The organism is Sabulicella rubraurantiaca (assembly GCF_017355885.1).
Taxonomy (GTDB): Bacteria; Pseudomonadota; Alphaproteobacteria; order Acetobacterales; family Acetobacteraceae; genus Roseococcus; species Roseococcus rubraurantiacus.
This window is the reverse complement of sequence record NZ_JAFEUU010000007.1, coordinates 1-55,762: the sequence shown is the minus strand read 5'-3', so window position 1 is coordinate 55,762 and position 55,762 is coordinate 1. Positions and strand designations below refer to the sequence as shown.

The window sequence follows — 55,762 nt, the reverse complement described above, 5'->3', positions numbered from 1 at the left end:
GCGGCACGGCCAGGATGCGCTGTCCGGCCCGCGCCGCGGCCAGGGCACGGATAGTGTGGATCATGGGAAACAGCGTGCCCTGGGGCAGCGCATCCTCGCGCGGCGTCGGGTCGGAATAGCGGATGCGGCCGCCCTCCGGCGTCGCCCGCGCCTCGCCCGACACGCGGGAGGTCACGGCCCCTTCCGTCATCTGCGTGAGCGAGAAGCGAAGCGTCGAACCATCCTTGGCTTCCAGCGTCGAGTAGTCGGAGGAGGTCTCGACCGTATTGCCGTCGCGGTCGGTCAGCACCAGGGAGAAGCGCTGCCGCGCCGCCCAGGCATCACAGGCGTCCACCACCTCGAACAGCATCACACCCCGGGCCTGGGTGACGGAGGAGGTGTCACGCGCCGTGTCCAGGGACAGGCGATAGGCGGCCCGGTGGGCCAGCATGGCCTCATGGCCCGGCTCGGGCGCGGCCCAAGCCTGGGGGGCGGCCGGAAGGGCAAAGGAAAGGGCCGCGGCGGCGGCGAGGAGGGTGCGGCGCATCATGGGGGCAATCTAGGGACTTCCCCGCCCGGCCGCACCCATGCCTTTCCTTACTTTTTCGCAGGCGGCAGGACGACCTTCAGGGAAAGTTCCTTCAGCCGCGCCTCCTCCACCTCGGCCGGGGCGCCCATCATCAGATCCTCGGCCTGCTGGTTCATCGGGAAGAGGATGACCTCGCGGATATTCGGCTCGTCGGCCAGCAGCATGACGATGCGGTCGATGCCCGGCGCGGAGCCACCGTGCGGCGGGGCGCCGTAGCGGAAGGCGTTGAGCATGCCGCCGAATCGCGCCTCCACCACCTCGGCGCCATAGCCGGCGATCTCGAAGGCGCGGAGCATGATGTCCGGCCGGTGGTTGCGGATGGCGCCGGAGGACAGCTCGATGCCGTTGCAGACGATGTCGTACTGATAGGCCTTGATGGAGAGCGGGTCCTGCGTGTTCAGCGCCTCCAGCTCCCCCTGCGGCATGGAGAAGGGGTTGTGGCTGAAGTCGATCTGCCCCGTCTCCTCGTTCAGCTCGTACATCGGGAAGTCGGTCACCCAGCAGAAGCGGTAGGCATCCTTCTCCACCAGCCCCAGCTCGTTGCCGATGCGGGTGCGGGCCTTGCCGGCCAGCTTGGCGGCATCCGCCTCCTTGCCCGCGGCGAAGAACACCGCGTCGCCGTCCTTCAGCCCCATCTGGTCCCGCAGCGCCAGGGCGCGCTCGGCCTCCAGGTTCTTGGCGATGGGGCCGGCCGCGGCGCCATTCTCGAAGGTGATGTAGCCGAGGCCACCCGCACCCTCGCTCCGGGCCCATTCATTGAGCTGGTCGAAGAAGCGGCGTGGCTGCGACCCGGCCCCCGGCGCCGGGATGGCGCGGATGACGCCGCCCGAGGCCGCGATCTTCGCGAAGAGTCCGAAGGACGACCCGGCGAAATGCGAAGTCACGTCGGCGATGCGCAGCGGGTTTCGCAAATCCGGCTTGTCCGAGCCGAATTCCAGCATCGCCTGGTCGAAGGGGATGCGCGGGAAGGGCGCGGGGGTGACGGCGCGCTTCGTGCCGGTCCAGTCGGCGAATTCCTCGAAGACGCCGTGCAGCACCGGCTCGATGGCGGCGAACACGTCCTCCTGCGTCACGAAGCTCATCTCGAAGTCGAGCTGGTAGAACTCGCCCGGCGAGCGGTCGGCGCGGCTCGCCTCGTCGCGGAAGCAGGGGGCGATCTGGAAGTAGCGGTCGAAGCCCGCGACCATGCAGAGCTGCTTGAATTGCTGGGGCGCCTGCGGGAGCGCGTAGAACTTGCCCGGATGCAGCCGCGCCGGCACCAGGAAGTCCCGCGCGCCCTCGGGGCTGCTGGCCGTCAGGATAGGCGTCTGGAACTCGATGAAGCCCTGCTCGATCATGCGTCGCCGGATGGAGGCGATGACGGAGGAGCGCAGCATCAGGTTGCGGTGCGGCTTCTCCCGCCGCAGGTCGAGGAAGCGGTAGCGAAGGCGGAGATCCTCGGGGAACTCGGCCTCGCCCGCCACCTGGATGGGCAGGACCTGCGCCTCGGACTGGACCGAGAGTTCCTTCACCCGCAGCTCGATCGCGCCGGTGGGCAGGCGGTCATTCACCGTCGAGCCCTCGCGCGCCACCACCTCGCCCGTGACCGTGACGACGCTTTCCGGCCGTAGCCGGTCGGCGGCGGCGAAGACCGGCGAGCCGGCCGGGACGACGCATTGCGTGACGCCATGGTGGTCGCGCAGGTCGATGAAGAGCAGCCCGCCATGGTCGCGCTTGCGATGCACCCAGCCGGACAGGCGGGCGGTCGTGCCGGCATCGGCGGCACGGAGCTGGGCGCAATGGTGGGTGCGATAGGCGTGCATCGGGCGTCCTCGGAAACCGGCCCGCATAGGGAGGCCAGGGCCGCGCCTGTCAAGGTGCGGCCTTGCATGGCCGGGGATTGCTGCCAAAAGAGGCCGACATGACCCGCCTCATCACCGACGCGGCCGAACTGGCCGCCCTGTGCGAACGCCTGCGCGCCGAACCCTTCGTGACTGTGGACACGGAGTTCATGCGCGAACGGACCTACTACCCCGAGCTCTGCGTCGTGCAGGTGGCCGGGGAGAAGGAAGTCGCCGTCGTGGACGCCCTGGCCGAGGGCATGGACCTTGCCCCCCTGGGTGACCTCCTGGCCGACCCGGCGGTGATCAAGGTCTTCCACGCCGCGCGGCAGGATGTGGAGATCTTCCTCCTGCGCTTCGGCGCCGTCCCCGCCCCCATCTTCGACACGCAGATCGCCGCCATGGTGGCCGGGTTCGGCGACCAGGCGAGCTATGACAGCCTCGTCCGCTCCCTGGCCGGGCAGTCCATCGACAAGGCGCACCGCTTCTCCGACTGGTCGGCGCGGCCGCTTTCCGAGGCGCAGATTGCCTATGCCGCGGCCGACGTGATCCATCTGCGCGTCGTCTACCGCAAGCTGCGGGAGAAGCTGCTGGCCGAAGGGCGGCTCGACTGGGTCGCGCAGGAGATGGATGCGCTGCTCGACCCTAAGGGTTACGTAACCGAGCCGGAGGAGGCCTGGGAGCGCCTGCGCCCGAAATCCAACAACCGCCGCTTCCTGGCTGTGCTGCGCGCCGCCGCCTCCTGGCGCGAGGCGGAGGCGCAGCGAATCGACATCCCGCGCGGGCGGCTGGTGAAGGACGAATCCCTGGCGGAAGTGGCGGCCAGCGCCCCGGAGACACCAGACCAGCTGGCCCGCATCCGCGGCGTCAGCGAGGGCTTCGCGCGCGGCAAGTCCGGGGCCGGGCTGCTGGCCGCCATCGCCGCCGCCAAGCGCCTGCCCGAGGGGGAGCTGCCTGCCCCGCTGGAAGGCCGTCGCGGCGCCGGGGCCTCGCCCGCGCTCGTCTCCCTGCTGAAGGTGCTGCTGGCAGCGGCAAGCGAGGCGCACAACGTCGCCCCGCGCCTCCTGGCCGATTCCGAGGATCTGGAGCGCCTGGCCTCGGAATCCGAACCCGATCTGCGCTGCTTGTCCGGCTGGCGCCGCGAGGTGTTCGGTGAGGATGCGCTGGCGCTGAAATCCGGCAAGCTGGCCCTGGGCGTGGCGGGGCGTCGGGTGCGGCTGATCCGCACCGCCTGACTTATTCCGCGAAGCGCGCGAAATCCTGGGCCAGCCGCTCGTAGATCGCGCGCTTGAAGGGCACGGCCAGGGCGGGCAGATCCGACAGGGCGGCCCAGCGCCAGGCGTCGAATTCAGGATGCGGGTCGAGGTCCAGGCGGATCTCGTCATCCGTGCCGAGGAAGCGCAGCGCGAACCATTTCTGCTTCTGGCCGCGATACCGCCCGCCCAGCGCCACGCCGATCAGCTCCGCCGGCAGGTCGTAGAGCAGCCATTCCGGGTGCTCGGCCAGGATCTCGGCGTTGCGGGTGCCGATCTCCTCCTCCATCTCGCGCATCACGGCCACGGCGGGGTCCTCACCCTCATCCATGCCGCCCTGGGGCAACTGCCAGCCGCCGGCTGCGCCCTCGGCATTGGGCATGTCGGCCCGGCGGGCGACCAGAACCTGCCCGGCGCGGTTGAACAGCAGGGCGCCCACATTGGGGCGGTAGGGCAGCGCACTCATCGCGAGGCTCCAGGCGAAGGGATGCGGATCAGGACCGAAGGCGGGGCGAGGACGAGGCCACGGCTTTCGAGCCCGCCCGCCCAGCTGGCAATCACCTGAACCGCGACAGGCGAGGCATCGCCTACATAGCCCAGCGCGGCGCCGCGCTCGCGCGCCAGGCGCTCCAGCGCCGCGAGATTCGCCTCGATCTGCGGCCGCGTCGCCGGTTCGTCCACCACGATGTCGACGCTGCGCCCCGGGACGCGTGTGGGCGCGGCGGCGCCGGGGCGGGCGTCGAAGAACAGGAGGCCACGGCCGGCCAGCGCCGCCTGCACCGCGCCGAAGGGTTCGGCCATGGCAGCGAAGCGCTCGCCGCGCATCGGCCCGAGCGCCCCCACCACCCCGGCGTGGCCCGGATAGCGGGCCAGCAGCCATTCGAGGCGCGACAGGTTCTCGCCGAGCGGTAGGCCGGTCAGCAGGCCGCGGTCGCCCGGGTCGCTCAGCATCGGGAAGCCGGCGGATTCCATGGGGAGGGCCAGCAAGGTCTCGAAGCCGCGCTCGCGGGCGCGGTCGATCAGCGGCTCCACGAAGCGGGAATAAGGGCTGAAGGCCAGGGCCACGTCCTGCGGCAGTGCGACGATGGCCTGCTCGGTCAGGCTGGCATTCATGCCCAGCCCGCCGATGATCAGCGCGACGCGGGGCCGGCGATCCCCTCCGTCGAAGGATCGCGCATAGGCCTGCATGGGGGCACGCCCATCGGGGGCGATGCGCGGCAGCGGACCATGGGGCGAGGGCTCCACCAGCGCCGGGTCCACATGCGGCGGCAGCGAACCTAACGGGATGCTTGCCGTTGGGACCGGCTGCGGGGCGGGCTGGGCCGGCGGGGGCGCCGCCTCAGCCTCGGAAGCAGCCTCCGCCACGGGGGTTGGCGATGGTGGGGGCGGACCAAGCCAGGCAAGCGTCGCGGCCGTGAGCGCGAGCGCCAGCAGCACAACCCCCCAGAACCCGGCCAGCGCACGCCAGCCGGGCGAACCCCCTCCCCCCATGCGGCGCGATTAGCGCTGGGCGCGACGCTGCGGGGCAGGCCCCAGGGAGCGGGCCAGGATCAGCGCCTGCTGAAGCTGGAAATCCGTCTCCGGCTTGGTCGGGTCGAGGGCGGGGAAGCCTTCGGGCGGCTGGCGCTGGATGCGATCCAGCAGCGCCTGCGGCAGGTTCAGCGGCGGCGGGGGCGGCGCGGCCTGGGCGGCGTTGTTGCCCTCGTTGCGCAGGGCGCGGCGCAGATCCTGCTCGCGGTCGCGGTCGCGCTGCGCATTGGCCTGCGCGTTGTCCTGGCGCGAGGACTTCACCTCGATGTCCGGCTCGATCCCCGTCGCCTGGATGGAGCGGCCGGAGGGCGTGTAGTAGCGCGCCGTGGTCAGGCGGATGGCCCCGTTGCCCGCACCCAGAGGGATCACAGTCTGAACCGAGCCCTTGCCGAAGGACCGCGTGCCCATCACGATCGCGCGGCGGTGGTCCTGCAGCGCGCCCGCGACGATCTCGGAGGCGGAGGCGGAGCCGCCATTGATCAGCACCACCAGCGGGATGCCGCCGGTGATGTCGCCCGAGCGGGCATTCCAGCGTTGCGCATCCTCGTTGCGGCGGGCGCGGGTGGAAACGATCTCGCCCTGGTCGAGCAGGTCGTCCGTCACCTGCACCGCCTGGTCCAGCAGCCCGCCCGGATTGTTGCGCAGGTCGAGGATGATGGAGCGGAGGTTGGTGCCGGCCTGGTTCCGCAGCGCCTGCACGGCGCGGCGGAGGTTCGTCTCGGTCTGCTCGTTGAAGGAGGTGACGCGGATATAGCCGACGTCGTTGCCCTCCATGCGGAAGCGCACGATCTGCGGCCGAATGACGTCGCGGGTGATGGCGAGTTCCAGCGGCCGCGCCTCGCCCTCGCGGCGCACGGTGAGGCGGATGGAGGTGCCGCGCTCGCCGCGCATCTGCTCCACCGCCTCCTGCAGGGTCAGGCCCTGTGTGGTGTTGCCGTTCAGGTGGGTGATCATGTCGCCGGGGCGGATGCCCGCGCGCGCGGCCGGCGTCTCGTCGATCGGCGAGATCACGCGGATATAGCCGCCTTCCTGCGTCACCTCGATGCCGAGCCCGCCGAACTCGCCGCGCGTCTGCACGCGCATGTCCTCGAAGTTGCGGGGCGACAGGTAGGAGGAGTGCGGGTCGAGGCCCGACAGCATCCCGTTCAGCGCGTTCTCGACCAGCTCGCGGTCCCGCACCGTCTCGACATATTCGGCGCGGACGCGGCCGAACACATCGCCGAACAAGGAGAGGAGGCGATACGTCTCCGCGCGGCTCCCTTCCTGCGCCACCGCGCCGACCATGGGTCCGACGACGATGCCGGCGGCGAATGCCCCGGCGACCGCGAAGGTGACTCCCAGCTTGGACTTCATGCGCACTGCCTTCACCCCGGAGCCCGGCCAAGCCGGGCAAATATGCCGCATCATAGCCCTCTCCGCACCGGCGGGGGAACGGCGGAAATCCCGTATGTAGGGGGAATCCTCGCGCCGGCCACTCTTTCCAAAGCGTGAAGCTCGGAGATTTCCCTTCAGCCGCCACGCAGGAAGGGGCGCGGGTCCACCGCCTCGCCCCGCCGGCGCAGCTCAACATAGAGGGTCGGGCGGCCTTCCCGCGCCATCACCCCCACCGGCTCGCCGGAGCGGATGCGGCGGCCCATGGCCACGTCCAGCCGGTCCATCCCGGCCAGGACGAGATGCACCCCGCCCCCGCAATCCACGATCACCAGCCGCCCGAAGGAGCGGAACGGCCCGGCGAAGGCGACCGGGCCGCCGCAGGGCGAGGTCACCCGGGCGCCGGGGGGCGTGGCATAGGTCAGGCCGCGCGCGGGCCCGCCATCGCCCGGCGCCGCGAAGCCGCGCACCAGCGTCCCGGCCACCGGGGCGCCGCCGCTGGCCGGGGCAGGTTCCGGCTCGCGTGCCGCCGGGGGCGCAGGGGTGGCCTGAGGCGGGGCAGCTTGGGGCGGGGCGGCCCGCCGGGCGCGGGCCTCTGCCTGCTCGCGCCGCTGCTCCTCGGCCTCACGCTGCCGCTCGATGCGGGCCAGCGCCTCTTCGATGGAGCGGGCGCGGGCGATCTCCCTCTCGGCGCGGGCCAGGGCCACGCGCTCCGCCGCGGTGCTCGCCCGGATCTGCGCCCGCGCCGCCTCGATCTGCCGGTCCAGCGCGGCGGAGGCGTCGCGCGCTGCCCCCCGCGCCTCCTCCAGCCGCCTCCGCTCCCGCGCACCGGAGGCCGCCTCGCGCGCCGCGCGGGATTCCGCCTCGCGCAGCCGGGCGGAAAGCGAGGCTGCCTCCGCCAGCATGCCGCGCAGCGCTACGAGGGAGAGAGCGACATCGCCCGGTGGCAGCGGCGCCGCGAGAAGCAGCGGCGCGGGCTCGGCCGCGAGGCGCAGCAGCGGCGGCAGGAGCGGCTCCATCTCCCGCGCCAGCTTGGCACCATCCTGACGTGCCTCGGCCTCCGCCGCCTCGGACACGCCGACACGCTCGGTCGCCGCTATCACCTCGGCCTCTAGCGCTTGCAGCCGGGCGGCAGAGGCCGTGCGCTCGGCGGCGAGCCGCTCGGCCAGGATCTCGGCCGCGCGGGCCAAGTCGGCCTCGCGCGCCGCCGCCTCCCGCGCGGCCTCGGCGGCGCGGCGCGCAGCTTCCGCATCGCCCTGCGCGCGGGCCGGCGCGGCGAGGAAGAGCGGCACGAGAAGAAGAACCCACGGCGTCACGCGGCACACCGAATCACGGATGGAGCCAGGCTGCCAGACTTGCCGAGCCCTGCCATAAGGTGCGGAGTTCGGACGGAAGGGAGACGCCATGGCCGCAAACCGCCTTTTCCTGGGGACGCGCCGCTATTCCTCCTGGTCGTTGCGCGGCTGGCTCGCCGTGCGGATGGCAGGGCTGGAGGTGGAGGAGGTGGTGATCCCCCTCGCCGGCGGCTCCACCCCCGCGGTCAAGGGCGCCTCGCCCAACGGGATGGTGCCTTACCTGGAGCATCGCGGCCTGCGCATCTGGGATTCGCTCGCCATCGGCGAATATTGCGCCGAGATCGCGCCGGGACTGTGGCCTGCCGATGCCGGGCGCCGCGCCTGGGCACGCGCCGTGGCAGCGGAGATGCATTCGGGCTTCCGTGAGCTGCGAATGGCCATGCCGATGAATTTGGGCGGGCATTTCCCCGGGCGCGGCCGCACCGAGGGGAGCCTCGCCGACATCGCGCGGATCGAGGCGCTCTGGGCGGAATGCCTCGCCGCGCATGGCGGGCCCTTCCTGTTCGGGACTGATCTCACCCTGGCCGATGCCTTCTATGCCCCGGTCTGCGCCCGCTTCATCACCTGGGAGCCGGAGCTTTCGGCGACGAGCCGCGCCTATGTCGCCGCGGTGCGGGCGCATCCCCTGGTGGACCAATGGTACCGTGATGCCATGGCGGAGCCGATGGAATGGCGCCTGCCGAAATTCGAGGATCCCGCATGAGCGCCATTTCCCTCGACCATGTCGGCGTCTGCGCGCGCGACCCTGGTCCACTCCACGCCGCCTATGAGCGGCTGGGCTTCACCCTGACACCCGTGGCACGGCAATCGGGCGGCAACCCGCCCGTGCCCCTCGCCACCGGCAATCGCTGCGCCTTCCTTCGCGAGGGCTACCTGGAGTTCCTGGCGATCTTCGAGCCGGGCCTGCCCGATAACGGGCTGGGCCGCATGCTCGACCGCTACGAGGGGATGCACATCCTGGCGCTGGGCATCGAGGATTCCGAGGGCAACCTCCAGCGCCTGCGCGCGGCCGGGCTGGACATCCCCGGCATCGCGCATCTCCAGCGCCCCTGCGACGACCCAGAGGGGCGGTTGGCGAAGTTCGAGCGCCTGCCCTTCCCCGACGCGCCGGAGGGCCGCGTCCAGCTGATCCGCCACCTGACGCCCGAATTGCTGTGGCAGGAGCGCTGGATGAACCACGCCAATGGCGCCGTGGCGCTGGAGGAATGCTTCCTCGTCTCCGCCGCGCCGATGGAGAGCGCGGCACGGCTGTCGCGCCTCGCCGGCCTGCCGCTGGAGCCGCGCCAGGGCGGCGGGGTGCAGATGCGCCTCCGGCAGGGCCGCGTCTCCATCCTCTCGCCCGAGGAAGGCGTGGCGGTGCTGCCGGGCGTGGTGCCGCCGGACCTGCCCTTCCTGGCGGGCTTCGCGGTGCGGACGGGGGATGGCAACGCCTCGGTGCGGCGCCTCCTGGGCGGGATGGGGCTGCGCGAGCTGCCCGACGGCGCGCTGATGGTGCCGCCTGAGGCAGCCGGCGGCACGGCGCTGATCTTCCGCCCGTGATGCCTGGGGCCGCCGCGATCGGGCGCTCGCTGCGCCTGTATCACGACAAGGCGCGGCGGCCCCTTCTCGATGCCTTCTATGCGCGCTTCCTCGGCCCTGGGGACCTTGCCTTCGACCTGGGCGCGCATGTGGGCGACCGCGCCTCGTGCTTCCGCCGTCTGGGCGCGCGCGTGGTGGCGGTGGAGCCGCAGCCCGCGCTGCAACGCGCGCTGCGCCTCCTCTTCCGTGGCGATGACGGCATCACGCGCGTTGCCGCGCTGCTGGCAGCGGAGGAGGGCGAAGGCGTGCTGCGGCTGAACCGCGCCAACCCCACCGTCGCCACGGCCAGCGATGCCTTCATCGCCGCCGCCGCCGGCGCACCGGGCTGGGAGGGCCAGGAATGGGATGCCGCCCTCGCCGTCCCGCGCGTGACGCTGGACGCCCTGATCGCGCGCCACGGAATGCCGCATTTCATGAAGCTGGACGTGGAGGGCTACGAGGCCGAGGCGCTGGCCGGGCTGTCGCAGGCCCCGCACGCTCTGTCCTTCGAGTTCACCACCATCCAGCGCGACGTCGCCCATGCCTCGCTCACCCGCCTCACCGCGCTGGGCTTTCGCCGCTTCAACGCCTCGCTGGGGGAGAGCCTGCGCTGGGAGTTCGGCGAAGCCGTGGACGTGGCGGCGCTGCGTCGCTGGCTGGATGCGTTGCCGGCCACGGCCAATAGCGGCGACATCTATGCCAGCCTGGAGCCGGCGCGGCTGCGGGCGGAGGAGGGTGCATGGCCGGAAAGGTGACGCCCGCGGTGCGCGCGGCCGAGGCGGCGGGGCTGCGCTTCCGCCTGCTTGAGTACGAATATGACCCGTCGACTGAATCGGTCGGCCTCCAGGCCGCTTCCGCGCTAGGCTTGCCGCCCGCCCAGGTCTTCAAGACGCTGGTCGCCGTGCTGGACACGGGCGAGATGGTCTGCGCCGCCATTCCTTCCGATGCGCGGCTGAACCTCAAGGCTCTGGCCACCGCCGCCGGGGCAAAGCGCGCCGAGATGGCCGACCCGGCGAAGGCCGAGCGTGCGACGGGCTACGTGGTGGGCGGCATCAGCCCCTTTGGCCAACGCCGAAAGCTGCGTGCCTTCCTGGACGGAAGCGCCACGCACCACACGGAGATCCTGCTCAATGGCGGGCGGCGCGGCCTGCAGATCGCCGCGGCCCCGGAGGATTGCGCCCGCGCCTTGGGCGCCGTGGTGGCGCCGCTCACGGGCTGATCGCCGCTCGCCCCGCCACCTCCTCCGGCGTCGCGGCGATTCCGCGCCGCGCGAGCCACCGCCCGAAACCGGGTGAGGAGGACAGCACGCAGAACGGGATGGCCAGCAGCAGCCCCCCTGCCCAGACCACCGCGAAGGGCAGCAGGCGCGGCGCAGTCGCGGCCAGGATGGCAAACAGCACCAGCCCTGCCACTTCCTGCGGCCAGAGCAGCCGCGCCGCATCTCTCCACGCCACGCCGCGCGCGGTCCGGTTCTGCGGCAGCCAGGAGGAGCGGCGCCCAAAAGCCAGTGCCAGCAGGAACCGCGTCTTGCTCACCACCGAGACGGGGGCGAGGACGAAGGTGAAGAGGATCTCGGCCAGCGCGCCGAGGAGGCACCGCCCCCGCCCGCCATAGCGTTCTGCCTCCCGCCGCCGCAGCAGCACCTGCGCGTAGCCGGCGAGCTTGGGAGAATAGGCCGCGACCCACCAGGCCAGCATCACAAGGATGAGGTCGCGCCCCGCCACCGCGTCGAAGCCACCCGTCGCGGCGATGCCCAGCGCCAGCAGGAAGGCCAGCGCCCAGAGCGGGGCGCAAAGGAACAGCAGGATGGCCTGCGCCAGCTGCCAGCGCGCCATGAAGCCCAGCCCCGGCCTGCGCAGCAACGCGAGGTACTGCATGTTGCCCGCCGCCCAGCGCTCATCCCGCGCCAGGAATTCCGGAAGGGCGGGCGGATTGCCTTCCATGGAGCCGCGCTCCTCCGGCCAGCACCAGACCTCCCATCCCGCCTCATGCAGGCGGATCGCTTCCACCTGGTCGTGGCTGAGCAGGACGGAGCCATCGGGCAGGGTTTCCAGCCGCGCGTGCTCGCGGAAGGCGCTGACGCGGAACATCGCGTTGTGGCCCCAGTAGGGCCCCTTCGGCCCCTGCCACCACCCCTGCCCCGTGGCCCAGGCGCGCATCCCCGCGCGCATGCCGAACTGGAAGATCCGCGGAAAGGGCTGCGCCACTGGCCGCCCGACGATGAGCTGCTGCACGAGGCCGATACGCGGGTCGCTCTCCAGCATCGCGGCGAGGCGCAGCACCGCTTCGCCGCTCATTTCCGAATCGGCGTCCAGCACCAGGGCGAAGTCGTAGCTTTCGCCCTCGGCGTCCAGGAAGGACATGACGTTGCCGGCCTTGAACCCCGTGGCCTCCGTCCTCCGGCGCAGGGAGATGCGCGCGGCATCGGGACGCGTGGCGCGGAAGGCGGCGATGGCGCGGTCCTCCGCCGCGCGCAGCACGGGGTCGCGCGTGTCGGAGAGCAGCCAGGCGTCGAAGCCTTCAAGCGGAAGCGCGTCCAGCAGGCGGCCCAGCGCGGGCAGCACCTCCTCCGTCGCCTCGTTGCGCAGGCACAGGGCGATGGCGGTGCGGGAGCGGCGCGGCGCGTTGGACGCGTGGCGGGCAGCAGGCAGAACATGCGCCGGCGGGTCCGACGTGCCGAGCAGGATGGCGAGCCCCAGCAGGGACTGGCCGAGGCTGAGCGCTACCCAGGGCGCGATTCCGGCGAGGCAGAGCAGCAGCGCCGTCCCGGCAGCCCCCGCCGGAACCACGCGCGCCGCCAGCAGCAGCAGAACCAGTGTCGCGAGGAGACCCAGGATCAGGAAGGCGGCACGCCGGGAGGACATGCCACCTTCCTGCACCGGAAAACGCGCGAACGACAGGTGCCGGCGCTACTCGATCTTGATGCCGGCGGCGCGGACGATGGGCGTCCAGCGCTCGTATTCCTCGCGCACGAAGCGGTCGGTCGCGGCGGGGTCCATCCAGATCGACTCACTGCCGATGTCGCGAAGGCGGGACTGGACCTGCGGCGCTTCCAGCGCCTCGCGTGACATCTCGGCTGCGCGGCGCACGATGGCGGCGGGTGTGCCCTTGGGCGCGAAGAGCCCGGTCCAGGACCGCACCGCATAATCCTGCACGCCGCCCTCCATCACCGTCGGCAGGTCCGGGCGCAGTCCCACCCGCTCCGCTGTGCAGACGGCGATGATGCGCACGCGCCCGTTCTCGGCCGGCGGGATGACGGTCGGCAGGTTCATGAAGGCCATGGGGATGGTGCCCGCGATCAGGTCGGACAGCACCGGCCCGCCGCCGCGATACGGCACATGCGTCATGTCGAGCCCCGTCCGCAGCCGCAGCAGCTCCCCCGCGAGGTGGTTGGACGACCCGACGCCGGAGGAGCCGAAGGACACCCCGCCCCGGGTGCGGCGGATGTGCTCCAGCAATTCCGGCACGTTGCGCACGGGGAGCGAGGGATGGACGGCGATCACGTTGGGCACGTCCACCCACATCGCCATCGCCTCGAAGGATTCGCGCACGTCGTAGCCCAGCTCGCCCGAGATGAGCGGGTGGAAGACGTGGTTGGAGGCGGAGGAGACGAAGAGCGCATGCCCATCCGGCCGCGCCCGCATGGCGATGCCCATGCCGATGGAGCCGCCTCCGCCGGGCCGGTTCTCCACCACGAAGGGCTGACCCGCGCGCTGCTCGAATTGCGGAGCAAGCAACCGTGCGACGATGTCGTTGGAGCCGCCAGGCGCCCAGGGCACCATCAGCGTGACCGGGCGGCTGGGCCAAGCCTCCTGCGCGACCGCCGGGGCGGCGAGCAAGGCGGGGGCGGCGGCGAACAGGGTGCGGCGCTTCATGGCGAATCCTCCTTTTCGGAGGCTTTAAAGCAAGGCGCGCCCGCGCGCGACAGCGGACGGGCGCGCGGGCGATGCGGCAGCGGCATCAGTCCCGCCAGGGGTGCTGCTGCCACATGCGCGTGTAGCTTTCGCGCATCGCCATCAGCACGGTGCGGTGCTGGTCGGGGTCCAGGAAGCGCAGCGGCAATTGCTGCTGCGTCGCCGCCTGCTTGAAATCCGGGTCGTCCATCGCCTTGCGCACCGCATTGGCCAGGCGCTCCAGCACGGCCGGCGGCGTACCGGCCGGGGCAGCGAGGCCGCGCAGCGAGCCGTCCACCACGTCGAAGCCCTGCTCGCGGAAGGTCGGCACGTCCGAGGTGTTGGCCCAGCGTGCTTCGGCCATCTGGCCGAGCGGGCGCAGCAGGCCGTTGCGGAAGTCGCCCACCCCCTCGCCCATGTTCATCGCCGCAAGCTGGATGGTGCGGCCGAGGATGGCGTTGCGCACCTGGGATGCCCCGTTGAAGGGGACATGCAGCAGCTTCACCCCGGTCAGACGCTCGAAGGCCAGGGTCGCCAGGTGGTCGTCCGAGCCGACGCCCGTGGTGCCATAGCTGATCGTCCCGGATGCGGCGCGCGCGGCGGCGGCGAGGTCGGCCAGATTCCGCCACGGACTGTCCGGCAACACCCAGAACCCGCCCGGATCGTCCACCACATTGGCGACCGGCGCGAAATCCTCCAGCCGGTAGCGCGCCTGCCGCTCAATGGGAATGGTGACGAGGTTGGGGGTGTTGATGAAGCCGATCGTGTGCCCGTCCGGCCGCGCCCGCGCCAGCTCCGACCATCCCACCTCGCCCCCTGCCCCGGCGCGGTTCAGCACCAGGATGGACTGGCCCAGATCCCTCTCCATGAAGCGCGCCACGGTGCGTGCCGCCACGTCGGTGCCGCCGCCGGGGGCGAAGGCCACGATCATGGTGATGGGGCGATCGGGGTTCCAGGATTGCGCGAGGGCAGGCGCCGCCAGAAGGGCGGGCGCCGTGGCCAGGATGCTGCGTCGGAACATTGGCGTTTTATCCTCCCAAGTGATTGGGAGGCAGGTTGGCACGCTCAGCTGCGGGAGGCGAAGAGTTTCAGCAGGGGCGGCAGCACCAGCATGACGCAAAGCAGCGAATAGACGAGGCTCATGGACAGCACGACGCCCATGGAGGCGGTGCCCGGATGCGGCGACAGCGCCAGGGCACCGAAGGCGGCGGCATTGGTGATGGCCGAGTAGATCACCGCCCGGTTGAGCGGCGAGGCGAGAAGGTCGCGCCGCCCCTGTTTCCAGGCCGCGACGAAGTAGATGTCGTAGGCGACGCCCTGCCCGAAGAGCAGCGGCAGGGCGATGATGTTGGCGAGGTTGAGGTCCGGCCCGAGCAGCGCGCAATGCGCCAGCGTCAGCAACCCGGCCAGCGCCAGCGGCGCCACCGCCAGCAGCGACAGCCGCACGGAACGCAGGGCGAGCCAGAGCAGCACCATCACCAGCACGACCGCCAGGATGCCGCTCTGCACGAAGGCCCATTCGATCGTCGCGGAGGATTCCAGGGAGGAAGTGGCGAGGCCGACCGCGCCGGGCGCCACGGTCTGCACGGCGCGGGCGAAGCGGCGCAGCTGCTCCGTCTCGTCGCCCGGCAGCGAGGCCGGCGCGACCTCGACGCGGGCGCGGCCATCGGCGGTCAGCCAGTCAGCGCGCAGATCCTCGGGCAGGGATTCGAGCGTTACCGGCTTGGCGGCCAGCATGTCGCGCACCTTCCCCAGTATGTCGGCGAGGCCGGGCAGGATGGCCTGGGCGAAGGTGGCCCGTTGCGCCTCGGTCCCGGCGGCGAGGGCCCGCAGCGCCTCTCCCACGCTGCCGCCCAGCGCCACACCGGCACGGCGCAGCGCCGCGGCGGATTGCGCATCCGTCGGCGGCGCCTCGGTGCCCGGCACGAGGGTCGGGCCGAGCAGCATCGCAGCATCCTCGATCAGTGCGAGCTTCGCTTCCTGATCCGCCGGCACGAAATCCGTCAGGGTGGTGGTGCGTGCCACCTCCCGCAGGGCGCCAAGCCGCGCGGCAAGCGCGGCCGCCGCTTCCGGCCCCGGCGTCAGCACGTCCAGCGTGTTGGGATTGGTGTCCTTGTCGCGCGCCAGGTCACGCCACGTCGCCACCGATTCCGCGCCGGGATCGCGCAGGTTGATCGGATTCGTGTCGAACCGGAGCTGGGACAGGGCGATGATACAGCCCAGCGCCACGATCCCGCCCAGCACAGCCACGGCGCGGGCATAGCGCGACAGAAACTCGTCCACCGGGCCCAGCATGGGATAGCCCACCTCGCGCGCCTCGTCGCGCGGCCGGGCGAGCAGGATGAGGGCGGGCAGCAGCGTCATGGCTAGCCACCAGCCGATCAGCATCCCCACCCCGGCGATCAGCCCGAGTTCCGCCACGCCCTTGTAGTCGGTGGGCATGAAGGCAAAGAACGAGCTGGCGACGGCGAGGGCGGCGAGGGTCATGCCGGGCCCGGCCGTGCGCGCCGCCGCGCGCAGCGCGTCCGACGTGCCGCCCGCCCTCGCACGCTCCGCCCGGTACTGCACCGCGTACTGGATGCCAAAATCCACGCCAATACCGATGAACAACACCGCGAAGGCGATGGAAAGCGGGTTGAACCGCCCCACCGCCAGGATGCCGAAGCCGCCGGTCCAGATGAGGCCCAGCACCACCAGCGTCAGCAGCGGCCAGATCAGCCGGAAGCTGCGCAGCGCCTTCCAGAGCAGGAGGCCGACCAGCACGAAGGAGACGACCGTGCTTTCCACCGCGCCATCGGCCACGGTGGCGAATTCCTCATCCGCCATGGGCACGGGTCCGGTGAGGCGGATCGGGCCGATGCCGAGCCGCGCCGCCTCCCCACGGATCACCGCCGTCGCATCAGCGCCCGAGGAAAGCTGGCCGTAATCCAGCGCCGGCTGCACCAGGATCAGGCGCCGGAGTTCCAGCGGCGCTGGGGCGCGGCCGGTCATCAGCCCCTGCCAATCGGGCGGCGCGACGCGGCCCTCCAGCGCGGCGCGCGCGGCTGCCTCCGTCGCCTCCAGAATCGGGCGCACACGCTCGGGCGGTGTCTCGCCGCGCTGCATCCCCTCGCCCATCAGGCGCAGGAGCCCGGCGAAGCCGCGCAGGCTGGGATCGGCGGCGACGGTGCCCAACCAAGGCTGCGCCTCCACCAGCCTTTCGGTGACGGCGCGCACCTCTCCCGTCTCGAGGAAGAGGAGGCCATGCTGGCGCCAGAACGCGCCGGCATCGGGCCGGCGCACGGTGCGGAAAAGCTGTGGCCGCGCGCGCAACGCCTCGGCCAGGGCTTCCGCATCGCGGTCGGCCTCCGACGGGGTGGTTCGGTCCAGCACCACCAGGATCAGGTCCTGCCGCTGCGGAAAGGCCTGTTCCATCTGCCGCTCGGCGAGGCGCCAGGGCAGGTCCTGCGGGAAGAGTCGCGTAACATTGGAATCGAGCGCAAAGCGCGTGACCAGCAGCCAAAGCGCCGCCGCGGTGACGAGCAGCGACAGCAGCACCGTGGTCCAGGGAAAGCGCACCGACCGCCCGACCAGCGCCACCACCACGCCACCCAGCGACACGGCGGGATCGGCCCTGCCGCCAAATGGCTCGAGTTCATTCTGTCGTCTGGACACGTGTTGCGCGATGCCTCGGTTGCCGGACGCCGGCAGCGCCGGCACGAAACGGCCCCGGCCGGCGGTCCAGCCTACGAGGCCGGGCTGCCCTTTCCGTCTCAGGCCGCGCCGTCTCCGGTTCCGATCCTCGAGAGGCGGCGGCGGAGTGATGCGCGCTGTGCGCAGCGCGGGCAAGCCTCCCTAATGGGAGGCTGGCGGATGTCAGCAATTGTGCAGGTGGGCCGTTGGCGCCGCGCCGCCGCTGCGGTTGTAGTCGTAGGTGATCTGCACGTTATTGAGTGGCTGCGGGCCGGAGCCGATCATGCGTGACGTGCTCCCATGGCCCGGCCAATCCGTGGTGATGTTCTGCGCGCCGTTGTACTCGGCCGGGAAGTTGGACACCGAGATGGTGGCCATGCCGCCATGCGCCTCGGTCCCCTTCCCGGTCAGCGTCGCCCAGTATTCGTGGCGGACCACCTTGCCGACGTTGGGACCATAGCCCTCGGTCACTGGGGCGGAATACACTCGCAGGCTCACCCGCATCTCGCACATCCTGCCGGCGGCGCTGGCTTCCTGCACGCCGCCATGCGGCGCCGGCAAAGCCAAGGGCGGAAGGGCGATGCCGCATGCGGCGAGGAACAGCTTCACGCTTGAGTTCATAGGTTGCTCCCCCAATCGGGAATGCAACCTAAAGGGGAAGTCTTAATGGACAACGACCAGAGGCGGTATATTTCGCCGCTGGAACCACCAAGGCATCAGGCCTCCCGATAGAAAATCAGCAGCATCGAAATCCCGATCATGCAGGCGGGCCAGACCCAGCCCGCCCATAGCGCCTCGCGCGCCGGGACCACGCTCCCATCCGCCCGCGCCGCCACCGCACCGCCGCGCAACTCCACCCAGCGCGCGCATCCGGCGATCACCGCAAGCGCGCCCAAGGGCAGGTGTGACAGCTCGACCAGCAGCGCCTCCTTGATGTTGCCGATGGCGTGGCTGTGGGTGAGCAGGAGGAAGCCGCCGACCACCATGGCCAGGGGGAAGACGTAGGACGCGGCCCCGCTTCGCCCGCGCAGCCGCACCATCCATTCGGAGACAGCGAAGGCGACCACCAGCAGCGACAGCAGCTTGTGCTGCAGCACCTCCGGGTCGCGCAGCGATTCCAGCAGCGGGATGTCGCCCATCGGCCAGGATTCGGGGTCGGAGCGGATCAGCAGGAACAGTGCGAGAAGGAGGTAGAGCAACGGCCAATGTCGCGCCCAGGGAAAGCGTCCGCTGCGGTCCAGCAGCGCCGCGATGCCCACCAGCAGCACCACGAACCCGGCCATGTGGTGGTTGTATTCGCTCCAGGCCATGTCGAAGGCATTGCGCGGTGGCAGGAAGCCCTCGCCCGGGATGAAGGCCTGCGGGCGGGCGGATTCCTGCCGCTCGCGCCACTCCGCGTCCAGCCGCGCCTGCAAATCGGGGATGCCGAGGTCTTGGCGGTCGGGGCTTTGCAGCCGCGGCCAGGTGGGGGTGAAGCGCTCAGTGACCTCCGCCCAGGTGGCGCGGTCATCGGGCAGATCCACCGAGGGGGGAACGGAGGTGAGCGAGGCGGCGATGCCGAAGACGGCGAGGCCGGCAATCACCTCGCATTCCACGAAGCGGCGCAGGCGCGGCAGCCAGGCTTCCGGCGCCCCGGCCCGGCTCAGCCGATGCAGTAGCACCCAGTTGGCGAGGCCGAGGCCCAGCAGGAACAAGGTGAGGAAGCCCTTGGTCGCCGCCATGGCGCCATAGGCCGTCCCATACAGCGCGTCCGGCGCGACGATGTAGCCACGCCAGTAGCCGAGCAGCCCCAGAAGGATCAGCCCCACCCCCACCGCGGCTTGGCGCGAGTAGCGCCGCCCGATGGTCTGCGCCACCGCCGCCGGCCAGTCGGCGCGCAGCGCCAGCAGCAGCACGGGCAGCCCGCCGAGCCAGAGCGCCGCGCCCAGCTGATGCAGGTAGGTGGAAAGAACCAGGTAGCCCCGCCCTTCCGGCCGCGCCATGGCATGCGAGCCGCCCACCGCCGCCGCCAAAAGCAGCAAGGACAGCGCCAGCAGCGCCCAGCCCCGCCCGCCGCCGAAATCGCCACGCGGCACCAGCAGCATCAGCAGCAGGGCGGCTCCCAACACGGCGAAGCCCGAAACCACGAACTGCGCGCCAAGGGCGGAGGAGATCGGCAGGTCCATCGCCCCCGACAGGGCCAGCAGTCCCAGCGCCAGCGACAGGCCGGTGAAGCCCAGCGTCGCCCACCCCGAGACCCGAACGGCCCTGAATGTGATACGCGATGCCACCTCCGCCTGATGGGCCGGCAAGAGCCGCGCCACCGGCGCGGTGACCAGCAGCAGGGTGAGCACGCCCCCGACCAGGGCGGAACGCGAGGCCAGCGCCCCAGCCTTCAGCACGACGGATAGGAAGCCGTAGAGGTCGAGGAAGAGTTCCATCGGCCTCAGCCACCGACCGTGAAAGGAATGTCGCCGCGGGTGATGTGGCCATCCAGCGCCAACACCTGCCAGCGCAGCCGCCACGCGCCGGGCGCCAGGGGGGGCAGCGTCGCGCGAAGCTCCGTGTCCGGCCCGCCAGAAACGAGGTCCAGCCGCTGCTCATCGGCCGTGCCGCCCGCCGCTTCCCGCCGGGGCGCCAGGAGAAGCTGCGACCGCTCACGGTCGATGCGGGAATTGAAGCGCACCACCGCCTCGCGGGGCCCTTCCGGCAGCCGCGCGCCGGATGCGGGCTCGGAGCCGATGACGAGGGCATGGGCGCGGGCCGGGCGCGGCAGCAGCGCGGCGGCCGGCAGGAGGACGACGAAGCGGCGGAGGGTCATGGCGTGGAAACTAGGGCAGATCGCCAGGGGGCGGAATCGCCTGGCGCGTGAATCTCCCCTCGGGGCCTCGCCGCCGCGTCCGGCCGGTCCCTCCCATGCCCGCAGGGGACCCCGGCCATGCGGCCCCGGTGGAACCCCGATGGTGCGCCGGAACCCGCGCCGTGCTAGGGCATGCCCCCCGAACCGCGACACGGGCGCGGCCAACAGGACGGACACGCAACGGAATGGGCATTCCTCTCGCGCAGCAAGCCAAGGTGGCGGCCTATGTCGTCCGCCAGCGCATGGCTGGCCGCAAGCGCTTCCCGCTGGTGCTGATGCTGGAACCCTTGTTCCGGTGCAACCTCGCCTGCGCGGGCTGCGGCAAGATCGACTATCCCGATCCCATCCTGAACAAGCGCCTCTCCGTCGAGGAATGCCTGGGCGCGGCCGAGGAATGCGGCGCCCCCGTGGTGGCGATCGCGGGCGGCGAGCCGCTGCTGCACAAGGAAATGCTGCAGATCGTCGAGGGGCTGCTGAAGCAGGGGCGGATCGTCATCCTCTGCACCAATGCCCTTCTGCTGGAGAAGCGGATCGAGCAGTACAAGCCGCATCCGCGCTTCATCTGGGACATCCACCTGGATGGCGACCGCAAGCAGCATGACTGGGCGGTGAGCCAGGAAGGCGTGTATGACCGCGCCGTTGCGGCGCTGAAGCTGGCCAAGGAGAAAGGCTTCCGCACCGCCATCAACTGCACCTTGTTCAACAATGCCGACGCGGAGCGCACGGCGCGCTTCTTCGACGACGTCACCGCCATGGGCGTGGACAACATCATGGTCAGCCCCGGCTATGCCTATGAACGCGCGCCGGACCAGCAGCACTTCCTGAACCGCAAGGCGACCAAGGAACTGTTCCGCGACGTGTTCCGCCACGACGACGGCAAGAACAAGCCGAAGTGGCGCATGGGCAACTCGCCCCTGTTCCTGGACTTCCTGGCCGGCAACCAGTCCTACAACTGCACGCCCTGGGGCAATCCGACGCGCAACATTTTCGGCTGGCAGCGCCCCTGCTACCTGCTGGGCGAGGGCTACGCCAAGACCTACGCGGAGCTGATGGAATCCACGGACTGGGACAAGTACGGCGTCGGCAATTACGAGAAATGCGCCGACTGCATGGTCCATTCCGGTTTCGAGGCGACGGCGGCGCTGGACGCGATCTCCCGCCCCTGGAAGGCGGTCGCCGCACAGCTTCGCGGCCCGCGCACGAGGGGCGAGATGGCGCCGGAGATCGACCTGACCAAGCAGCGCCCGGCGGAGTACGTCTTCTCCGCCCATGTGCAGAAGGCGATGAACGAGATGGCGCATGAGAAGCCGTTGCGCGGCGCCAAGCACGGCGCCACCGCCCCGCAGACGGCCGCCGAGTAACCGAGGCTACCCGCGTCGCCAGGGCGGCTTCGCCGTCGCCCTGGTCACTCTGCGCTCCTCGAAGCGTGACGCGTCAGGAGAACAGGGCAATGGAACCCGCGACCATCAGCGCCCCCATGGCGAAGGGCTTGTAGAAGCGCACCGGGATGACGTGGAAGAGCCGCGCCCCCAGCGGCACGCAGATCATCAGCACCGGCAACACCACCGCCAGCTTCAGAAGCACCGCCATGTCCATCAGCCCGCCCCAGAGCGGCCCCACCACCGAGATGATGGCGATCATGGCGAAGAAGACGATCAGGTTGGCGCGGTGCCGGATCGCCGCCTCCGTCCCCGCCAACAGGTAGAGGATCACGGGCGGCCCGCTCATTCCCGTCGCGCCCTTCAGCAGCCCCGCCACCGTTCCCACCGCGATGTTGAGCGGCAGGGGCCGGGAGCCGTGGTAGCGCCAGCCCGTCATCAGCAGCAGGCCGAAGACGAGCACGAAGCCGCCGATGAAGCGGCGCAGCCCCTCCGGATCCGCCGTGATCAGGATCACGGCGCCCAGCGGCGTGGCGACGAAGGCGGCGCCGCCGAGGGGCAGGATCACGCGCCGGTCGGCCTCGTGCCAAGCGCGTGGCAGGAGCTGGAGCGAGACGAAGAGTTCCATCAGCAGCATCACCGGCACGCCCGCCCGGGTGCCCCAGAGCGAGGAATAGACCGGCGCAAGCAGAATCGCCGTGCCGAAGCCCGAATAGCCGCGCATCAGCCCGGCAATGGCCGTGGCCAGCACGGCCGCCGCCATGCGCCAGTCCAGAAGCTCCGCGAGCGCCGCGCTCATTCCTCCACCAGCTCCAGCGGGGCGTGGTCGGTGTTGATGAGGATCTTGCCGGCATTCTCGAAATTTACCGTCACGCGCGGCCCGACCGCCGACTGCACTTGGCCGATTCCCCACTCCGGCCGCTCCTTGTGGCGGACGCGCTGCCCAGGCTCGAAATCCATGACGTCTCCGGAAATCCTTCAGGCAAAGGATGCGGCAAGGTTTGCCGGTTAAGGCAGGGGGGAGCGGCCCGGCTCGGCGGGCATGACCGAATATGGCCCGGCGACGGTTCCCCTGGAACCCGGTCCCGGCCAGGGGAGAGACTGCATGGATTCCCTCGACAAGCGCCTGAGCGAGACCGTCGCGGCGCGGCTCTGCCACGACCTCGTCTCGCCGCTTTCCACCCTCACCGCGCTGATGCCGCAATCCGCCGACGTGGCGGCGCAGGCGCTGCTCTGCGAAGCGGCGGAGGCGATGCGCCGGCGGCTGCACCTGTTCTGCCTCCTGTTCGGCGCGATGGAGGAAGCCAGCTGGGACGATTTGCCGGCGCTGCTGCGCGGCTCCCCCGCTGCGCATCGCGTCCGCTTCGGCTTCGGCGGCGCCCCGGCGGGGCTGAACGCGCGCAGCGCGCGGCTGCTGGCCGGCGCGGCGCTGCTCGGCGCCGAGGCCCTGCCCCGCGGCGGCGAAGTTTCGGTGACGGCAACGGATGCGGACAGCTTCGCGCTGCTGCCCGCCGGACGCGGCGCGGCTTGGCCGGAGGCCGCGCTGCGCCTCGCCGCAGGCGGCGATGTCGGTGTGGCGCTGGAGGAAGGGCCGCGGCGCATCCTGTCGCCCTGGGTGTTCCTCCTGGCCCGCGCCGCCGGGCGCCGGCTGAGCTTCTCGCTGCCCGGCAGCGCCGGGATCCCGGCGCTGGTCGTCTCCGCGCCGGGAGGCTGAGCTTCACCATTTCTTCAAGCGGCCGCCGGCATGGTGGGGCGGAGGCGCACGCCGCCCGCGCGAAAGAAAGGCCCCCATGGACGACCTGCTGGTGGATTTCCTCACCGAAACCCGCGAGGGGCTGCAAAGCCTGGATGGCGCGCTGCTCCAGCTGGAGCGGAGCCCGGGGGACCGCCAGACCCTCAGCGAGGTGTTCCGCATCGTTCACACCGTCAAGGGAACCTGCGGCTTCCTCGGCCTGTCGCGGCTGGAGAAGGTGGCCCATGCGGCGGAGAACGTGCTGGGGCTGTGGCGCGACGGCACGCTGGCGGTGTCGAGCGCCGGGATCACCGCCATCCTTTCCGCCGTGGACCGCATCCGCACCATCGTGGAGGGTCTGGAAGCAACGGGCGGCGAGCCGGAGGGCGACGACTCGGCCCTGCAGGCCATGCTGGAGGCGACGGCCGCCGGGGACGCCCCCCAGGCCGCCGCCGCTGCGCCCGCGCCGGAACTGCCCGCTGCCGAGGCTGCTCCGGCCGAAGGGACGGGCGCGCCCGGCGCGCCGCAATCCATCCGCGTCGCGGTGGATGTGCTGGAAGACCTGATGGTGCTGGTGAGCGAGCTGGTGCTGACGCGCAACCAGCTACTCCAGCTGGCCCGCGTCGAGGAGAATTCGTCCTTCACCGTGCCCTTGCAGCGCCTATCGCAGATCACCTCCGACCTGCAGGACGGGGTGATGAAGACGCGCATGCAGCCCATCGGCAATGCCTGGAGCAAGCTGCCCCGCCTCGTGCGAGACCTGTCCAACGAACTGGGCAAGCGGATCGAGCTGGAGATGCGCGGCGCCGAGACGGAGCTGGACCGGCAGGTGCTGGAACTCATCAAGGACCCGCTGACCCACATGGTCCGCAATAGCGCCGATCACGGGCTGGAATCGCCCGAGCAGCGCCGCGCCGCCGGCAAGGGCGAGACGGGAAGCATCCTGCTGAATGCCTATCACGAAGGCGGGCACATCGTGCTGGAGATCGGCGATGACGGGCGCGGCCTCAACACCGAACGCATCCGCCATAAGGTGATCGCCCAGGGCCTCGCCACCGAGGCGGAGCTGGCGGCGATGGGCGAGCGGGACATCCACCGCTTCATCTTCCGCGCCGGCTTCTCCACGGCTGCCGAGGTCACCTCCGTCTCCGGGCGTGGCGTCGGCATGGATGTGGTGAAGACCAATATCGAGCGCATCGGTGGTCTGGTGGATCTCCGCTCGCGCGAGGGGAAGGGCACCATCTTCACCATCAAGATCCCGCTCACCCTCGCCATCGCCGCCGCACTCATCGTGGAAGCGGGCGGCGAGCGCTTCGCCATCCCGCAGGCCGGCGTGCTGGAACTGGTGCGCGTCGGCGATAGCGCCGGCCCACGCGTGGAGCGCATCAAGGATGCCGCAATCCTGCGGCTGCGCGACCGGCTGCTGCCGCTGGTGTCGCTGAAGCGCCTGCTGCGGCTGGAGGAGGGCGCGCCGGATGACGGCGCCACGGGCTTCGTCGTGGTGACGCAGGTCGGTGCGCAGCTTTTCGGCATCGTGGTGGACCGCGTCTTCGACACGGAGGAGATCGTGGTGAAGCCCGTGGCGCCCATCCTGCGGCACATCACCATGTTCTCCGGCAACACCATCCTGGGCGACGGCTCCGTCATCATGATTCTCGACCCCGGCGGCATCGCCCGCGCCAGCGGCTTGGGTGCCGAGGGGGCGATCGAGGCGGCCTCCTCCGGGGCAGCACCCGGCGCGGCGGCGCGCACCGGGTCGCGCACCGCGATGCTGCTGTTCCGCGCCGGGCCGGGCGCGCCGCGCGCCGTGCCGCTCGGCCTCGTCGCGCGGCTGGAGGACCTGTCAGTCGAGCGCATCGAGCGGGCGGGTGACGGAAGCGTCACCCAGTATCGCGGGCGCCTCATGCCGCTGCTCTCCGTGCCGGGCGTCGAGCCGCGAGGGGCGGGTCAGCGCCGACCCGTCTTGGTCTTCGGCGATGATGAGCGCGCCATGGGGCTGATGGTGGACGAGATCCTGGACGTGATAGAGGAGACCCTCTCCATAGACCCGGCCGGCGAACGTCCGGGCTTCCTGGGCAGCGCGGTGCTGGCGGGCAAGGTGACGGACATCCTCGATACCGGCTTCTGGCTGCGTCAGGCCCAGCCCGACTGGTTTGGCCGCCCCACCCGGGAGCGTCCGCCGCGTGTCCTGCTGGTGGAGGACAGCGCCTTCTTCCGCTCGCTGGCCATCCCTGCCGTCACCGCTTCCGGCTTCGAGGTGCTGGCCGTCGCAGATGGGCGCGAGGCGCTGCGGCTGCGCGACGCCGGGGAGCGCTTCGACATCATCGTCTCCGACATCAACATGCCGGGGCTGGACGGGCACGGGCTGGCCCGCGCGGTGCGCGAGGGCGGCGCCTGGGCCGGACTGCCGATGATCGCCCTGTCCGGCCAGTCCGCGCCGGAAGATGTGGAGCGCGGGCGCGAGGCCGGATTCAGCGATTACGTGGCGAAGTTCGACAAGGACGCACTGATCCGCAGCCTGCGGCAGTGCCTCCAGATCGGCGTCTCAGGCTGAGGGGGAGAGCGATGCGCGAAGCCGAAATCACAGCCCCGGCCGACGAAGCGGCCCAGATGGTGCTCACCTTGACGGTGTGCGGCCAGCTCTGCGGCGTGCCCGTCCTGTCCGTGCGGGATGTGCTGGGCCTGCAATCCATCACCCGCATCCCCCTTGCACCCTCCGAGGTGGCGGGGAGCCTGAACCTGCGCGGCCGCATCGTCACCGCCATCGATCTGCGCCCGCGCCTCGGCCTGCCGCCACGCAGCGCCGACACCCCGGCGATGAGCGTGGTGGTCGAGGTGGGAGGCGAGCTCTACTCCCTCCTCGCCGACGGGGTGGGCGAGGTGCTGTCCCTCGACGCGGCGGAGCGCGCGCCTAATCCTCCGACGCTGGAGGAGGCGTGGCGTCAGGTCTCGCTCGGCGTGCACCGCCTGGGCGAGGATTTGCTGGTGCTGCTGGACGTGGAGCGCCTGCTGGCGATCATGGCATGACCGGCACCGTGCTGGTGGTGGATGACAGCGCCGTGGTCTGCAAGCTGGCCCGGCACATGCTGGAGCGCCACGGCTTCGCGGTGCGCGAGGCAGAGCATGGCGGGGCCGCGCTACAGGCGTGCCAGGAGGCTCTGCCCGACCTCGTCCTGCTGGACCGCAACATGCCGGTGCTGGACGGGCTTGGCTTCCTGCGCGCCCTGCGTGCCGCGCACGGGCCGGACCGGCCGGCCGTGGTGATGTGCACCACCGAGGCGGCGCAGCAGCGCATCCTGGAAGGGCTGGAAGCCGGCGCCGACGAATACGTCATGAAGCCCTTCGACGAGGTGATCCTGCTGGAGAAGCTGGCCCGGGTCGGATTCGCCCCCGCATGACGCCCTTGCGCGTGATGCTGTGCGACGATAGCGCAGCCGTGCGCGGCGCCTTGTCCCGCGTGCTGGAGTCGGACCCGGCCATCCGCGTCGTCGCCCGCGTCGCCAACGGCCAGGAGGCGTTGCGCGCGCTGGAAGCGACCCCGACCGCCGAGCGCGCGCAAATCGTGCTGCTCGACCTCGAGATGCCGGTGATGGACGGCATGACGGCGCTGCCGAAGATCCTGCGGCGGGAGCCGCGTCCCATCGTGATTGTTGCCTCTGCCCTCACCCAGACCGGCGCGGCGGCGACCATGGCGGCGTTGCGCGCCGGCGCATCGGACTACGTGCCCAAGCCCATGGCCGCGCGCGGCGGCATGGCCGACCCGGCATTCCGCGAGGAGCTGCTGGCCAAGGTAAAGGGCTGGGCCCAGGTGGGGCATGGCGCCATACGCCCCGCTCCAACGATGCGCCCTCTCCCCCGCGCCGCTGGAGCGGCCACGCGCGTGCTGTGCATCGGCTCCTCCACCGGCGGGCCGCAGGCGCTGGCGGCGCTGCTGCGCCGCTTGCCGCGCGCCCTGCCCATCCCGCTCGTGCTGGTGCAGCACATGCCGCCCCGCTTTACCGCCATGCTGGCGCAGCACCTCGACACGCTGGGCGGCCCCCACGTCGCGGAGGCGCGGGGCGGCGAGGTGCTGCGTCCCGGAATGGCGCTGCTCGCGCCCGGCGACCGCCACCTGCTGATCCGCGCGCATGGCACGGATCTCGTGACGGAACTCTCCGACGCCCCGCCCGAGAATTTCTGCCGTCCAGCCGTGGATCCGACCCTTCGCTCGCTGGCTGCTTGCTGCGGCGGGCGGGTGCATGCCGTCATCCTGACCGGCATGGGCCAGGACGGGCTGGCAGGATGCCGCGCAGTGGCGGCGTCGGGCGGCACGGTTTGGGCGCAGGACGAGGCGTCGAGCGTCGTCTGGGGCATGCCCGGTGCGGTGTGCCGCGCTGGCTTGGCTGCCGAACTAGGTACGCCCGAGGCGCTGGGGGAGGCTCTGGCCGCACGGCTGGGGGCCGCCCGTTGACGCCCGCGACCTTCACCACCCTCACCAGCATCGTGAAGCAGCGATCCGGCGGCGTGATCAACCCGGATCAGGGCTACATGCTGGAAACTCGCCTCGCGCCGCTCCTCAAGCGCGAGGGGCTGCCGAGCCTGGATGCCCTCGCCCTGCGCCTCGCGGCGCCGCGCAGCGAGACGCTGGCGCAGGAGATGACGGAACTCCTCACTACGAACGAAAGCAGCTTCTTCCGTGACGGCCGCCCCTTTGAGCATCTGCGTGCCCTGCTGCCCGTGCTGCACCGCGCCCGCCCGCCCGGCACGGCGTTGCGCATCTGGTCCGCCGCCTGCTCCACGGGTCAGGAGGCCTATTCCATCTCCATCCTCGCGAGCGAGCTGGGCGAGGCCGACCCCGGCTTCGCCACCCGCCGGGTCGAGATCCTGGGCACCGATATCTGCGGCGCGGTTCTGGAACGCGCACGGAAGGGGCTCTTCACCCAGTTCGAGGTGCAGCGCGGCCTGCCGGTCCGCACGCTGGTGAAGCGCTTCGCCCAGGAGGAGACGCGCTGGCGCATCCGGCCGGAGATCGCCGCGCGATGCCGGTTCGAGCGGATGAACCTGCTGGGCGACCTGCGCGCCCTGGGCCGCTTCGACGTGATCTTCTGCCGCAACGTGCTGATCTATTTCGACGTGCCCACCAAGGCGCGCGTGCTGGATGCGCTGGCGGACCGACTGCAGCCGGATGGCGCGCTGTATCTCGGCGCGGCGGAAACCGCGCTGGGCATGGGGGCGCGCCTCACTCCGTTGCCGGGCGAGCGCGGCGTCTATGGCGTGGCAGCGGAGGCCGAACGGTTGCGGGCCTGACCCCCGCCGCGCAGGATCGCGCCATGCCGCGCGAGATTCGCCTGAATGCCTTCGACATGGCCACGGTCGGCCATATCCAGCAGGGGCTCTGGACCCATCCGCGCGACCGCTCCACCGACTATCATCGGCTGGAGCACTGGACGTCGCTGGCGCGCCTGCTGGAGCGCGGGCTGTTCGACGGTCTTTTCCTGGCCGACGTGCTCGGCATCTATGACGTGCTGGGCGGCAGCGCCGACGCGGCGATCCGCCATGGCGTGCAGGTGCCGCTGCTCGACCCCGCGATGATCGTGCCGGCCATGGCCACGGCGACGCGCCACCTGGGCTTCGGCATCACCGCTAACCTCTCCTATGAGGCGCCCTATCTCTTCGCCCGTCGGATGAGCACGCTCGACCACCTGACGGATGGGCGAATCGGCTGGAACATCGTCACGGGCTATCTGGACAGCGCCGCCCGCGCCATGGGGCTGGACCGCCAGATGGCCCATGACGACCGCTACGATATGGCCGACGAATATATGGAGGTAGTGTATCGCCTCTGGGAGGCATCCTGGGATGGCGACGCAGTGCGCGAGGATCGCGCCTCGGGCGTCTACGCCGACCCGGCAAAGGTGCGCCGGATCAGGCATAAGGGGCGGCAATACCGGCTGGACGCGCATCACCTTTGCGCACCATCGCCGCAGCGCACGCCGGTGCTTTACCAGGCCGGTGCCAGCGCGCGCGGGCAACGCTTCGCCGCTACCCATGCGGAATGCATCTTCCTGAATGGTGGTCCGCCGGCCGAGGTGGCGAAGCAGGTCGCCGCGCTGCGCGCACTGACGGAACGGCCGATCCGCATCTTCGTTGGTGCGACGCTGGTGCTGGGCGAGACGGATGCCCAGGCGCGGGACAAGCTGGAGGAGTATCGCCACCACGCCAGCGCGGAGGGCGCCCTGGCCCATGCCGCGGCCTCGCTCGGCATCGATTTCGACCGGTACGGGTTGGATGAGCCCATCGCCTCAGGCCCGGGCAACGCCATCCAGAGCAACGTCGCCGCCATGACCCGCGCCGGGGGCGGCGTGCTGACCAAGCGCGCGCTGCTGGACCGCTTCATCCTGGGCAGCCGTCAGGTGCCCTGGGTCGGCACGCCCTCCGCCCTGGCAGAGCGCCTGATCGCCTATGCGGAGGAAACGGGCTGCGACGGCTTCAACCTGTCGCGCACGGTCATCCCCGAATGCCTGGAGGAGGTGGTGGAGCTGCTGGTTCCGGAACTCCAGGCGCGCGGCGCCTACAAGACCCGCTACGCCCCCGGCACCTATCGGGAGAAGCTGTTCGGCGGCGGCCCCTTGCTGGCGCCGCCGCACCCTGCAGCGCTGCGTCGCGCGGGCTGAGCCTCAGTCGTAGATCTGCGCCAGCGTCTCGGCGACGAGGCAGGGGCGCTCACTCCCCTCAAGCTCCATCTCGTTGTGCAGCGTGACGCGCACGCCACCCTGGATGGGCTCGACCCCCTTCAGCGTGATGTGCAGTCGCACGCGGGAGCCGGCAGGCACCATGGCAGTGAAGCGCACCTTGTTGGTGCCGTAGTTGATGGCGCGCGACCGCTTCACCACGCGATAGACGGAGGGGGCAAGGCGAGGCAGCAGCGACAGCGTCAGGAAGCCATGGGCAATGGTCTTGCCGCCAGGCATCTCCTTCTTCGCGCGCTCCACGTCCACATGGATCCACTGGTGGTCGCCCGTCGCCTCGGCGAAGAGGTCGATGGTCTTCTGGTCCACGGTGAACCATTCGCTGGTACCCAGCTTCTGGCCAACATGGGCGGCAAGATCGGACGTGGTCGGGATGTCGAGCATGGCGTTCCTCCGGGCGGAGAGTTTCGCCCGTAGGACGGGCCGCGGCAAGTCAGGGCTGGTAGGTCGTGCTGTGGCTACCGACGAAGTCGTTGAAGTACTGCCGGTCGATGCGGATGAGGCACGGCCCGCCCGCCTGCTCGTTGTGCCGGAACACGTAGACCAGCACGCTGTTCTCATGGAGGGCGATGCGGCAGAAGCCCTGCTCCGGCGTCGGGTCGTTGCCCGGGCAGCGCTCGATGTCGAGATGCGGCACACGCTCCTCGAAACCGGCATAGTCGATCCAGCACCGCGCCTGCGGTGCCTGCGCCGCCGCTGCCAGCGGCGCGAGGGCAAGAAGGGCTGCGAGATGTCGTTTCATCATCGGGCCTCCGTGCGTGCCGGGGTGAGGCCCAGCACCTTGTCGATCGTCATGGGCAATTCGCGCACCCGGCGCCCGGTCGCGTGCCACACCGCGTTCGCCACCGCCGCCGCCGTGCCGACGATGCCGATCTCGCCCAGCCCCTTCACGCCAAGCGGACTGGTGAGGAGGTCCTTCTCCTCCGCGAAGATCACGTCGATCTCGTGAATGTCGGCATGGACGGGGATGTGATACTCGGCGATGTTGTGGTTCATCCAGCGGCCAAGATTGTGGTCGGGCATCGCCTCCTCGTGCAACGCCATGCCGATGCCCCAGACCACGCCGCCCACCACCTGGGATCGCGCCGTCTTGGGGTTCAGGATACGACCGGCGGCCACGGCGCTCACCACCCGCGTCACCCGCACCTGGCCTAGCTCCTCGTCCACCCGCGCCTCGACGAAGACGGCCGAGTGGGTGTGGGAGGAGTAGCGAAGCTGCGTCAGCTGGTCCGGACCCGCCTGCCCGTCGGCGACGATGCGCGGCCGCCCTCCGGCGGCGAAGGCGGCCTGGAGCGAGACGGCGCGCATCGGGTCACGCATCAGCACGATCCGCTCGCGGTCGAACATCACCTCTTCCAGCTTCGCGCCCACGAGGGGGGAGTCGTTCCGGGTCTGCGCCGCCAGCAGCAGCTCCGCCTTCAGCCGGGCGCAGGCATCGTGCACGGCGGAGCCGGCGGAGGCAGCAGTCCAGGAGCCGCCGGAAACGGGCGCCTGCGGCAGGGCGGAATCGCCCAGCAGCACCGTCACCTTGTTCATGGAAAGCCCCAGCGCCTCCGCGGCGATCTGCGCCAGGATGGTGTAGGTCCCGGTGCCGAGATCGGCGGTGGCCACGCCCACGGTGCAATGCCCCTCCGCATCCAGCATTACGCGCGCCGCGTGCTTCTGCATCTGCGCTTCCCAGGCACCAAAGGCGAGTCCCCAGCCGATCAGCTCCCGCCCCTGGCGCATGGAGCGCGGGGCGAGTGGCCGGTGGCGCCAGCCGAAGCGCTCGGCGCCCAGCTGGCAGGCGGCCCGCAGCTCCTTCGAGGTGTGGTACTTGTTCATCACCTCGTCGATCTGGGTGTCGTTGTGCAGGCGCAGCGCCAGCGGATCCACGCCCAGCTTCTCCGCCAGCTCATCCATCGCGCTCTCGGCCGCGAAGGCGCCGAGCGGCGCACCGGGGGCACGCATGTCGCTCGGCGTCTCGATGTCGAGCTGGACCAGCTCGTACTCCAACTCCACGTCCGGCGCGGAGTAGAGGAGGTTGGTCCAGTTCACCACCGCCTCCTGATAGTCCTCGTAGCGCGAGGTGGAGCCGACGGCCTTGTGCCGGATGGCGGAGAGGGTGCCGTCCGGCTTCGCGCCAAGGGCGATCTCGTTCCACGTCTCCGGCCGGTGGGCGATGGTGAATTGCTGGTCGCGCGTGAGCACCAGCTTTACCGAGCGCTCCAGGGCCATTGCCGCCATCACCGCCAGGAAGAGTTGGTAATGCGGCCGCAGGCCGGAGCCAAAGGCGCCGCCAATGAAGGGAGACACCACCCGCACCGCATCCTCGGAAAGCCCGAAGACGCTGCACACGTAATGCTTGGTGGCGTAGGCGCCCTGGATCTTGTCGTGGATGAGCAACTTGCCGTCCGCTTCGCGGATGACGGTGGTCGCGTGCGTTTCCATCGGGTTGTGGTGCTCGGCGGCGATGAGGTAGCGTGCCACGTGCTTCACCGGCGCGTTCTCCAGCGCCGAGGCCGCGCTGCCCTTGGGGCGCGGCGGCGGATTGATGCCGCTGCGGCGCTTCTTCGGCACGTAGGAATTGGGAAGCTGCTTCAGCAGATCCGTCTCGTGCGGCTTCGCCTCGTACTCCACCTCGATCAGGTTCGCCGCATAGCGCGCCGTCTCGTAGCTCTCGGCCACCACCAGCGCCACCGGCTCCCCGCTATAGGCGATGCTGGCGTCGTAGAGCGGGCGCAGCGGCTTGCCAGGCGGGCCGACATCGTCCTTGTAGGCGGAGGAGAACCAGGCGGTGCGCGGCCGGTTCTCGTGCGTGAAGACCTCCACCACGCCCGGCACGGCCAGGGCGCGCGAGGTGTCGATGCGGCGGATGCGGCCTGTGGCGATGGCACTGTTCAGCACATGGGCGTGCAGCACCTCCGCGCCCGTCTCGAAATCCGCGACGTAACGCGCCGCGCCCGTCACCTTGGCGCGGCCATCCACGCGGTCCTGCGGGGTGCCGATCAGGGGATGGTGCATCATCTCAAGCGATCCGCTTCGCGACATGGGACTGGGGGGCGGCGGCGGCGGCCTGGTGCAGCGCCCGCGCGATGGCAAGGCGGGCAAGACCGATCTTGAAGTCGTTGTGCCCATAGCCCCGTGCGCCTTGCAGCAACCGGTCGGCCACCGCCCCAAAGCACTCCTCCTCCGGCGCCTGCCCTTCCAGCAAGGCCTCCGCCTCCTTCACGCGCCAGGGCTTGTGGGCGACGCCGCCAAGGGCAACCCGCAAGCGGGAAATGCGCCCCTCGCGGAGTTCCATCGCCACCGCGACGGAAACGAGCGCAAAGGCGTAGGAGAGGCGGTCGCGCAGCTTCAGGTAGGTGTGGTGGCGGCCATAATCCCCGGCAGGGATTTCGATCGCCGTCACCACCTCGCGTGCATCGAGGGTCGTGTCGCGCTCGGGCGTGTCGCCGGGAAGGCGGTGGAAATCCTCCATGCGGATGCGGCGCTCGCCGGACGGGCCGCGCACGACGACCACCGCCTCCAGCGCTGCCAGCGCCACGCACATGTCAGAGGGGTGGGTGGCGATGCAGTGCTCGGACGTGCCGAGGATGGCGTGGATGCGGTTGACGCCGTCTTTGGCCGGGCAGCCCGTGCCCGGCTCGCGCTTGTTGCAGGGCGTCTGCCGGTCATAGAAATAGTAGCAACGCGTACGCTGGAGCAAGTTGCCGCCCATGGTCGCCATGTTGCGAAGCTGCGCCGTCGCCCCGGCCAGGATGGCATCGGCCAGCAGCGGGTGATGCTCCCGCACCAGGGGATGCGCCGCTGCATCGGCATTTGTCACCAGCGCGCCGATGCGCAGCGCCCCCTCCCCGTTCCGCTCCACCTCGCGCAGCCCCTCGAGGCGCGTCAGGTCGAGCAGGCTCGCGGGCCGCTCCACGTCGTATTTCATCAGGTCGATGAGGTTGGTGCCGCCGCCCAGGAAGCGCGCCGCTTCCGTCTTGCCGGCGATCGCCTCCTCCAGCCCGCGCGGGCGCTCGTAATGGAAGGGTCTCATGCCCGGCCCTCCTTGCGCGCGACCTCAAGGATGGCGGCGAGGATGTTGGGATAGGCGCCGCAGCGGCAGAGATTGCCGCTCATCCACTCGCGGATTTCCTCCTCCGTCCGCGTATGTCCCTCCTCCAGCAGCGCCACGCCCGAGCAGAGCTGACCGGGGGTGCAGTAGCCGCACTGGAAGGCGTCATGCTTGATGAAGGCCTCCTGCAGCGGGTGCAGCGCACCGTCCGGGCTGGCCAACCCTTCCACCGTCCGCACCTCGCTGCCGTCGCGGCTAGCGGCGAGGACAAGACAGGAATTCACCCGCTTGCCGTCCAGGATGACGGTGCATGCGCCACATTGGCCGTGGTCGCAGCCCTTCTTGCTGCCGGTGAGGCCCAGCCCCTCGCGCAGCAGGTCGAGCAGCGTCGTCCAGACCGGGATGTGCAGAGAGTGGGAGGTCCCGTTCACGGTGAGGGAAAGTGCGACCGTCTCCGGACCGCGCGGGGAAAGATCGTCGGGCATGGGGGAGGCTCCGCTGTCGCGGGCGCAACGTCCCCGATGCCGCGGGCGTTGCCGGGCTGACAAGTGGGGAAACCAGGATGGCGCAGCGCTGGCCGGAAGTTCTGTGGGTGGTGCGTCATGGCGAAAGCCTGGGCAACGTGGCCCGCGACGCCGCCCATGAGGCCGGGCACACCCATATCGAGACGGGCGGGCGCGACGTGGACGTCCCGCTTTCGCCCCTCGGCGAGAGGCAGGCGCGCGCCCTGGGCCGCTGGTTCGGGCAGTTGCCCCTGGAGGAAAGGCCGGAGGCGATCCTGTGCTCGCCCTATCGCCGCGCCTTGCGGACGGCGCAGCTCGTCGCCGAGGCGGGCCGCCTGCCCCTGCGCCCCTGCCTGGATGAGAGGCTGCGCGAGAAGGAGTTCGGCATCCTCGACCGGCTGACGCGGCACGGCATCACCGCGCTGCATCCGGACCAGGCGGAGTTCCGGCGTATCCTGGGCAAATTCTACCACCGCCCGCCGGGCGGCGAGAGCTGGTGCGACGTGATCCTGCGGCTGCGCTCTGCCCTCGACACCATCGTGCTGCACCATGCCGGGCAGCGCGTGCTGGTCGTGGCGCACCAGGTCGTGGTGCTGTGCATGCGCTACCTGCTGGAGAACATGGACGAGGCCGCCATCCTTGCCGTGGATGCGGAAGGCGACGTGCCGAATTGCGGGGTGACGGAGTATCGCCTCGACCCCACGCGTGGCCGCGACGGATCGCTGCGCCTCGTCCACGCTAACTGGGTGGCGCCGCTGGAGGAGGAAGGTGCGCCGGTGACGGCGGAGCCCGACCAGGTCACGGGCGCACGATGAGCGTCACGGAGATCACGCCTGAATGGCTGCGGGCCAACAAGCTGCCGCCTTTGCCTGACGCGGCCAGCAAGGATGAGCGCGGCCGGGTGCTGGTCGCAGGCGGCGGTGTCGAAGTGCCGGGGGCCATCCTGCTGGCCGCGACGGGCGCGCTGCGTGCAGGGGCTGGAAAGATGCAGGTCGCGACGGTTGCTTCCGTCGCGCCCGGTCTTGCCCTTGCCATGCCGGAGGCACGGGTGATCGCGCTGGAGGAAACCGCGGAAGGCGGGATTGCCCCCGCCGCCGCGCCACGGCTGTCGGAGGCCGCGGCGCGCGCCGACGCCATCGCCTTCGGGCCCGGCATGCTGGATGCGGATGAGGCCGGCACGCTGGCCCGCGCGCTGCTGGACCAGCTGCCCGGCGAGCCGCGCATCCTGCTCGACGCTGCCGCGGTGTGCGCGCTGGAGCCGGATTCCGCCGGGCGCCATGCCGGGCGCCTCGTCCTGACGCCGCATGCCGGGGAGATGGCGCAGATGCTGGGCCGCCCGCGCGAGGAGCTGGAGGCCGAGCCGCTGGATGCGGCACGCGAGGCGGCGCGGCGCTTCCGTGCGGTGGTGGTGATGAAGGGCGGCTGTTCCTACGTGGCGACGCCACAGGGCCTCGCTTTTTCCTGTGCGCGGGGGAATGTCGGGCTGGCCACCTCGGGTTCCGGCGACACGCTGGCCGGGGCGATCACGGGGCTGATGGCGCGTGGCGCACCGCCGTTGCTGGCCACGCTCTGGGGCGTGTTCATCCATGCGGTGGCGGGGGAAAAACTGGCCCAGCGCGTCGGGCCGGTCGGCTACCTCGCGCGGGAACTCCCGGGCGAGTTCCCGGGAATCCTCGCGGAGCTGGACGGGGGCTGAGCCCCGCCCAGTCAGTGGTACTTGCGGATCAGCCCGACGAGGCGGCCCTGCACCCGCACCCGGCCGGGGCCGAAAATGCGCGTCTCATAGGCTTGGTTCGCCGGCTCCAGCGCGACGGAATTGCCGCGCTGGCGCAGGCGCTTCAGCGTCACCTCGTGCTCGTCGATCAGGGCGACGACGATGGCGCCGCTCTCCGCCGTCTCGCCCTGGCGGATCACCACGATGTCGCCATCCAGGATGCCGGCCTCGATCATGGAGTCGCCGGAGACTTCCAGCGCGTAGTGCTCGCCGCCCGCGATCAGGTCCGCCGGAACCTCCACCGTCTCCGCCGGGTTGCGCAGCGCCTCGATCGGCGTACCGGCGGCGATGCGTCCCATCAGGGGAAGCTGGCCGAGCTGGGGCCGCATGGCGACAGCAGCGCGCTGGGCGCGAACCGCGTCCAGCTGCGTGACCTCGGCCTTGGGCGGACGGGCCAGCTCCTCCGGCAGGCGCACCACTTCCAGGGCGCGGGCGCGATGGGCACGCCGCCGCAGGAAGCCCCGCTCCTCCAACGCCGTGATCAGGCGGTGGATGCCGGACTTGCTCTTGAGGTCCAGCGCGGCGCGCATCTCCTCGAAGGATGGGCAGAAGCCGGTCGCCGTAAAATGCTTGTGGATAAAGATCAGAAGTTCGTGCTGCTTGCGTGTGAGCATGGGCGGGGGTTCCCCATCGAATCGCCTTCTGTTCTAGATAGGTTCCCCGGAACGCGTCAACAACTTGTTGGCTCTCTGTTCCAAATTCACACCCAGATTTGGTTCAGAACGGCTCCGCCTTGTCATGCCGGAGCAGGCGCTCGAAGGCGTGCCGTCCCCGGTCATGGCCGGTTACCGTGTCGGCCAGCGCGTCCAGCCAACCGGCGAACCACGCCTTGCCCCAATCCCCGGTATGCGCCATCGGATTGTCCAGCACGGAGGCACCTTCGGCGAAGGCGGCACGGCCGGCCGCATAGGCGTCGTCGGTGACGAAGCGGTCCTCGGGGTCCACGTCCTCGGGCACTTGATCCTCCATCGCCGCGCCGCCCCCTTCCTTACAGGCCATGCCCTCCCTCCCGCAAACGCAACGGGCCTCGCCTGCGTTCCCGCACGGTCAAGGAGGCGCTTCCGATGCGGATGGATGACGAACGTGAAAGCCAGCACATCGAGGACCGTCGCGGCGGCGGCTTCTCCATGGGGCGCGGCGGCATCGCGGGCGGTGGCATCGGGGTGCTGGTGGTCGCGGTGCTGGCGATGTTCATGGGCGTGGACCCGGGGGTGATCCTGAGCCAGCTGGATGGCGGCGCCCCGCCTTCGCGCCAAGCCCCGGCCGAGCGCCCGCCTGCCGAGGACGCCCATGCCCGCTTCGTGTCCCGCGTCCTGGCCAGCACGGAGGATGTCTGGACCGCCGAGTTCCGCCGCTCCGGCCGCGAATACGAGGCGCCGCGACTCGTCCTGTTCTCCGGCGCGGTGCAGTCGGGCTGCGGCGGCGCCCAGGCGGCGATGGGGCCGTTCTACTGCCCTCTCGACAAGCGCGTGTATATCGACCTGTCCTTCTTCCGCGACATGGAGCGGCGCATGGGTGCCGGGGGCGATTTCGCCCAGGCCTATGTCATCGCGCATGAGGTGGGACACCACGTCCAGAACGTCCTCGGCCTGCTTCCCCGCTCCCAGGAGGCGCAGCGCCGCGCCGAGGACCGGGCCGAGGCTAATGCCATCTCCGTGCGGGTGGAACTGATGGCCGATTGCCTCGCCGGGTTCTGGGCAAGGCGGGCTGACCAGATGCGCGGCATCCTGGAAGCTGGCGACATCGAGGAAGGGATGAACGCCGCCGCCGCCGTGGGCGATGACCGGCTACAGCAGGGGCGCGGCGCGGTGGTGCCGGAAAGCTTCACGCACGGGACAAGCCAGCAGCGCGTCTCCTGGTTCCGGCGCGGCCTCCAGGCCGAGAACGCGGCGGCCTGCGACACCTTCGCCCGCTGATTCCCGAAGTGGCCCGGGCGTGAAAACTCCACCGGGCGGACTATCTATGTTCCATGAACATGCTCGCCCCCGTCCTGTTCCAGCCGGTCCGCCGCCCACCCCCCGCCAACGGACCCCGGCTGGAGGTGGTGAGCCCCTTCGAGCCCAATGGCGACCAGCCCCGTGCCATCGGCGACCTCATCTCCGGCATCGGGCAGGGGGAGCGGGACCAGGTGCTGCTCGGTGTCACCGGCTCGGGCAAGACCTACACCATGGCAAAGGTGATCGAGGCGGTGCAGCGCCCGACCCTGGTGCTGGCGCCCAACAAGACGCTGGCGGCGCAGCTCTATGGGGAGATGAAGTCCTTCTTCCCCAACAATGCGGTCGAGTACTTCGTCTCCTACTACGACTACTACCAGCCGGAGGCCTATGTCCCGCGCACGGACACCTACATCGAGAAGGACTCGATGATCAACGAGCAGATCGACCGGATGCGCCACAGCGCCACCCAGGCGCTGCTGGAGCGGCGGGACGTGGTGATCGTCGCTTCCGTCTCCTGCATCTACGGCATCGGCTCGGTCGAGACCTACTCCAACATGGTGGTGAAGCTGGAGCGCGGCGGCTCCATCGCGCGCGACGCGCTGGTGAAGGGCCTGGTCGAGCAGCAATACCGCCGCAACGACGCCGCCTTCCAGCGTGGCTGCTTCCGCATCCGCGGCGAGAGCGTGGATATCTGGCCAGCCCATCTGGAGGACCGCGCCTGGCGCATCACCCTGTTCGGCGACGAGATCGAGGATCTGCGCGAGTTCGATCCGCTGACCGGTGAGATCACGGGCGATTTCGACCGTCTCTCGGTCTACGCCAACAGCCACTACGTCACGCCGCGCCCGACGCTGACCCAGGCCATCGGCCGCATCAAGCTGGAGCTGAAGGAGCGCCTCCAGGAGCTGGAGCGGGAGGGCAAGCTGCTGGAAGCCCAGCGCTTGGAGCAGCGCACCACCTTCGACATCGAGATGATGGAGACGACCGGTTCCTGCAAAGGGATCGAGAACTATTCGCGCTACCTGTCCGGCCGTAATCCGGGCGAGCCGCCGCCGACCCTGTTCGAATACCTGCCCGAGGGTTCGCTGCTGGTGGTGGATGAGAGTCACGTCACCGTGCCGCAGATCGGCGGCATGTACCGGGGCGACTTCGCGCGCAAATCCATCCTGTCGGAATACGGGTTCCGCCTTCCCTCCTGCACTGATAACCGCCCCCTCAAGTTCGAGGAGTGGGACGCGTTCCGGCCACAGACGGTCTTCGTTTCCGCCACGCCGGGGTCTTGGGAGATGGAGCGGACGGGCGGCGTCTTCGCCGAGCAGGTGATCCGCCCCACCGGCCTCGTGGACCCGGTCTGCGAGATCCGTCCGGTCGAGGGGCAGGTGGACGACCTGCTGGCCGAGTGCAAGGCGCAGGCGGCCAAGGGCGGGCGCGTCCTCATCACGACGCTCACCAAGAAGATGGCCGAGCAGCTGACCGAATACCTCACCGAGATGGGGGTGAAGGTCCGTTACCTCCACTCGGACGTGGACACGCTTGAGCGCATCGAGATCATCCGCGACCTCCGGCGCGGCGTCTTCGACGCGCTGGTGGGCATCAACCTGCTGCGCGAGGGGCTGGACATCCCCGAATGCTCGCTGGTCGCCATCCTGGACGCGGACAAGGAAGGCTTCCTCCGCTCTCGCACCTCGCTGATCCAGACCATCGGCCGCGCGGCGCGCAACGCCGAGGGTCGGGTGGTGCTCTATGCCGACCGGATGACGGACAGCCTGCGCGGTGCGCTGGAGGAAACGGAGCGCCGCCGCGCCAAGCAGATCGCTTGGAACACGGAACACGGCATCACGCCGCAGACCATCCGGCGCGAGATCGCGGACGTGCTGAAGGACGTGTCCCAGGGCGACTACGTCACCGTCGAGGCGGTGGAGGGCGACGCCACGGCGCAGTTCGTCGGCAAGGACCTCCGCGCTGCCATCGCGGAGATGGAGAAGAAGATGCGTGCCGCCGCCGCCGACCTGGAGTTCGAGGCGGCTGCCCGCTACCGCGACGAGATCAAGCGGCTGGAGGCGATGGAGCTTGGGCTCGACGGCGCCCTGGCGCCCAACCTCGCTGGGCGGTCGCTTCAGGCCGAGACGCCGCGCGCCAGCGCCAAGAAAGACTGGAAGCCGAAGCCCTTGGGCCCGGGCGGAGGCGGCTACGAGCCGAAGCAGAAGGCTGCCCGCGGCCGCCGTGGAGGCGCGACGCAGCACTGAAGGCGGACGCTGCCGCGTGAGGCCAGCCGGGCCGCCGTCACGACGTGAAGGGCGGTCCGTCCATCCGTATGGTGGACCGAGGCGTCAGCGCGTGCGCCGGGTCAGCGACACCGCGTAGGGCGCGGGACGGGCATGAAGGGTCGGGTCGTCGCTGAAGGCGACACCAGGCTCCATGTCCAGGTTCATGAAGCTGATCCCGTCGCAAGGCCCGCCGGGCCCGGCCTCGACGGAGGTCACCGTCAGGCGGCCGACCGTGGCGCGCGGGCGGTCATCGGGCCAAGCCACGGTCGGGTCCGAGGCGTCGTCGCCGGGCTGGGCGAATTGCAGCACCATGTCGAATTCGACCGGCCCCTGCGCGACACGGCGGCGGATCTCCTCGCCCAGGAAGTCGGTGCCGCGCGTGCGCATCTCCTCCTCCGAGAGGCGCTGCGTGCCGGCCACCGGCTCGAACACCCAGCGTACCAGCCGCTCCTGCCCGTCTGCGCTCTTGAAGCGGAAGGCGTTGACGCCCCAGTACGGCGTGGTGGCCCAGGAAGCCGGCGGTGCGACCGAGGCGAGCCATCGCCCCTGGCGCATGGCTTCCGGGTTGGCCTCAATGTAGCGGCGCACCGCGTCCGCGTCGGGCTGCCCGTTCGGCCCGGGCCGGCGCGCCAGCAGCCCGGCCACCAGCATCTCCGGTGTGCGGGCGCCGAAGATGGGGGCCGAGATATTCGCCATGTCCCACTGGTCGCCCCGCGAAGTCTCGAACCGGATGGCAAGGCTGCGGGTCGAGCGCGCCACGTCCGATGCGCGCGGGTTCCCGCCCGCCACACCGAAGCGGATGATCGTCTCCACGCGCTGGCCATCGAACACGGGTGCGCTGGAGTAGCGTGCGCCGTCCGGCGTGGCGACGAAGTGGCCGCTGGCGCAGATCCCCTTGGGATGACTGGGCCGGTAGGTCGTGATGGGCCCGAGGGCGGCTTCGAACGCGTCCACGACCGCCTCGGGCGTCGGTGGCTCCGCGGCTGCCGGCCCGGCGAGGAGCAGGGCGGCGAAGCCCAGGATGAGTGAGCGTGCGGACATGGTTCCCGATGCCTCCTGCATGGTTCACCCCTTGGGGCCGGAGGCTGGCAGGGAATGCGTCACCGTGCGAGTCGAAACTCACCCGGAACGGCGCAGCCGGGCCGGGGCAATAGCTTAGGTCAGGGCGACCTGGCGCGTTGCCTTTCCGTTCTTGTCAGCCCAAGCCCCCGCCCCATATCAACCCTATGCCCGACGCCGCCCTGGACCTCCGCCGGAAGCTCGAGATCCTGGCCGATGCGGCGAAATACGATGCCTCCTGCGCCTCCTCCTCCGCGCCCAAGCGCGACAGCCTGAAGGGGGGCATCGGCTCCTCCGAAGGGATGGGGATTTGCCACGCCTACACGCCCGATGGGCGCTGCGTGTCGCTGCTGAAGATCCTGCTCACCAATGCCTGCATCTTCGACTGCGCCTATTGCATCAACCGTGCCTCCTCCAACGTGCCGCGCGCCCGCTTCACGGTGAAGGAGGTCGTGGACCTCACCCTCGGCTTCTACCGGCGCAACATGATCGAGGGGCTGTTCCTGTCCTCAGGCATCATCCGCTCGCCCGACTACACGATGGAGCAGCTCGTTCGCGTGGCCCGCAGCCTGCGCGAGGAGCACGGGTTCCGCGGCTACATCCACCTCAAGACCATTCCCGATGCCGCGCCGGAATTGCTGGCCGAGGCGGGTCGCCACGCCGATCGCCTGTCCATCAACATCGAACTGCCGCAGGAAAATTCGCTCAAAGCACTGGCGCCGGAGAAGGACTTCGCCGGCATTCGCCGCTCCATGGCGCGGATGCGTGTCCGGATCGAGGAGGCGAAGGAGGAGGCGCGCGCCCCACGCTTCGCCCCGGCCGGGCAGTCCACCCAGATGGTGGTGGGGGCGGACGGGGCGGATGACCGCGCCATTCTCGGCACGGCCAGCACGCTTTACGGCAGCTATGGGCTACGGCGCGTCTATTACAGCGCCTATTCGCCTATCCCCGACGCCTCCCGCGCCCTGCCGCCCGCGCCGCCCCCCCTGTTGCGCGAGCACCGCCTCTACCAGTCCGACTGGCTGCTGCGCTTCTACGGCTTCTCCCTGGACGAGATCGTGCCGGCCGGCCCAGACGCGATGCTGGCGCTGGACGCCGACCCCAAGCTGGCCTGGGCACTGCGCAACCGGCATTTCTTCCCGGTGGACGTGAACAAGGCCTCGCGCGAGGCGCTGCTGCGCGTGCCCGGCCTCGGGGTGCGCAGCGTCGACCGGATCATCGCCTCCCGCCGCCATGGCGCGATCCGCTGGGACGCCCTCGCACGGCTGCGGCTGCCCTTGCGGAAGCTGCGTCCCTTCCTGGTCACGGCCGATTCCACGCCGGGTTCGCTGCTCGATCAGGCCGGTCTGCGGGGACTGCTCGTGTCGAAGACGCAAGCCGCCCCACGGCAGATGGCCCTGCTGTGATCGCCGCCAGCCCGGCCCACCCCACGCGGCTGGATGCGTGGCGCGACGCCGCACGGCCCCTGCTGTCGGCGGGCGTGCCGCCCGATGCGGTGAGCTGGGATGGCTCGCTCTTCGCCGACACGGACGAGTTGCCACCTACGGGGGCCACGCCGCCGCGCGTCCCGCCCGATTTCCTCGAACTGGCCGAAACCGTGCTGCGTCATCGCGATGCGGAGCGACACGACCTGCTCTACCGCGCCTTGTGGCGCATCGCGAACGGGGAGCGCGAGTTGCTGGAGCATGCGACCGACCCGCTGGTCTTGCGGCTTTCCCTCATGGCCAAGGCGGTACGGCGCGACGCGCACAAAATGCACGCCTTCCTTCGCTTCCGCCCGCATCCGGAGGAGGACTGGCACCTCGCCTGGTTCGAGCCGGAGCACCGCATCTTGGAGGCGGAGGCAGGCTTCTTCGTGCGCCGCTTCGCGGGGATGCGCTGGTCCATCCTGACCCCCGACGGCTCCGCCCATTGGGACGGGGAGACGCTCGAATTCGGACCACCCGGAAGGCGGGAGGACGTGCCGCCCGAGGGCGAGGGCGAGGTACTCTGGCGCGCCTATTACGGCAGCACCTTCAATCCGGCCCGGCTGAAGCCTGCCGCCATGCGCGCCGAGATGCCGCTGCGCTACTGGCGCAACCTGCCGGAAACGCGCGAGATCCCGCGCCTGATGGAGGAAGCCCCTGCCCGCGTCGCCGCCATGGTCGCGCGCGGCGCCTCCGAGCCCTCCATGCGGCGGCAGCGCCTCATCCACTGGGCGCCCTCCGGCGTTTCGGAGGCGATGGAACTCTTCGATGCCGCCGCGGGCGACCGCGAGGCCGCGCTGGCCGCGCTGAAGGCCGAGGTGCTGGCCGACCGGGAAACGCCGCTTGCCGCCCAGGCCACCCAGGCCGTGTTCGGCGAGGGTCCGCTCGACCCGCCCCTTCTCTTTGTCGGCGAGCAGCCAGGCGACGAGGAGGATCTAAAGGGCCGCCCCTTCGTGGGACCGGCCGGACGCCTCTTCGACGGCGCGCTGGAGAAGGCCGGCATCACGCGCGGCGAGTGCTACCTCACCAATGCGGTGAAGCACTTCAAGTTCAATCCCTCCGGGCGGCGCCGCATCCACCAGAGCCCCGATGCGGGCGACATCGCGCATTACCGCCCCTTCCTGCGCCGCGAGATCGAGATCGTCGCGCCGCGCCTCGTCGTCACGCTGGGCGCCACGGCGCTGCGCGCCATGATGGGGCGCGCCATCCCCGTCACCAAAGCACGGGGCGAAATCATGCGGACGCCGGAAGGGCTGCCGGTGTTCCCGACCGTGCACCCCTCCTACCTGCTGCGCCTGCCGGACCCGGACAGCCGCGAGCGCGAATACGGACGCTTCGTCGAGGATTTGAAGCGCGCCCATCGCGAGGTGATGTAGGCCCCGCCGGTAAGTGGATTTCCTGGGCTGACATCCGGGCATCCTTGCCGCTTCTTGCGCCCCCGCCTTGCGCCGTTGCGCGGGGCGCGCTGGATGGAACGAGATGCCGCCTGCCCCCCTCCCCGCCCGTGAACAGGAGCGCCTCGCTGCGCTGCGCTCCTATGACATCCTCGACACCGGCGCCGACACGGCGCTGGACAACCTCGTCAAGTTCGCAGCCAGGCTCACGGGCACGCCCATCTCCGCCGTGTCGCTGGTCGCGGAGGAGCGGCAGTGGTTCAAGGCGCAGGTGGGTCTCCCAGTCAGCGAGACCCCGCGGGAGCAGTCCTTCTGCGCCCATGCCATCCTGGAGCCGGGGCAGCCCCTAATCGTCGAGGATGCGACCCGCGACGAGCGCTTCGCCGACAACCCGCTCGTCACTGGGGAGATGGGCATCCGCTTCTACGCGGGCGTGCCGCTGGTGAACCCCGAGGGGCATGCCCTCGGCGCGCTCTGCGTCATCGACCGGGAGGCACGTAGCCTGAGCGCGGACCAGAAGGAGGCGTTGGTTCGCCTGGCGGAGACGGTAGGCACCACGCTCGAACTGCACCGTGCCATGCGGCGCATCCGCTCCTACGCGCTGACCGACAGCCTGACCGGCCTCGCTAACCGCTCCGCCTTCCTGATGGAGCTGGAGCACGCCATTGCGCAGCATCAGGCGGGAAGCGCGGGCTTCGCGTTAATCGGCCTCGACCTCGACGGATTCAAGCGGGTGAATGACGTGCATGGTCACCTCGCGGGGGATGAGGTGCTTCGCGCGGTGGCGGAGGTGATGCAGGAAGTGGTGGGCGGAATCGGTTCCCCTGCGCGGATCGGCGGCGATGAGTTCGCGGCGCTGCTTCCCTCCGCGCGGGAGGTGGAAGCGGTCGGCGAGCGGCTGCGCACCCAGATCGCGGCCCGCATGGAGGAGCGCGGCTGGGCCGTGACGGCCTCAATCGGGGCCGTGTCCTTCGTCACCGCGCCGTTCAGCGTTACGGCCGCGCTGGAGGCGGTGGACGAGTTGGGCTACCGCGCCAAGGCCGCCGGCAAGAACCGCGTGATGCACCGCGAGCATTAAGCTGCAGCGCGTGGGCTGAAGGCGTCGTCAGCCACGCCGGGGAAACTTCTGCAAGGCGGTTCGGCCAGCGCAGGCTTTGGCCGCGAGTATTGGTGGCCATCGCAGTTTTGCGTTGTGCACCCATGAACGCGATGCGCGGATACTCAGGCCGCATGACAAACGAATAAGTACCGGATCGAAGAAGCGGAGCGGTCTAAACCCTTGAGCTGGGGCTCGGACCGTCAAGACGGGCTGCTGCCTGCTGGATCGAAGCGCTGTAGCCGCCCCGCCCCACCAAGCTAAAGCTGCCGGCATCAATCATCAGGCGATCTGGTGGAAGTAGAATTGCTGCGTTCGCGCTGAGCCAATTCGTCACCACCGCAAGCCCACGCCAGAACTGCGTGGCGAGTCGGAAAAAGCATGCTCCATCATAATTTGCGCAAGCCTTGGCTTCGATTTCGAAAGTGAATTCAACACTCTCCACTAGAAGACCTGACCGACCCGGGCACAAGGGCTCTTTTTGTCTAATACCTTGCACAATCCCTCATTAGGAATGCTAGGGTTGCAATCTCGTTAAGAAATGAATGGGATGTTTCATGTCCTGGAGATCAGCCCGCATCGCTGCACTGGTATCAGTTTTGACAGCACCCAGCATCGCGGCGGGCGTTGCGCAGGCAGCACCGTGGGGGAGCCTGCCAGTTGGATTCCCTCACGGCAGCCCTGTTAGTGGAAACCCCAACATATCCAATCCAGGGCGCGACATGAGCCAGTCCTTAGGGCCGCTCGCGGCGATGACGGAAGCGCCCAAGGGCAGCTTCGATCTCCGGATCAATTACGGCGGGTCCTACTTCGACGCGGAGGGAAACATCCAAGTCAGGTCCTGGCGGATCGATGAGGCGGTTCGTCTCCTCGGCTTCAGCCTCCTATTCCCCAGTGACAGCGAAGGCTTGTCGCAATCCGACCAATCTTTGCACCAGGGCGGGCAAGATGGCCTACCGGGAAGCTCCCCGTTCGGCGATGCCGGCTTCCCACCTTATGCAGGCGGTTCTTATGGGGTCGGTCTTGAAGCTGTGCCCCCCTCTCCTGGCCAGACCACCATTGCCGTACCGGCTCCAGAGGGATTCGCCTTCCTGGCGCTGGGTTTGCTCGGCCTGGGCTTCGTGAGGCGCGGGCAGGCCGCTGCCTAAGACAGTATGCCCGCGCCCAGGACAGGGCGAGGGCTCTGTCGCTTCAGAGGCCAACGGGCCGCTTCTGGTCCCTGCAAGCGGGTAGGGACACGCCAAGAGTTGTCCAGCGCAACAGACCACCTCGAAGGACCGATAAGTCCCACGCTCCTCGCCGAACGACAATTCGGGGTTGGTCGCGGCAGGTGATGCTACCCTGCGGCGCTTTTCCTTATGGCGGGGCGAGAATGTTGACGACATTCCTTGCACAGCTCGGCATCAACGCCGTGGTCGCGCTGGGCGTAGCCTGGGCGGCGGTCAAGTTCCTCGGCAAGTCGTGGGTGGATCACCTTTTCAGTCGGCAGCTCAAGGAACTCGAGTTCCGTCACGAGCAGCAGATCACCAGCCTCAAGCTGGACCTCGACATCATCCGGAACCGGATCTCCAAGCTGCACGACCAGGAATTCGTCGTGCTCCCGGAAGTATGGAGCAAGATGTCGGCGGCGCTGAGCACGACCATCGCCGCCACAGACCCGCAGCGCGTCCACCCCAGTGCGATCGGCATGAATGAGGGTGAGCTGAAGGAGTACCTGGAAACCGCCCCCCTTCTCATCTGGGAGAAGGGTATCATCAGAAACTTCACAGGTGATCAGCATCGGGAGCGCGATGCCGCCCTGCACAACATGCTCGACTGGGCGGGCTACCGGAAGGCGCGCCAGCTTGCGGAGGAATTCCGCGCCTTCCTGCAATCCCGGCGCATCTTCATGTCGGAGGAACTCACCAGCCGGCTCGACCGGTGCAACGAGACGCTGGACAGCGCCATTTCCGAATTCCGGCGTTTCCTCGAGGCACGGCAGGAAGGCAGGTCCTTCGACCTCGTGATCTGCCCCCGACTGAAGGAGGAGGCGACGGAGATGGCGGACGCGGTGCGGGTCGAGATCCAGAAGAAGCTGTTCGCCGGCCGCGCAGGCTGAGCCGGCCTCACCATCTCTCCGCGGCGATCATGCAGGCTTCGTACAACCGCGGATTCTGGCGCCGGACGCGGGCGGCGAGGCGCGCCGCGACGTCAGGATTGGCCTTGGTGTCGCCGATCAGGTGGGTGTAGCCGACGCTCTGGGCCTCGCGCGGGTCGAACGCATCGTTCGAGGAGGGAAACAGGAAGCCGACCCGCGGCGCCGCTTCCGGCGCCTGGCGATTCTGCCAGTCGAGGAAGGCAGCCAGGAAATACTGCTCGACCAGGATGTTGTCGCGCACGCCGAGCGACGGAAAGATCGGCCGGTTGCAGGGGTGGCGGATGACCTCCATCGCCAGCTCCGCATAGCGGGCGACCAGGGCCGCGTCGTTGCCGCCCAGGATCCCGCAGCAGATCGCCCGATTGGCCTGTCGCCCCGCATACTCCGCCCACTGCGGAGGCAGCCAGCCGCCACCCTTGGCGATGCCCTGCATGAAGGCGTCGATCCGGTACAGGGACTGGTCGCCGAAGCTGAAGCGCTCCGGGTTCTGCGCGAAGACGGCGGCCGCCGTGACATGTGGCGGGAGGGGCCTCCACAGGATGACGTCGCCGTCGAGATGGATGAAGGGCTCGGTCTGCGCGGCGTAGGTGCTGAGCTTGCCGAGCACCCACCACCCGACATCCTCCTCCGCATCGAGAGCATCGAGCGTCAGCTCGACCTGCCGGAAGGGCAGCCCCAGCCGGTCGACAAGCAGTTCGGCGCCGGCGCTGTCGGCATGCAGGCAGGTCAGCGGGTAGCGGCGCGACGCCTCGGTCACCGAGAGCGCCCAGGACAAAAGGTGCGTCGCGTCCGAATGCCAGGCGCGGTGGTAGTAGGCACGGTAGGGCCTGGACCAGAATGACCAGACGGCGCGTCTCACAGCAGGTGACTGCCGATGCCGTGCGACCCGGCACCGGAGGAGGAACTCCATACCGGCGCAGCGACGGTGAAGAGGCCCGGGATCTCGTGGAGACTTCCATCCACGTCGAGCAGGAGGCTGCGCGGGCCGATCGCGGCATCCCCGGCGATCTCGATCGCGACATCTACCTCTTCGGCGCGGCGATTGAGTACCTCGAGGCTGACCCCCGATCCCGAGAAGCGCAGTCGCGCACGGCCAAGCAGGGCGGACCCGCTCAGCGTCGCGACGATGAGCGACTGACGGACACCCCAGCTGCGCGAGCATCGGATCCGGCCCATGGGCGCCTGCTCATCCGCGGTTCCATTCGAGCATAGCGGGTCCGCCCCTGGTGTCGAACGGAATGCCAAGCGCACTGCGTGGAGGGCGGGCGCCTCATTCTCTCAGGCCAGCTGCCGCGCCGCGAGGCGGGTGAACAGGCCCCCGGCCTCCATCAGCTCCTCGAACCGCCCTTCCTCCACCACCTTTCCCCCGTCCATCACGTAGATGCGCGCGGCGCGCTGCACGGTGGACAGGCGGTGCGCGACGACGATGGTGGTTACGCCCATCGCCTCCAGATTGCGTGTCACCACCTCCTGCGTCGGGTTATCGAGGGCGCTGGTCGCCTCGTCCAGCAGGAGGATACGCGGGCGATGGGCCAGGGCGCGGGCGATCATCAGCCGCTGCCGCTGCCCACCCGACAAGGTGCCGCCGCCCTCGGGCAGCATGGTGTGCAGCCCCATCGGCATGGCGGCGATGTCCGGCTCCAGCCCGGCGGCGCGGGCCGCTGCCATCGCCTCCTCTGCGCTCATCGGCACGCCGCCGGCGATATTCTCCAGCAGCGATCCGGCCAGCACCCGCCCGCGCTGGAGCACCACGCCCATTTGCCGCCGCACCGCGCGCGGATCGAGCCCGGCAAGGTCGCGTCCGTCCAGGAACACGGCCCCGGCCTCTGGCGCCTCGAAACCCAGCAGGAGGCGCAGCGCGGTCGACTTGCCGGAGCCGGAGGGCCCGACCAGCGCCACCGTCTCGCCCGGAGCGGCGCGCAGGGTCACCTGGTCCAGGGCCGGGGGAAGCCACGGCGCGTAGCGGAAGGTGACGCCCTGAAGCTCCACCACGCCGCGCAGCGTCCCGGGGTCGCCCCGCATCCCCGCATCCTCCGGCACCGCCTCGAGGATGGGGCGGGCGCGCTCATAGAGCGGCACGAGGGCCAGGACAGAGGGCAGCACCCCGGCAAGCGACAGCAGGGCGGAGGTGAACTGGCCGAAGGCGGCGCTGAAGGCGACGAAGTCGCCAATCCCCACCTGCGCCCAGCCCAGCCCGACCGCCGCGATCAGCACGCCGGTGGAGAGAGTTCCCCAGAGCGCGCCGAAGGTCGAGACGCCGCCCGACACCAGCCGGGTGCGCAACGCGAGCCGCGCCTCCTCCGCGAAGGCCAGCGCGAAGCGGGCGAAGCCCCGATCCTCAGCCGCCGCGACGCGTAGCTTGGAGATGCCCTCGACCAGCTCCAGCGCCAGGGAGCGGACACGGCCCGAGGCATCCAGCAGGCGCCGCCGCAGCCGCAGCTGCACCAGCGCGGCCGCCACCATCACCAGCGCCTGCACCAGCGCGAGGCCGAGCGCGACCAAGGCGAGGCGCCAGCTATAGTGCAGCAGCAGCGCGAAATTCAGCGCACCGAACAGCGCCGCCAGGGCGGTGCCGACCACCGTGCCGCTCGCCGCCTCGCGCATCTGGTTCACCGCATCGGCGCGCATGGCGAGGTCGGCCGCCTGCCGGCCCCGGAAGAAGGAAACCGGCAGGCGCAGGAGTCGGTCCCAGATCGCGGCCTCCAGCCGCGCATTCACCGTGGTGGCGAGGCGCAGCAGGGCAAATCCGCGCACGAGGCCGAACACGCCGGCACCCACCGCCGCAGCCGCCAGCCCGGCCAGGATCTGCGCCAGCTCACCGCGCGCGCTGGCCGGGATGATGCTCTCGAAGAGCAATCCGGTCGCATAGGGCGTGGCCAGCCCAAGAAGACCCGCGAGCAGCGAAACGAGAAGGATCGTCGTCAGCTCCCGCCGCCCACCGAGCAACCCCAGGCGCAGCAGTGCCCGCGCGCCCAGCTTCACGTCCGGCAGCATTGGCGACAGGCTGTAGCCGAAGGGTTCGAGTTCTGCCTCGGCCGGCTTTCGCTCCCCGGGCAGCAGCGCCAACGGACTGCCATCGGCGGCCAGGAAACCCAGGAAGGGCTCCTCCGCCCGGCGGCGCCATCCCGGCTCCAGCCGCACGCGGCGCGCGCGAAGCCGGAACCCCTCCGCAGCGGCCAGGACGGCGCGGTGCCGGTCTTTCGTCCGCTCGGGGGCACGTGCGGCGCCTTCCGCCGGGACGCCCAGGGCGCGGGCGATGCGCTGCAGCGCGTCACGCAACCCCTCGCCTTCGCCGACCTCCTGCGTCTTGCCCCCCTGCCCGGCCAGCATCGCCACCGCCGCGGCGGCGTGGGCATCGCCACTGCGTGCCCGCTCGGCGATGCGGCTGCTGAGGCTTTCTTCCTCTCGCTGGGAAGCAGCGGCGAGCCGCGTGAGGCAGGCAGCGTGGAACCGCTCCAGCGCCGCCGGAAGCTGTCCCCCGGCCAGGAGCGAAGACCGGTCCAGGTACCGCAGCCGCGTTCCAGGAAGGCCGAGCATGCCCGGCCCAGCCGCCGGCAAGGGCGCGACCTCGCCAGGACCAATGGCGGGGCCGGCGGCGTCCGGCTCTTCCAGCCGACCGGCTTCAACAAGCGCCCAAGCCACGCCCTCGCGCGGGCGCAGCAGCGTGGCCTCGGCCAATGCCTCGCCTTCCGCCGGAAGCGCGGGCTCGGGCGGAGGGGCTGGAGAGGCCACGCGCAACAGGGCGAAGAGCCACGCCTCCAGTGCGGGCAGCAGCGCTGCCTCCGCATCTTCCGGGGCCACGGGGCGCAGCCGCGTTCCCGGCTCCGGCCAGGCGCGCACCGGATGTTCCGCGTTGCCCAGGCACGGCGCGACACCGCCTGCCGCGACGCGCAGCAGCGGCACGGAAAGCCCGGCTTGGCCGGACGGGCTCAGCCGCAGCTCCAGCGCGCCGGCTTCCACGACGAACCACAGCCCGCCGCCATCCATGACCAGCGGCCCGGTCGGGGTGAAGGGGCCGGTGCCTGCCGGGTGAAGCGGCGCCTCGGGCGCGATCCCGCTCATGCCCCGCGCACCAGTTCGGCATAAGGGCCGGGCTGTGCGATCAGCGTCGCGTGGTCGCCGCGCTGCACGACCTGCCCGCGCTCCATCACCAGGATCTCGTCGCAATCTCGGATGGTGGAAAGCCGATGCGCGACCACCAGCGTGGTGCAGCCCCGCCGACGAAGATTTGCCAGTAGCCGCGCCTCCACCACCGGATCGAGGGCGGAGGTCGCCTCGTCGAGGATCAGGAGGCTCGGCCGGTGCACCAGGGCGCGGGCGATCTCGAGGCGCTGCGCCTGCCCGCCCGACAGATCCGTGCCGCCTTCTGCCACGGTCCCGTCATAGCCGCCGGGCCGCGCCAGGATGACTTCGTGCAGGCAGGCATCGCGCGCGGCGGCCAGGATATCCGCCTCGGGGATGGTGTCGTCCCACAGCGTCAAATTCTCCCGCACCGTGCCGCGGAACAGCGCGACCTGCTGATCCACGAATCCCAGCGATGCCGCCACCGCATCGCGCGAGGTCGAGGCGGCCGGGCGGCCATCCAGCAGGATCTCACCCGCCCAGTGGTCATAAAGCCCGGCAAGGAGCCGCGCGATGGTGGATTTCCCGCTTCCCGATGCGCCCACCAGCGCGATGCGCGCCCCAGGCTCCAGGTGCAGGCTGAAATCCTGGATCAGCGGCGCCTCCAGCGGCGAATAGCCGAAGGCGAGTCCGCGCATCTCCACCTGTCCAGACAGCCGCGCCGCCGGGCCGGAAGGAGTGGTTCCGGGCAGGAGACGCGGATCGGGCTGTGCCGCCGCCACGTCCTCCACACGCTCCACCTCGCCCTGCAAGGCGCGCAGCCGCGCTGTCGCGCCGGTGAGTGCCTGAACCGGGCCGAAGAAGCCGGAAAGCAGCGCCTGGAAGGCGACCAGCGTCCCGATGGTGATCGCGCCGTCCATGGCGCGCAGCGCGCCGAGCCCCAGCACGGCCGCCATCCCCAGACCCGCGAGAAGTGTCGGTAGAAGATCCAGCGCCAGGGCGGGAAGCTGCAGGCGCAGCCGCGCATTGAGCAGCCGCGCCTGCAGGCCAGCCCAGCGGCCGAAGAAATCCGCTTCCAGCCCACCCGCCTTCAGCGTCTCGATTGCCTGGATGCCGCCGACGGACACAGCGGCCATGCGCGCCCCCTCGCGTGCCACCTGCCGCGTCGCTTCGCGCTGCGTCGTCGCCACGCCCTGCACCACCAGCGCGTTCAGCAGCGCCACCATGACCCCGACTATCGTCAGCACCGGGTCGTAGAGCAGCATGAGGCCGAGATGGAACAGCACGGCCAGGGCGGCGGCGAGCAGCGCCGTCGCCTCCGCCCCCACGCGATGCCCGGTTTCCGAGGCAGCAGAGGCACGGGAAGCGAGGTCGCCTGCATAGCGCTGCGCAAAGAACCCAGTAGGCAGGCGCAGCATGTGCCGGAAGAAGCGCAGCCCGAACCCGGCGCCCAGTGCCAGTTCCTGCCGCGCCATCGCGTGTTCCTGCAGCCAGGTGAGCCCACCGCGCAGCAGCGCCGCGAAGGCGAGGCCGAGCAGCAGCGGCCTCACCCATCCTTCGAAGCCGCGCACCAGCACGTCATCCACGAAGATCTTGGACGCGGCGGGCACCGCCACCGCGGGCAGCAGAGCCAGCGCGGCAGCGATGGCGAGATAGGCAAGCCCTTCGCGCGCCGAGGCGAGGCGGGACAGGGCGGCCGCGAGCGGACGCGGCTTCGCCCCGCCCGGTGCGAAATCCGGCCCTGGCTCGAAGACCAGCAACACACCAGTGAAGGCGGAGTCGAATTCGTTATGCGGCACGAGGCGCGGGCCGGAGGCGGGGTCGATGATCCGCACCCCGTTCCGCTCCAGCCGCTCCACCACGACGAAATGGTTGAACTCCCAGAAGGCGATGGCGGGCAGCCTGTGCGCAGCGATACCTTCGGGCTCGACGCGCCAGCCTTTCGCCTCCAACCCGTAGCGCCGCGCGGCGCGCAGCAGGTGGCTGGCGCGGCTGCCGTCGCGCGACACGCCACAGGCAACGCGCATCTCTTCCAGCGGGACCCAGCGCCCGTGATGGGCCAGCACCATGGCCAGGGAGGCGGCGCCGCACTCGGTCGCCTCCATCTGCAGAATGGTGGGCGTCACAGCCCCGTCCACCGGCGCAGCGCGGGGATGACGAGCTCGATCGGCGGTGCGGCGCGCACGGTGACGTCGCCCGCCACCAGCATGCCGTTTTCCACCGTCACCTCGCGGCCCTTGCTCGAGGTCCAGGCATAGGGATTGGCAGAGCCCGGCGCCGGGCTTGGCCGCAGCGCGACACGCACCAGCAGCGGCGCACGGTCCCCCGCCAGTTGCCGCGCGAGGTCCTGATTGGCGAGGAGGTCCGCCACCTCCTGCTGCGACACCGGCACGGGCGACACGCTGTGCACCGTGCCGACCAGGGCGCCGTATTCCTCACGCCGCGCCGTGCTGGGCGAAAGCCGCACCTCCATGCCGGGGCGGACCTGCTTGCCCGCGTCGGCCGGAACGAAGAGCAGCGCCTCCAGCGTCTCCTCACCGGTCTCGACCACCAGCAGTCGCTGCCCGGCGGAAACCAGCGAGAAGCGCGTGGCCGGTGTCATCACCACCTCCCCGGCGACGCTGGCGCGGATCTCGGTGGCGAGGCTGCGCGACAGCCGCGCCTGGTCCAGCTGCCCCTGCACTTCCACTTCCTGCCGCGCGAGGCCCTCCACCTCCGCGTCACGCTGGGCGCGGAGCGAAAGCAGACCCGCCTCCAGCGAATCCAGGTCGGTGCGGGTGCGCGACAGCGCCTCGCGCGCGGCGAAGAGCCGCTCGCGCACGTCCACCACGCGCTCCGTGGTGACGAGGCCGCTGCCCGCCAGCCCCTCGCGCGTGCGGAGCAGGTTCTCCAGCTCGGTGATGCGGCTTGCGGTCAGGCCCGCCGTTTCCTGCAGGCCGCGCCGGCGCGTGGCCGCCGCCTGCTCTTCCTGCGACAGGCGTTCGGCGTAGCGCGCGCGCACCGCCTCGCCCTGGGTGTGCAGCTCTCGCAGCCGCTCCTCCAGCCCGGCGACGCGCGCATCCTCCTCCGGCGCGCGCAGCCGCGCGATCAGCGCACCCTGCTCGACGCGCTCCCCCGTGGCGGCCAGATGCTCCAGCCAGCCCGACTTGGGGGCGTTGATCCCAACGAACATGCCATTGGCCTGGACCAGCACGCCCTGCCCTGCTGCCGTCATGCGGTAGGTACCGAGGATGCCCCAGGCCAGGGCGGCCGCCAGCAGCACCGCGCAGGTCAGCAGTGCCGCCCAGCCCAGTGGCGGGACGATGCGGATGCGCTGCTCCAGCTCCTCCGGCGCGGCGAGGCGCGCGAGCGCCTTCTCGCGGAACAGAGTGGACGCGCTCACCGCCACCACCCTGAGAAAAGTCGCGAGGGATGGCCGGAGCCGCAATGCAATTCGGGAAGGGAAACCATTCTCCGGCAGTCTTCAAACCATCATGAGGCGAGCCACAAGGCCGGGAATTCCCGTATGGACACAGGAGAAACCGCGCGGACCCATCGCCCGCGCGGCACTTCGGATTGGCCTTTGGTGCTGGTTTCAGATCCCTCCAGCGGCGGTTCCGACGAGAGCGCCGGAGGCGGTGAGGCCTGCGGTGGTGGTGGCACCGGTGGCGATGATGCTGGCCATGGTGACGCCCGCCTCGGCCAGCAGCGGCGCGGTGGCGCCCGCGGTGGCGATGGTCAGCGCCACACCGGCCACGAGGCCGACGCCCGCGCCAATCCAGGTGCCCAGGCCGATGCCGCCCGAAGCGGCGTCCAGCTGGTCGTCGGTCAGGGCCAGGCCAGCGGCGGGGGAGGTGATCTGCGTCATGGGGATGGTTCCTGCGAAAGGGGTGTGATGGGAGGAATGGAAGAAGAAGCCTCGTGAGGAGGCGGGGCGAAGGCGTGTTTCAGCCGAGGGAGGAGCCGATCTGCTCGCCCACCACGCCGCCCGCACCCGCGCCGACGATCCCGCCCACCACGGCGCCCACGGTGGGGGCCGCGGCCATGGTGGCGAAGGTGGCCTCGGTCATGCCGGCCATGATGCCCGCGATCATGCCGCCGGCCAGGCCGCCGGTGGCCGCCACCAGGACGCCGCCCGCGATGATGCCCGCGCCCAGGCCGATGGCGCCGCCCAGGCTGATGCCGCCGGCCACGTCATCCAGCTGCGCGTCAGACAGGGCGAGGGAGGCGGGGGCGGGGGAGGAGATGGTGGTCATGGTCTGGGTCCTTTGGCTCTCGGTGGGTCCCGTGCTGCGGGAGTGAGGCCATGCTACCGATCCAGCATGATCGGCCCAGACAATAGAGGCGATGAA

The 55,762-nt window shown here is 70.4% G+C and carries 52 protein-coding genes (1 of these 52 cut by a window edge); 22 read left to right on the top strand and 30 right to left on the bottom strand.

What is annotated here, in order from left to right; genetic code table 11:
- A protein-coding gene (locus tag JTJ31_RS13935; protein ID WP_236020196.1) for an EipB family protein crosses the window boundary here: on the bottom strand, positions 1-529 show its 5' portion. Its footprint begins 299 nt before the window's first position; only the first 529 of its 828 coding nucleotides appear in the window; its start codon is at positions 527-529; its stop codon lies beyond the left edge, outside the window.
- A 47-nt stretch (positions 530-576) separates the two neighbouring features.
- Positions 577-2,370 carry an aspartate--tRNA ligase gene (gene aspS / locus JTJ31_RS13930; protein WP_207539325.1) on the bottom strand — a complete coding sequence of 598 codons (1,794 nt, stop codon included), beginning with the start codon at positions 2,368-2,370 and terminating at the stop codon, positions 577-579.
- 98 nt (positions 2,371-2,468) lie between these two features.
- Here aspS and rnd point away from each other — a divergent pair, with 98 nt between their 5' ends.
- Positions 2,469-3,623 (top strand): ribonuclease D, encoded by a 1,155-nt coding sequence (gene rnd, locus JTJ31_RS13925; protein ID WP_207539324.1) that lies wholly within the window; start codon positions 2,469-2,471, stop codon positions 3,621-3,623.
- A gap of 1 nt (position 3,624) precedes the next feature.
- On the opposite strand, the gene JTJ31_RS13920 is transcribed toward rnd, so the two are convergent.
- From JTJ31_RS13920 to JTJ31_RS13905, 4 genes are all read right to left on the bottom strand, one after another.
- The gene (locus JTJ31_RS13920; protein ID WP_207539323.1) at positions 3,625-4,107 is read right to left on the bottom strand and encodes an RNA pyrophosphohydrolase; all 483 of its coding nucleotides are present in this window, start codon (positions 4,105-4,107) and stop codon (positions 3,625-3,627) included.
- The gene (locus tag JTJ31_RS13915) at positions 4,104-5,132 is read right to left on the bottom strand and encodes a divergent polysaccharide deacetylase family protein (RefSeq protein ID WP_207539322.1); all 1,029 of its coding nucleotides are present in this window, start codon (positions 5,130-5,132) and stop codon (positions 4,104-4,106) included. Before JTJ31_RS13915 ends, JTJ31_RS13920 begins: the two co-directional genes overlap by 4 nt.
- 9 nt (positions 5,133-5,141) lie before the next feature.
- Positions 5,142-6,524, bottom strand: coding sequence for a S41 family peptidase (locus JTJ31_RS13910; RefSeq protein ID WP_207539321.1), 1,383 nt, complete (start codon positions 6,522-6,524; stop codon positions 5,142-5,144).
- Positions 6,525-6,679: 155 nt separating this feature from the next.
- Positions 6,680-7,858 (bottom strand): murein hydrolase activator EnvC family protein, encoded by a 1,179-nt coding sequence (locus tag JTJ31_RS13905; protein ID WP_207539320.1) that lies wholly within the window; start codon positions 7,856-7,858, stop codon positions 6,680-6,682.
- Between the two features lie 88 nt (positions 7,859-7,946).
- Here JTJ31_RS13905 and JTJ31_RS13900 point away from each other — a divergent pair, with 88 nt between their 5' ends.
- From JTJ31_RS13900 to ybaK, 4 genes are read left to right on the top strand one after another with little or no spacing between them, the layout of a single operon-like run.
- Positions 7,947-8,600 (top strand): glutathione S-transferase, encoded by a 654-nt coding sequence (locus JTJ31_RS13900; protein ID WP_207539319.1) that lies wholly within the window; start codon positions 7,947-7,949, stop codon positions 8,598-8,600.
- On the top strand, positions 8,597-9,436 hold the full coding sequence (locus tag JTJ31_RS13895) for a VOC family protein (protein WP_207539318.1): 840 nt from the start codon (positions 8,597-8,599) through the stop codon (positions 9,434-9,436). Before JTJ31_RS13900 ends, JTJ31_RS13895 begins: the two co-directional genes overlap by 4 nt.
- Positions 9,436-10,209 (top strand): FkbM family methyltransferase, encoded by a 774-nt coding sequence (locus JTJ31_RS13890; RefSeq protein ID WP_207539481.1) that lies wholly within the window; start codon positions 9,436-9,438, stop codon positions 10,207-10,209. Before JTJ31_RS13895 ends, JTJ31_RS13890 begins: the two co-directional genes overlap by 1 nt.
- On the top strand, positions 10,194-10,673 hold the full coding sequence (gene ybaK, locus JTJ31_RS13885; protein WP_207539317.1) for a Cys-tRNA(Pro) deacylase: 480 nt from the start codon (positions 10,194-10,196) through the stop codon (positions 10,671-10,673). The genes JTJ31_RS13890 and ybaK overlap by 16 nt, the downstream gene beginning before the upstream one ends.
- Here the strand turns inward: ybaK and mdoH are convergent.
- The 7 genes from mdoH to JTJ31_RS13850 form a co-directional block, all read right to left on the bottom strand.
- On the bottom strand, positions 10,663-12,318 hold the full coding sequence (gene mdoH, locus JTJ31_RS13880) for a glucans biosynthesis glucosyltransferase MdoH (protein WP_207539316.1): 1,656 nt from the start codon (positions 12,316-12,318) through the stop codon (positions 10,663-10,665). The genes ybaK and mdoH overlap by 11 nt on opposite strands.
- A gap of 45 nt (positions 12,319-12,363) precedes the next feature.
- Complete coding sequence (locus JTJ31_RS13875) at positions 12,364-13,329, bottom strand: Bug family tripartite tricarboxylate transporter substrate binding protein (protein ID WP_207539315.1); 966 nt, start codon at positions 13,327-13,329, stop codon at positions 12,364-12,366.
- 85 nt (positions 13,330-13,414) lie between these two features.
- Entirely contained in the window at positions 13,415-14,368 is a 954-nt protein-coding gene (locus JTJ31_RS13870) for a tripartite tricarboxylate transporter substrate binding protein (RefSeq protein ID WP_207539314.1), read from the bottom strand.
- 44 nt (positions 14,369-14,412) lie between these two features.
- The gene (locus tag JTJ31_RS13865) at positions 14,413-17,001 is read right to left on the bottom strand and encodes an MMPL family transporter (protein WP_207539313.1); all 2,589 of its coding nucleotides are present in this window, start codon (positions 16,999-17,001) and stop codon (positions 14,413-14,415) included.
- 201 nt (positions 17,002-17,202) lie between these two features.
- A complete protein-coding gene (locus JTJ31_RS13860; protein ID WP_207539312.1) occupies positions 17,203-17,640 on the bottom strand; it encodes a hypothetical protein in 438 nt (145 codons plus the stop codon).
- 95 nt (positions 17,641-17,735) lie between these two features.
- Positions 17,736-19,439, bottom strand: a complete 1,704-nt coding sequence (locus JTJ31_RS13855; RefSeq protein WP_207539311.1) for a CopD family protein — start codon at positions 19,437-19,439, stop codon at positions 17,736-17,738.
- 5 nt (positions 19,440-19,444) lie between these two features.
- Positions 19,445-19,819 (bottom strand): copper resistance CopC family protein, encoded by a 375-nt coding sequence (locus JTJ31_RS13850; RefSeq protein WP_207539310.1) that lies wholly within the window; start codon positions 19,817-19,819, stop codon positions 19,445-19,447.
- Positions 19,820-20,043: 224 nt separating this feature from the next.
- On the opposite strand from JTJ31_RS13850, the gene hpnH reads away from it, so the two are divergent.
- Positions 20,044-21,219 (top strand): adenosyl-hopene transferase HpnH, encoded by a 1,176-nt coding sequence (gene hpnH, locus JTJ31_RS13845; RefSeq protein WP_207539309.1) that lies wholly within the window; start codon positions 20,044-20,046, stop codon positions 21,217-21,219.
- 73 nt (positions 21,220-21,292) lie between these two features.
- On the opposite strand, the gene JTJ31_RS13840 is transcribed toward hpnH, so the two are convergent.
- Entirely contained in the window at positions 21,293-22,036 is a 744-nt protein-coding gene (locus tag JTJ31_RS13840; RefSeq protein WP_207539307.1) for a sulfite exporter TauE/SafE family protein, read from the bottom strand.
- A complete protein-coding gene (locus JTJ31_RS13835) occupies positions 22,033-22,197 on the bottom strand; it encodes a DUF3553 domain-containing protein (RefSeq protein WP_207539305.1) in 165 nt (54 codons plus the stop codon). Before JTJ31_RS13835 ends, JTJ31_RS13840 begins: the two co-directional genes overlap by 4 nt.
- Positions 22,198-22,342: 145 nt before the next feature.
- Between JTJ31_RS13835 and JTJ31_RS13830 the strand changes: the two genes are divergently transcribed.
- From JTJ31_RS13830 to JTJ31_RS13800, 7 genes are all read left to right on the top strand, one after another.
- A complete protein-coding gene (locus JTJ31_RS13830) occupies positions 22,343-22,951 on the top strand; it encodes a histidine phosphotransferase family protein (RefSeq protein ID WP_207539304.1) in 609 nt (202 codons plus the stop codon).
- A 76-nt stretch (positions 22,952-23,027) separates the two neighbouring features.
- The gene (locus tag JTJ31_RS13825) at positions 23,028-25,523 is read left to right on the top strand and encodes a hybrid sensor histidine kinase/response regulator (RefSeq protein ID WP_207539302.1); all 2,496 of its coding nucleotides are present in this window, start codon (positions 23,028-23,030) and stop codon (positions 25,521-25,523) included.
- 11 nt (positions 25,524-25,534) lie between these two features.
- The gene (locus JTJ31_RS13820) at positions 25,535-25,996 is read left to right on the top strand and encodes a chemotaxis protein CheW (protein ID WP_207539299.1); all 462 of its coding nucleotides are present in this window, start codon (positions 25,535-25,537) and stop codon (positions 25,994-25,996) included.
- Positions 25,993-26,367: a response regulator gene (locus JTJ31_RS13815; RefSeq protein WP_207539297.1), complete on the top strand. Its 375-nt coding sequence runs from the start codon at positions 25,993-25,995 to the stop codon at positions 26,365-26,367. The genes JTJ31_RS13820 and JTJ31_RS13815 overlap by 4 nt, the downstream gene beginning before the upstream one ends.
- Positions 26,364-27,419: a chemotaxis-specific protein-glutamate methyltransferase CheB gene (gene cheB / locus JTJ31_RS13810; protein ID WP_236020194.1), complete on the top strand. Its 1,056-nt coding sequence runs from the start codon at positions 26,364-26,366 to the stop codon at positions 27,417-27,419. Before JTJ31_RS13815 ends, cheB begins: the two co-directional genes overlap by 4 nt.
- The gene (locus JTJ31_RS13805; RefSeq protein WP_207539295.1) at positions 27,416-28,255 is read left to right on the top strand and encodes a CheR family methyltransferase; all 840 of its coding nucleotides are present in this window, start codon (positions 27,416-27,418) and stop codon (positions 28,253-28,255) included. Before cheB ends, JTJ31_RS13805 begins: the two co-directional genes overlap by 4 nt.
- Before the next feature lie 23 nt (positions 28,256-28,278).
- The gene (locus tag JTJ31_RS13800; protein ID WP_207539294.1) at positions 28,279-29,622 is read left to right on the top strand and encodes an LLM class flavin-dependent oxidoreductase; all 1,344 of its coding nucleotides are present in this window, start codon (positions 28,279-28,281) and stop codon (positions 29,620-29,622) included.
- 3 nt (positions 29,623-29,625) lie between these two features.
- Here the strand turns inward: JTJ31_RS13800 and JTJ31_RS13795 are convergent, their stop codons facing one another.
- The 5 genes from JTJ31_RS13795 to JTJ31_RS13775 are packed head-to-tail and all read right to left on the bottom strand — an operon-like array spanning position 29,626 to position 34,221.
- Positions 29,626-30,081 (bottom strand): MaoC family dehydratase, encoded by a 456-nt coding sequence (locus JTJ31_RS13795; RefSeq protein WP_207539293.1) that lies wholly within the window; start codon positions 30,079-30,081, stop codon positions 29,626-29,628.
- 49 nt (positions 30,082-30,130) lie between these two features.
- Complete coding sequence (locus tag JTJ31_RS13790; protein ID WP_207539291.1) at positions 30,131-30,439, bottom strand: hypothetical protein; 309 nt, start codon at positions 30,437-30,439, stop codon at positions 30,131-30,133.
- Entirely contained in the window at positions 30,439-32,703 is a 2,265-nt protein-coding gene (locus tag JTJ31_RS13785; protein ID WP_207539289.1) for a xanthine dehydrogenase family protein molybdopterin-binding subunit, read from the bottom strand. The genes JTJ31_RS13790 and JTJ31_RS13785 overlap by 1 nt, the downstream gene beginning before the upstream one ends.
- A 1-nt stretch (position 32,704) precedes the next feature.
- Positions 32,705-33,718: an FAD binding domain-containing protein gene (locus JTJ31_RS13780; RefSeq protein ID WP_207539287.1), complete on the bottom strand. Its 1,014-nt coding sequence runs from the start codon at positions 33,716-33,718 to the stop codon at positions 32,705-32,707.
- Entirely contained in the window at positions 33,715-34,221 is a 507-nt protein-coding gene (locus JTJ31_RS13775; RefSeq protein WP_207539285.1) for a (2Fe-2S)-binding protein, read from the bottom strand. The genes JTJ31_RS13780 and JTJ31_RS13775 overlap by 4 nt, the downstream gene beginning before the upstream one ends.
- Before the next feature lie 77 nt (positions 34,222-34,298).
- On the opposite strand from JTJ31_RS13775, the gene JTJ31_RS13770 reads away from it, so the two are divergent.
- Positions 34,299-35,054: a histidine phosphatase family protein gene (locus JTJ31_RS13770; RefSeq protein ID WP_207539284.1), complete on the top strand. Its 756-nt coding sequence runs from the start codon at positions 34,299-34,301 to the stop codon at positions 35,052-35,054.
- Positions 35,051-35,935, top strand: a complete 885-nt coding sequence (locus JTJ31_RS13765; RefSeq protein ID WP_207539282.1) for an NAD(P)H-hydrate dehydratase — start codon at positions 35,051-35,053, stop codon at positions 35,933-35,935. The genes JTJ31_RS13770 and JTJ31_RS13765 overlap by 4 nt, the downstream gene beginning before the upstream one ends.
- Before the next feature lie 11 nt (positions 35,936-35,946).
- On the opposite strand, the gene lexA is transcribed toward JTJ31_RS13765, so the two are convergent.
- A complete protein-coding gene (gene lexA / locus JTJ31_RS13760) occupies positions 35,947-36,627 on the bottom strand; it encodes a transcriptional repressor LexA (protein ID WP_207539280.1) in 681 nt (226 codons plus the stop codon).
- A gap of 103 nt (positions 36,628-36,730) precedes the next feature.
- Positions 36,731-37,012 carry a hypothetical protein gene (locus JTJ31_RS13755; protein WP_207539278.1) on the bottom strand — a complete coding sequence of 94 codons (282 nt, stop codon included), beginning with the start codon at positions 37,010-37,012 and terminating at the stop codon, positions 36,731-36,733.
- 71 nt (positions 37,013-37,083) lie between these two features.
- Here JTJ31_RS13755 and ypfJ point away from each other — a divergent pair, with 71 nt between their 5' ends.
- Entirely contained in the window at positions 37,084-37,929 is an 846-nt protein-coding gene (gene ypfJ, locus JTJ31_RS13750) for a KPN_02809 family neutral zinc metallopeptidase (RefSeq protein ID WP_268957066.1), read from the top strand.
- A 59-nt stretch (positions 37,930-37,988) separates the two neighbouring features.
- Complete coding sequence (uvrB, locus tag JTJ31_RS13745) at positions 37,989-40,196, top strand: excinuclease ABC subunit UvrB (RefSeq protein WP_236020222.1); 2,208 nt, start codon at positions 37,989-37,991, stop codon at positions 40,194-40,196.
- An 84-nt stretch (positions 40,197-40,280) separates the two neighbouring features.
- Here uvrB and JTJ31_RS13740 read toward each other — a convergent pair whose 3' ends face one another.
- Positions 40,281-41,258 carry a catalase family peroxidase gene (locus JTJ31_RS13740; protein ID WP_207539274.1) on the bottom strand — a complete coding sequence of 326 codons (978 nt, stop codon included), beginning with the start codon at positions 41,256-41,258 and terminating at the stop codon, positions 40,281-40,283.
- A 185-nt stretch (positions 41,259-41,443) separates the two neighbouring features.
- Here JTJ31_RS13740 and JTJ31_RS13735 point away from each other — a divergent pair, with 185 nt between their 5' ends.
- From JTJ31_RS13735 to JTJ31_RS13715, 5 genes are all read left to right on the top strand, one after another.
- Positions 41,444-42,682 (top strand): putative DNA modification/repair radical SAM protein, encoded by a 1,239-nt coding sequence (locus JTJ31_RS13735; RefSeq protein ID WP_207539272.1) that lies wholly within the window; start codon positions 41,444-41,446, stop codon positions 42,680-42,682.
- Positions 42,679-44,118, top strand: coding sequence for a UdgX family uracil-DNA binding protein (locus tag JTJ31_RS13730; protein ID WP_207539270.1), 1,440 nt, complete (start codon positions 42,679-42,681; stop codon positions 44,116-44,118). The genes JTJ31_RS13735 and JTJ31_RS13730 overlap by 4 nt, the downstream gene beginning before the upstream one ends.
- 103 nt (positions 44,119-44,221) lie before the next feature.
- Positions 44,222-45,214 carry a GGDEF domain-containing protein gene (locus tag JTJ31_RS13725; protein ID WP_207539268.1) on the top strand — a complete coding sequence of 331 codons (993 nt, stop codon included), beginning with the start codon at positions 44,222-44,224 and terminating at the stop codon, positions 45,212-45,214.
- 770 nt (positions 45,215-45,984) lie between these two features.
- On the top strand, positions 45,985-46,380 hold the full coding sequence (locus tag JTJ31_RS13720; protein WP_207539267.1) for a hypothetical protein: 396 nt from the start codon (positions 45,985-45,987) through the stop codon (positions 46,378-46,380).
- 224 nt (positions 46,381-46,604) lie between these two features.
- Positions 46,605-47,330: a hypothetical protein gene (locus JTJ31_RS13715; RefSeq protein ID WP_207539265.1), complete on the top strand. Its 726-nt coding sequence runs from the start codon at positions 46,605-46,607 to the stop codon at positions 47,328-47,330.
- 7 nt (positions 47,331-47,337) lie between these two features.
- Here JTJ31_RS13715 and JTJ31_RS13710 read toward each other — a convergent pair whose 3' ends face one another.
- From JTJ31_RS13710 to JTJ31_RS13680, 7 genes are all read right to left on the bottom strand, one after another.
- On the bottom strand, positions 47,338-48,228 hold the full coding sequence (locus tag JTJ31_RS13710; protein WP_207539264.1) for a DUF6734 family protein: 891 nt from the start codon (positions 48,226-48,228) through the stop codon (positions 47,338-47,340).
- Entirely contained in the window at positions 48,225-48,545 is a 321-nt protein-coding gene (locus JTJ31_RS13705) for a hypothetical protein (protein WP_207539262.1), read from the bottom strand. Before JTJ31_RS13705 ends, JTJ31_RS13710 begins: the two co-directional genes overlap by 4 nt.
- Positions 48,546-48,647: 102 nt before the next feature.
- Positions 48,648-51,431 (bottom strand): NHLP bacteriocin export ABC transporter permease/ATPase subunit, encoded by a 2,784-nt coding sequence (locus JTJ31_RS13700; RefSeq protein ID WP_207539260.1) that lies wholly within the window; start codon positions 51,429-51,431, stop codon positions 48,648-48,650.
- Positions 51,428-53,557: an NHLP family bacteriocin export ABC transporter peptidase/permease/ATPase subunit gene (locus JTJ31_RS13695; RefSeq protein ID WP_328805741.1), complete on the bottom strand. Its 2,130-nt coding sequence runs from the start codon at positions 53,555-53,557 to the stop codon at positions 51,428-51,430. Before JTJ31_RS13695 ends, JTJ31_RS13700 begins: the two co-directional genes overlap by 4 nt.
- Positions 53,554-54,813 carry an NHLP bacteriocin system secretion protein gene (locus JTJ31_RS13690; protein WP_207539259.1) on the bottom strand — a complete coding sequence of 420 codons (1,260 nt, stop codon included), beginning with the start codon at positions 54,811-54,813 and terminating at the stop codon, positions 53,554-53,556. The genes JTJ31_RS13695 and JTJ31_RS13690 overlap by 4 nt, the downstream gene beginning before the upstream one ends.
- 192 nt (positions 54,814-55,005) lie before the next feature.
- On the bottom strand, positions 55,006-55,278 hold the full coding sequence (locus JTJ31_RS13685) for a hypothetical protein (protein WP_207539257.1): 273 nt from the start codon (positions 55,276-55,278) through the stop codon (positions 55,006-55,008).
- A 79-nt stretch (positions 55,279-55,357) separates the two neighbouring features.
- On the bottom strand, positions 55,358-55,666 hold the full coding sequence (locus JTJ31_RS13680) for a hypothetical protein (protein WP_207539255.1): 309 nt from the start codon (positions 55,664-55,666) through the stop codon (positions 55,358-55,360).
- Positions 55,667-55,762: the final 96 nt, after the last annotated feature.

Bases quoted from the DNA above. Each gene is read 5' to 3' on its own strand.
- JTJ31_RS13720 (WP_207539267.1), top strand. From the start codon at position 45,985: ATGACGGAAGCGCCCAAGGGCAGCTTCGATCTCCGGATCAATTACGGC.
- JTJ31_RS13900 (WP_207539319.1), top strand. From the start codon at position 7,947: ATGGCCGCAAACCGCCTTTTCCTGGGGACGCGCCGCTATTCCTCCTGG.
- JTJ31_RS13700 (WP_207539260.1), bottom strand. From the start codon at position 51,431: ATGAGCGGGATCGCGCCCGAGGCGCCGCTTCACCCGGCAGGCACCGGC.
- cheB (WP_236020194.1), top strand. From the start codon at position 26,364: ATGACGCCCTTGCGCGTGATGCTGTGCGACGATAGCGCAGCCGTGCGC.
- JTJ31_RS13910 (WP_207539321.1), bottom strand. From the start codon at position 6,524: ATGAAGTCCAAGCTGGGAGTCACCTTCGCGGTCGCCGGGGCATTCGCC.
- JTJ31_RS13790 (WP_207539291.1), bottom strand. From the start codon at position 30,439: ATGAAACGACATCTCGCAGCCCTTCTTGCCCTCGCGCCGCTGGCAGCG.
- JTJ31_RS13895 (WP_207539318.1), top strand. From the start codon at position 8,597: ATGAGCGCCATTTCCCTCGACCATGTCGGCGTCTGCGCGCGCGACCCT.
- JTJ31_RS13840 (WP_207539307.1), bottom strand. From the start codon at position 22,036: ATGAGCGCGGCGCTCGCGGAGCTTCTGGACTGGCGCATGGCGGCGGCC.
- ypfJ (WP_268957066.1), top strand. From the start codon at position 37,084: ATGGATGACGAACGTGAAAGCCAGCACATCGAGGACCGTCGCGGCGGC.
- rnd (WP_207539324.1), top strand. From the start codon at position 2,469: ATGACCCGCCTCATCACCGACGCGGCCGAACTGGCCGCCCTGTGCGAA.
- JTJ31_RS13800 (WP_207539294.1), top strand. From the start codon at position 28,279: ATGCCGCGCGAGATTCGCCTGAATGCCTTCGACATGGCCACGGTCGGC.
- JTJ31_RS13795 (WP_207539293.1), bottom strand. From the start codon at position 30,081: ATGCTCGACATCCCGACCACGTCCGATCTTGCCGCCCATGTTGGCCAG.
- JTJ31_RS13755 (WP_207539278.1), bottom strand. From the start codon at position 37,012: ATGGCCTGTAAGGAAGGGGGCGGCGCGGCGATGGAGGATCAAGTGCCC.
- JTJ31_RS13820 (WP_207539299.1), top strand. From the start codon at position 25,535: ATGCGCGAAGCCGAAATCACAGCCCCGGCCGACGAAGCGGCCCAGATG.
- JTJ31_RS13915 (WP_207539322.1), bottom strand. From the start codon at position 5,132: ATGGGGGGAGGGGGTTCGCCCGGCTGGCGTGCGCTGGCCGGGTTCTGG.
- JTJ31_RS13765 (WP_207539282.1), top strand. From the start codon at position 35,051: ATGAGCGTCACGGAGATCACGCCTGAATGGCTGCGGGCCAACAAGCTG.
- JTJ31_RS13725 (WP_207539268.1), top strand. From the start codon at position 44,222: ATGCCGCCTGCCCCCCTCCCCGCCCGTGAACAGGAGCGCCTCGCTGCG.
- JTJ31_RS13715 (WP_207539265.1), top strand. From the start codon at position 46,605: ATGTTGACGACATTCCTTGCACAGCTCGGCATCAACGCCGTGGTCGCG.
- ybaK (WP_207539317.1), top strand. From the start codon at position 10,194: ATGGCCGGAAAGGTGACGCCCGCGGTGCGCGCGGCCGAGGCGGCGGGG.
- JTJ31_RS13705 (WP_207539262.1), bottom strand. From the start codon at position 48,545: ATGGGCCGGATCCGATGCTCGCGCAGCTGGGGTGTCCGTCAGTCGCTC.
- JTJ31_RS13850 (WP_207539310.1), bottom strand. From the start codon at position 19,819: ATGACCCTCCGCCGCTTCGTCGTCCTCCTGCCGGCCGCCGCGCTGCTG.
- JTJ31_RS13780 (WP_207539287.1), bottom strand. From the start codon at position 33,718: ATGAGACCCTTCCATTACGAGCGCCCGCGCGGGCTGGAGGAGGCGATC.
- lexA (WP_207539280.1), bottom strand. From the start codon at position 36,627: ATGCTCACACGCAAGCAGCACGAACTTCTGATCTTTATCCACAAGCAT.
- hpnH (WP_207539309.1), top strand. From the start codon at position 20,044: ATGGGCATTCCTCTCGCGCAGCAAGCCAAGGTGGCGGCCTATGTCGTC.
- JTJ31_RS13830 (WP_207539304.1), top strand. From the start codon at position 22,343: ATGGATTCCCTCGACAAGCGCCTGAGCGAGACCGTCGCGGCGCGGCTC.
- mdoH (WP_207539316.1), bottom strand. From the start codon at position 12,318: ATGTCCTCCCGGCGTGCCGCCTTCCTGATCCTGGGTCTCCTCGCGACA.
- JTJ31_RS13835 (WP_207539305.1), bottom strand. From the start codon at position 22,197: ATGGATTTCGAGCCTGGGCAGCGCGTCCGCCACAAGGAGCGGCCGGAG.
- JTJ31_RS13815 (WP_207539297.1), top strand. From the start codon at position 25,993: ATGACCGGCACCGTGCTGGTGGTGGATGACAGCGCCGTGGTCTGCAAG.
- JTJ31_RS13680 (WP_207539255.1), bottom strand. From the start codon at position 55,666: ATGACCACCATCTCCTCCCCCGCCCCCGCCTCCCTCGCCCTGTCTGAC.
- JTJ31_RS13890 (WP_207539481.1), top strand. From the start codon at position 9,436: ATGCCTGGGGCCGCCGCGATCGGGCGCTCGCTGCGCCTGTATCACGAC.
- JTJ31_RS13785 (WP_207539289.1), bottom strand. From the start codon at position 32,703: ATGATGCACCATCCCCTGATCGGCACCCCGCAGGACCGCGTGGATGGC.
- JTJ31_RS13920 (WP_207539323.1), bottom strand. From the start codon at position 4,107: ATGAGTGCGCTGCCCTACCGCCCCAATGTGGGCGCCCTGCTGTTCAAC.
- JTJ31_RS13870 (WP_207539314.1), bottom strand. From the start codon at position 14,368: ATGTTCCGACGCAGCATCCTGGCCACGGCGCCCGCCCTTCTGGCGGCG.
- JTJ31_RS13740 (WP_207539274.1), bottom strand. From the start codon at position 41,258: ATGTCCGCACGCTCACTCATCCTGGGCTTCGCCGCCCTGCTCCTCGCC.
- JTJ31_RS13875 (WP_207539315.1), bottom strand. From the start codon at position 13,329: ATGAAGCGCCGCACCCTGTTCGCCGCCGCCCCCGCCTTGCTCGCCGCC.
- JTJ31_RS13860 (WP_207539312.1), bottom strand. From the start codon at position 17,640: ATGAACTCAAGCGTGAAGCTGTTCCTCGCCGCATGCGGCATCGCCCTT.
- JTJ31_RS13775 (WP_207539285.1), bottom strand. From the start codon at position 34,221: ATGCCCGACGATCTTTCCCCGCGCGGTCCGGAGACGGTCGCACTTTCC.
- JTJ31_RS13825 (WP_207539302.1), top strand. From the start codon at position 23,028: ATGGACGACCTGCTGGTGGATTTCCTCACCGAAACCCGCGAGGGGCTG.
- uvrB (WP_236020222.1), top strand. From the start codon at position 37,989: ATGCTCGCCCCCGTCCTGTTCCAGCCGGTCCGCCGCCCACCCCCCGCC.
- aspS (WP_207539325.1), bottom strand. From the start codon at position 2,370: ATGCACGCCTATCGCACCCACCATTGCGCCCAGCTCCGTGCCGCCGAT.
- JTJ31_RS13855 (WP_207539311.1), bottom strand. From the start codon at position 19,439: ATGGAACTCTTCCTCGACCTCTACGGCTTCCTATCCGTCGTGCTGAAG.
- JTJ31_RS13770 (WP_207539284.1), top strand. From the start codon at position 34,299: ATGGCGCAGCGCTGGCCGGAAGTTCTGTGGGTGGTGCGTCATGGCGAA.
- JTJ31_RS13685 (WP_207539257.1), bottom strand. From the start codon at position 55,278: ATGACGCAGATCACCTCCCCCGCCGCTGGCCTGGCCCTGACCGACGAC.
- JTJ31_RS13735 (WP_207539272.1), top strand. From the start codon at position 41,444: ATGCCCGACGCCGCCCTGGACCTCCGCCGGAAGCTCGAGATCCTGGCC.